This window comes from Halobacillus sp. ABD4_316, from assembly GCF_056161385.1.
In genome coordinates this window covers 57,672-112,884 of the sequence record NZ_JBSWZA010000004.1, presented here as the reverse complement: position 1 = coordinate 112,884, position 55,213 = coordinate 57,672, and the positions used below count along the sequence as shown (strand labels likewise).

64 protein-coding genes (1 of these 64 running past the window's edge) are annotated in these 55,213 nt (G+C 47.8%); 27 read left to right on the top strand and 37 right to left on the bottom strand.

Annotated features, from left to right (window positions below; genetic code table 11):
• A protein-coding gene (gene hemE, locus ACXAJH_RS15720; RefSeq protein WP_474967813.1) for a uroporphyrinogen decarboxylase crosses the window boundary here: on the bottom strand, positions 1–171 show its beginning. It extends 867 nt beyond the left edge of the window; 171 of the gene's 1,038 nt are visible here — the first part of the coding sequence; its start codon is at positions 169–171; its stop codon lies off the left edge, out of view.
• Positions 172–276: 105 nt separating this feature from the next.
• A complete protein-coding gene (locus tag ACXAJH_RS15715; RefSeq protein ID WP_474971868.1) occupies positions 277–2,475 on the bottom strand; it encodes a transglycosylase domain-containing protein in 2,199 nt (732 codons plus the stop codon).
• Positions 2,476–2,528: 53 nt separating this feature from the next.
• On the opposite strand from ACXAJH_RS15715, the gene ACXAJH_RS15710 reads away from it, so the two are divergent.
• A complete protein-coding gene (locus ACXAJH_RS15710) occupies positions 2,529–3,035 on the top strand; it encodes an antibiotic biosynthesis monooxygenase family protein (protein WP_474967811.1) in 507 nt (168 codons plus the stop codon).
• Between the two features lie 36 nt (positions 3,036–3,071).
• On the opposite strand, the gene ACXAJH_RS15705 is transcribed toward ACXAJH_RS15710, so the two are convergent.
• The 5 genes from ACXAJH_RS15705 to liaF all read right to left on the bottom strand — a co-directional run bounded on the left by ACXAJH_RS15705 (position 3,072) and on the right by liaF (position 6,507).
• On the bottom strand, positions 3,072–3,557 hold the full coding sequence (locus ACXAJH_RS15705) for a thioredoxin family protein (protein ID WP_474994513.1): 486 nt from the start codon (positions 3,555–3,557) through the stop codon (positions 3,072–3,074).
• Positions 3,554–3,979: a disulfide oxidoreductase gene (locus ACXAJH_RS15700; RefSeq protein ID WP_474967809.1), complete on the bottom strand. Its 426-nt coding sequence runs from the start codon at positions 3,977–3,979 to the stop codon at positions 3,554–3,556. Before ACXAJH_RS15700 ends, ACXAJH_RS15705 begins: the two co-directional genes overlap by 4 nt.
• A gap of 87 nt (positions 3,980–4,066) precedes the next feature.
• Positions 4,067–4,693 carry a response regulator gene (locus tag ACXAJH_RS15695; RefSeq protein ID WP_474967808.1) on the bottom strand — a complete coding sequence of 209 codons (627 nt, stop codon included), beginning with the start codon at positions 4,691–4,693 and terminating at the stop codon, positions 4,067–4,069.
• Complete coding sequence (locus ACXAJH_RS15690; RefSeq protein ID WP_474967807.1) at positions 4,690–5,754, bottom strand: sensor histidine kinase; 1,065 nt, start codon at positions 5,752–5,754, stop codon at positions 4,690–4,692. Before ACXAJH_RS15690 ends, ACXAJH_RS15695 begins: the two co-directional genes overlap by 4 nt.
• A gap of 12 nt (positions 5,755–5,766) precedes the next feature.
• Positions 5,767–6,507 (bottom strand): cell wall-active antibiotics response protein LiaF, encoded by a 741-nt coding sequence (gene liaF, locus ACXAJH_RS15685; RefSeq protein WP_474971871.1) that lies wholly within the window; start codon positions 6,505–6,507, stop codon positions 5,767–5,769.
• Positions 6,508–6,714: 207 nt separating this feature from the next.
• Here liaF and ACXAJH_RS15680 point away from each other — a divergent pair, with 207 nt between their 5' ends.
• Together ACXAJH_RS15680 and ACXAJH_RS15675 are read left to right on the top strand one after the other, a co-directional pair.
• Positions 6,715–7,152, top strand: a complete 438-nt coding sequence (locus ACXAJH_RS15680) for a ferritin-like domain-containing protein (RefSeq protein WP_474967805.1) — start codon at positions 6,715–6,717, stop codon at positions 7,150–7,152.
• A gap of 400 nt (positions 7,153–7,552) precedes the next feature.
• Positions 7,553–8,731, top strand: coding sequence for an amidohydrolase (locus ACXAJH_RS15675; RefSeq protein WP_474971872.1), 1,179 nt, complete (start codon positions 7,553–7,555; stop codon positions 8,729–8,731).
• Here the strand turns inward: ACXAJH_RS15675 and ACXAJH_RS15670 are convergent.
• From ACXAJH_RS15670 to ACXAJH_RS15660, 3 genes are read right to left on the bottom strand one after another with little or no spacing between them, the layout of a single operon-like run.
• Positions 8,728–9,429 (bottom strand): EcsC family protein, encoded by a 702-nt coding sequence (locus ACXAJH_RS15670; protein ID WP_474967803.1) that lies wholly within the window; start codon positions 9,427–9,429, stop codon positions 8,728–8,730. The two genes, ACXAJH_RS15675 and ACXAJH_RS15670, sit on opposite strands and share 4 nt — an antisense overlap.
• A 48-nt stretch (positions 9,430–9,477) precedes the next feature.
• The gene (locus ACXAJH_RS15665; protein ID WP_474967802.1) at positions 9,478–10,692 is read right to left on the bottom strand and encodes an ABC transporter permease; all 1,215 of its coding nucleotides are present in this window, start codon (positions 10,690–10,692) and stop codon (positions 9,478–9,480) included.
• Positions 10,685–11,428: an ABC transporter ATP-binding protein gene (locus ACXAJH_RS15660; RefSeq protein WP_474967801.1), complete on the bottom strand. Its 744-nt coding sequence runs from the start codon at positions 11,426–11,428 to the stop codon at positions 10,685–10,687. The genes ACXAJH_RS15665 and ACXAJH_RS15660 overlap by 8 nt, the downstream gene beginning before the upstream one ends.
• 140 nt (positions 11,429–11,568) lie before the next feature.
• Between ACXAJH_RS15660 and ACXAJH_RS15655 the strand changes: the two genes are divergently transcribed.
• From ACXAJH_RS15655 to ACXAJH_RS15645, 3 genes are all read left to right on the top strand, one after another.
• Complete coding sequence (locus ACXAJH_RS15655) at positions 11,569–11,997, top strand: HIT family protein (RefSeq protein WP_474967800.1); 429 nt, start codon at positions 11,569–11,571, stop codon at positions 11,995–11,997.
• A 128-nt stretch (positions 11,998–12,125) separates the two neighbouring features.
• Complete coding sequence (locus tag ACXAJH_RS15650) at positions 12,126–12,659, top strand: tryptophan transporter (protein WP_474994511.1); 534 nt, start codon at positions 12,126–12,128, stop codon at positions 12,657–12,659.
• A 148-nt stretch (positions 12,660–12,807) separates the two neighbouring features.
• Positions 12,808–13,215: a YtxH domain-containing protein gene (locus ACXAJH_RS15645; RefSeq protein WP_474967798.1), complete on the top strand. Its 408-nt coding sequence runs from the start codon at positions 12,808–12,810 to the stop codon at positions 13,213–13,215.
• A 140-nt stretch (positions 13,216–13,355) separates the two neighbouring features.
• Here ACXAJH_RS15645 and ACXAJH_RS15640 read toward each other — a convergent pair whose 3' ends face one another.
• From ACXAJH_RS15640 to ACXAJH_RS15630, 3 genes are all read right to left on the bottom strand, one after another.
• On the bottom strand, positions 13,356–14,273 hold the full coding sequence (locus ACXAJH_RS15640; RefSeq protein WP_474967797.1) for a glycine betaine ABC transporter substrate-binding protein: 918 nt from the start codon (positions 14,271–14,273) through the stop codon (positions 13,356–13,358).
• A 61-nt stretch (positions 14,274–14,334) separates the two neighbouring features.
• Entirely contained in the window at positions 14,335–15,183 is an 849-nt protein-coding gene (locus ACXAJH_RS15635) for an ABC transporter permease (RefSeq protein ID WP_027956537.1), read from the bottom strand.
• Entirely contained in the window at positions 15,167–16,369 is a 1,203-nt protein-coding gene (locus ACXAJH_RS15630; protein ID WP_474967796.1) for a quaternary amine ABC transporter ATP-binding protein, read from the bottom strand. Before ACXAJH_RS15630 ends, ACXAJH_RS15635 begins: the two co-directional genes overlap by 17 nt.
• Positions 16,370–16,633: 264 nt before the next feature.
• Here ACXAJH_RS15630 and ACXAJH_RS15625 point away from each other — a divergent pair, with 264 nt between their 5' ends.
• Positions 16,634–17,146 (top strand): GbsR/MarR family transcriptional regulator, encoded by a 513-nt coding sequence (locus tag ACXAJH_RS15625; RefSeq protein WP_474994510.1) that lies wholly within the window; start codon positions 16,634–16,636, stop codon positions 17,144–17,146.
• A gap of 241 nt (positions 17,147–17,387) precedes the next feature.
• Positions 17,388–17,921, top strand: a complete 534-nt coding sequence (locus ACXAJH_RS15620) for an HTH-type transcriptional regulator Hpr (RefSeq protein WP_474970361.1) — start codon at positions 17,388–17,390, stop codon at positions 17,919–17,921.
• 79 nt (positions 17,922–18,000) lie between these two features.
• Here ACXAJH_RS15620 and ACXAJH_RS15615 read toward each other — a convergent pair whose 3' ends face one another.
• A complete protein-coding gene (locus ACXAJH_RS15615; protein WP_035532700.1) occupies positions 18,001–18,327 on the bottom strand; it encodes a DUF1878 family protein in 327 nt (108 codons plus the stop codon).
• Positions 18,328–18,553: 226 nt separating this feature from the next.
• On the opposite strand from ACXAJH_RS15615, the gene ACXAJH_RS15610 reads away from it, so the two are divergent.
• The 3 genes from ACXAJH_RS15610 (at position 18,554) to ACXAJH_RS15600 (ending at position 20,528) form a co-directional block, all read left to right on the top strand.
• Positions 18,554–19,105, top strand: coding sequence for a DUF3267 domain-containing protein (locus tag ACXAJH_RS15610; RefSeq protein WP_474967794.1), 552 nt, complete (start codon positions 18,554–18,556; stop codon positions 19,103–19,105).
• Positions 19,106–19,224: 119 nt separating this feature from the next.
• Positions 19,225–19,407, top strand: a complete 183-nt coding sequence (locus tag ACXAJH_RS15605) for a hypothetical protein (RefSeq protein ID WP_027956542.1) — start codon at positions 19,225–19,227, stop codon at positions 19,405–19,407.
• A gap of 200 nt (positions 19,408–19,607) precedes the next feature.
• On the top strand, positions 19,608–20,528 hold the full coding sequence (locus ACXAJH_RS15600; protein ID WP_474967793.1) for a peptidylprolyl isomerase: 921 nt from the start codon (positions 19,608–19,610) through the stop codon (positions 20,526–20,528).
• A 30-nt stretch (positions 20,529–20,558) separates the two neighbouring features.
• Here the strand turns inward: ACXAJH_RS15600 and ACXAJH_RS15595 are convergent, their stop codons facing one another.
• From ACXAJH_RS15595 to ACXAJH_RS15570, 6 genes are all read right to left on the bottom strand, one after another.
• Positions 20,559–20,753, bottom strand: coding sequence for a sporulation YhaL family protein (locus tag ACXAJH_RS15595; RefSeq protein ID WP_474967792.1), 195 nt, complete (start codon positions 20,751–20,753; stop codon positions 20,559–20,561).
• Between the two features lie 138 nt (positions 20,754–20,891).
• Positions 20,892–21,449 (bottom strand): GbsR/MarR family transcriptional regulator, encoded by a 558-nt coding sequence (locus ACXAJH_RS15590; protein ID WP_027956545.1) that lies wholly within the window; start codon positions 21,447–21,449, stop codon positions 20,892–20,894.
• An 84-nt stretch (positions 21,450–21,533) separates the two neighbouring features.
• The gene (locus ACXAJH_RS15585) at positions 21,534–24,434 is read right to left on the bottom strand and encodes an AAA family ATPase (RefSeq protein WP_474994509.1); all 2,901 of its coding nucleotides are present in this window, start codon (positions 24,432–24,434) and stop codon (positions 21,534–21,536) included.
• Positions 24,412–25,671, bottom strand: coding sequence for a metallophosphoesterase family protein (locus tag ACXAJH_RS15580; protein ID WP_474994508.1), 1,260 nt, complete (start codon positions 25,669–25,671; stop codon positions 24,412–24,414). The genes ACXAJH_RS15585 and ACXAJH_RS15580 overlap by 23 nt, the downstream gene beginning before the upstream one ends.
• 118 nt (positions 25,672–25,789) lie before the next feature.
• Positions 25,790–27,049, bottom strand: coding sequence for an ABC transporter permease (locus ACXAJH_RS15575; protein WP_474971875.1), 1,260 nt, complete (start codon positions 27,047–27,049; stop codon positions 25,790–25,792).
• Complete coding sequence (locus ACXAJH_RS15570) at positions 27,042–27,941, bottom strand: ABC transporter ATP-binding protein (RefSeq protein WP_474967788.1); 900 nt, start codon at positions 27,939–27,941, stop codon at positions 27,042–27,044. The genes ACXAJH_RS15575 and ACXAJH_RS15570 overlap by 8 nt, the downstream gene beginning before the upstream one ends.
• A 162-nt stretch (positions 27,942–28,103) precedes the next feature.
• Between ACXAJH_RS15570 and ACXAJH_RS15565 the strand changes: the two genes are divergently transcribed.
• A complete protein-coding gene (locus tag ACXAJH_RS15565) occupies positions 28,104–28,289 on the top strand; it encodes a YhzD family protein (RefSeq protein ID WP_474967787.1) in 186 nt (61 codons plus the stop codon).
• 31 nt (positions 28,290–28,320) lie between these two features.
• On the opposite strand, the gene ACXAJH_RS15560 is transcribed toward ACXAJH_RS15565, so the two are convergent.
• The 3 genes from ACXAJH_RS15560 to ACXAJH_RS15550 form a co-directional block, all read right to left on the bottom strand.
• Positions 28,321–29,091: an enoyl-CoA hydratase gene (locus ACXAJH_RS15560; RefSeq protein ID WP_474967786.1), complete on the bottom strand. Its 771-nt coding sequence runs from the start codon at positions 29,089–29,091 to the stop codon at positions 28,321–28,323.
• Between the two features lie 229 nt (positions 29,092–29,320).
• Complete coding sequence (locus tag ACXAJH_RS15555) at positions 29,321–29,680, bottom strand: YlbF/YmcA family competence regulator (protein ID WP_160834837.1); 360 nt, start codon at positions 29,678–29,680, stop codon at positions 29,321–29,323.
• 85 nt (positions 29,681–29,765) lie between these two features.
• Complete coding sequence (locus tag ACXAJH_RS15550; protein ID WP_474971876.1) at positions 29,766–30,902, bottom strand: DUF445 family protein; 1,137 nt, start codon at positions 30,900–30,902, stop codon at positions 29,766–29,768.
• Between the two features lie 136 nt (positions 30,903–31,038).
• Here ACXAJH_RS15550 and ACXAJH_RS15545 point away from each other — a divergent pair, with 136 nt between their 5' ends.
• Entirely contained in the window at positions 31,039–31,221 is a 183-nt protein-coding gene (locus tag ACXAJH_RS15545) for a hypothetical protein (protein ID WP_474967784.1), read from the top strand.
• Positions 31,222–31,267: 46 nt separating this feature from the next.
• On the opposite strand, the gene ACXAJH_RS15540 is transcribed toward ACXAJH_RS15545, so the two are convergent.
• Entirely contained in the window at positions 31,268–31,549 is a 282-nt protein-coding gene (locus ACXAJH_RS15540; protein WP_027956555.1) for a metal-sensitive transcriptional regulator, read from the bottom strand.
• A gap of 111 nt (positions 31,550–31,660) precedes the next feature.
• Between ACXAJH_RS15540 and ACXAJH_RS15535 the strand changes: the two genes are divergently transcribed.
• The gene (locus ACXAJH_RS15535) at positions 31,661–32,557 is read left to right on the top strand and encodes a PucR family transcriptional regulator (RefSeq protein ID WP_474971877.1); all 897 of its coding nucleotides are present in this window, start codon (positions 31,661–31,663) and stop codon (positions 32,555–32,557) included.
• A gap of 123 nt (positions 32,558–32,680) precedes the next feature.
• Positions 32,681–33,778: an ABC transporter ATP-binding protein gene (locus tag ACXAJH_RS15530; RefSeq protein ID WP_474967782.1), complete on the top strand. Its 1,098-nt coding sequence runs from the start codon at positions 32,681–32,683 to the stop codon at positions 33,776–33,778.
• Positions 33,779–33,915: 137 nt separating this feature from the next.
• Here ACXAJH_RS15530 and ACXAJH_RS15525 read toward each other — a convergent pair whose 3' ends face one another.
• From ACXAJH_RS15525 to fumC, 3 genes are all read right to left on the bottom strand, one after another.
• Positions 33,916–34,083 carry a hypothetical protein gene (locus tag ACXAJH_RS15525; protein ID WP_474967781.1) on the bottom strand — a complete coding sequence of 56 codons (168 nt, stop codon included), beginning with the start codon at positions 34,081–34,083 and terminating at the stop codon, positions 33,916–33,918.
• 135 nt (positions 34,084–34,218) lie between these two features.
• A complete protein-coding gene (locus tag ACXAJH_RS15520) occupies positions 34,219–34,422 on the bottom strand; it encodes an alpha/beta-type small acid-soluble spore protein (protein WP_027956559.1) in 204 nt (67 codons plus the stop codon).
• Between the two features lie 115 nt (positions 34,423–34,537).
• Positions 34,538–35,929, bottom strand: a complete 1,392-nt coding sequence (fumC, locus tag ACXAJH_RS15515) for a class II fumarate hydratase (RefSeq protein WP_474967780.1) — start codon at positions 35,927–35,929, stop codon at positions 34,538–34,540.
• A gap of 260 nt (positions 35,930–36,189) precedes the next feature.
• On the opposite strand from fumC, the gene ACXAJH_RS15510 reads away from it, so the two are divergent.
• Positions 36,190–37,107 carry a zinc dependent phospholipase C family protein gene (locus ACXAJH_RS15510; RefSeq protein ID WP_474967779.1) on the top strand — a complete coding sequence of 306 codons (918 nt, stop codon included), beginning with the start codon at positions 36,190–36,192 and terminating at the stop codon, positions 37,105–37,107.
• A gap of 6 nt (positions 37,108–37,113) precedes the next feature.
• Here the strand turns inward: ACXAJH_RS15510 and ACXAJH_RS15505 are convergent, their stop codons facing one another.
• Positions 37,114–38,397 carry an MFS transporter gene (locus ACXAJH_RS15505; RefSeq protein ID WP_474994507.1) on the bottom strand — a complete coding sequence of 428 codons (1,284 nt, stop codon included), beginning with the start codon at positions 38,395–38,397 and terminating at the stop codon, positions 37,114–37,116.
• Positions 38,398–38,497: 100 nt separating this feature from the next.
• On the opposite strand from ACXAJH_RS15505, the gene ACXAJH_RS15500 reads away from it, so the two are divergent.
• Positions 38,498–39,118 (top strand): NAD(P)-dependent oxidoreductase, encoded by a 621-nt coding sequence (locus ACXAJH_RS15500; protein WP_474967777.1) that lies wholly within the window; start codon positions 38,498–38,500, stop codon positions 39,116–39,118.
• A 38-nt stretch (positions 39,119–39,156) separates the two neighbouring features.
• On the opposite strand, the gene ACXAJH_RS15495 is transcribed toward ACXAJH_RS15500, so the two are convergent.
• The 3 genes from ACXAJH_RS15495 to wrbA form a co-directional block, all read right to left on the bottom strand.
• Positions 39,157–39,948 (bottom strand): M15 family metallopeptidase, encoded by a 792-nt coding sequence (locus tag ACXAJH_RS15495; protein ID WP_474994506.1) that lies wholly within the window; start codon positions 39,946–39,948, stop codon positions 39,157–39,159.
• A 139-nt stretch (positions 39,949–40,087) separates the two neighbouring features.
• Complete coding sequence (locus ACXAJH_RS15490; protein ID WP_027956564.1) at positions 40,088–40,330, bottom strand: IDEAL domain-containing protein; 243 nt, start codon at positions 40,328–40,330, stop codon at positions 40,088–40,090.
• A 239-nt stretch (positions 40,331–40,569) separates the two neighbouring features.
• On the bottom strand, positions 40,570–41,175 hold the full coding sequence (gene wrbA, locus ACXAJH_RS15485) for an NAD(P)H:quinone oxidoreductase type IV (protein ID WP_474967774.1): 606 nt from the start codon (positions 41,173–41,175) through the stop codon (positions 40,570–40,572).
• Positions 41,176–41,398: 223 nt separating this feature from the next.
• Between wrbA and ACXAJH_RS15480 the strand changes: the two genes are divergently transcribed.
• The gene (locus tag ACXAJH_RS15480; protein WP_474967773.1) at positions 41,399–42,268 is read left to right on the top strand and encodes a cation diffusion facilitator family transporter; all 870 of its coding nucleotides are present in this window, start codon (positions 41,399–41,401) and stop codon (positions 42,266–42,268) included.
• A 36-nt stretch (positions 42,269–42,304) separates the two neighbouring features.
• Here ACXAJH_RS15480 and ACXAJH_RS15475 read toward each other — a convergent pair whose 3' ends face one another.
• On the bottom strand, positions 42,305–42,841 hold the full coding sequence (locus ACXAJH_RS15475; protein WP_474967772.1) for an N-acetyltransferase family protein: 537 nt from the start codon (positions 42,839–42,841) through the stop codon (positions 42,305–42,307).
• Between the two features lie 233 nt (positions 42,842–43,074).
• Here ACXAJH_RS15475 and ACXAJH_RS15470 point away from each other — a divergent pair, with 233 nt between their 5' ends.
• A complete protein-coding gene (locus ACXAJH_RS15470; RefSeq protein ID WP_474994505.1) occupies positions 43,075–43,371 on the top strand; it encodes a hypothetical protein in 297 nt (98 codons plus the stop codon).
• A gap of 59 nt (positions 43,372–43,430) precedes the next feature.
• Here ACXAJH_RS15470 and ACXAJH_RS15465 read toward each other — a convergent pair whose 3' ends face one another.
• Positions 43,431–43,724: an AzlD domain-containing protein gene (locus ACXAJH_RS15465; RefSeq protein WP_474967770.1), complete on the bottom strand. Its 294-nt coding sequence runs from the start codon at positions 43,722–43,724 to the stop codon at positions 43,431–43,433.
• Positions 43,721–44,455, bottom strand: coding sequence for an AzlC family ABC transporter permease (locus tag ACXAJH_RS15460; RefSeq protein ID WP_474991316.1), 735 nt, complete (start codon positions 44,453–44,455; stop codon positions 43,721–43,723). Before ACXAJH_RS15460 ends, ACXAJH_RS15465 begins: the two co-directional genes overlap by 4 nt.
• Positions 44,456–44,841: 386 nt before the next feature.
• Here ACXAJH_RS15460 and nhaC point away from each other — a divergent pair, with 386 nt between their 5' ends.
• Entirely contained in the window at positions 44,842–46,242 is a 1,401-nt protein-coding gene (gene nhaC, locus ACXAJH_RS15455) for a Na+/H+ antiporter NhaC (RefSeq protein WP_474967768.1), read from the top strand.
• 182 nt (positions 46,243–46,424) lie between these two features.
• Complete coding sequence (locus ACXAJH_RS15450; protein WP_474971885.1) at positions 46,425–47,258, top strand: MBL fold metallo-hydrolase; 834 nt, start codon at positions 46,425–46,427, stop codon at positions 47,256–47,258.
• A 9-nt stretch (positions 47,259–47,267) separates the two neighbouring features.
• On the opposite strand, the gene ACXAJH_RS15445 is transcribed toward ACXAJH_RS15450, so the two are convergent.
• Positions 47,268–48,053 (bottom strand): cobalamin-binding protein, encoded by a 786-nt coding sequence (locus ACXAJH_RS15445; protein WP_474967766.1) that lies wholly within the window; start codon positions 48,051–48,053, stop codon positions 47,268–47,270.
• Positions 48,054–48,148: 95 nt separating this feature from the next.
• Here ACXAJH_RS15445 and ACXAJH_RS15440 point away from each other — a divergent pair, with 95 nt between their 5' ends.
• The 3 genes from ACXAJH_RS15440 (at position 48,149) to ACXAJH_RS15430 (ending at position 50,229) form a co-directional block, all read left to right on the top strand.
• The gene (locus ACXAJH_RS15440; RefSeq protein ID WP_474967765.1) at positions 48,149–48,976 is read left to right on the top strand and encodes an alpha/beta fold hydrolase; all 828 of its coding nucleotides are present in this window, start codon (positions 48,149–48,151) and stop codon (positions 48,974–48,976) included.
• 19 nt (positions 48,977–48,995) lie between these two features.
• The gene (locus ACXAJH_RS15435) at positions 48,996–49,847 is read left to right on the top strand and encodes a hypothetical protein (RefSeq protein ID WP_474967764.1); all 852 of its coding nucleotides are present in this window, start codon (positions 48,996–48,998) and stop codon (positions 49,845–49,847) included.
• A gap of 184 nt (positions 49,848–50,031) precedes the next feature.
• Complete coding sequence (locus tag ACXAJH_RS15430; RefSeq protein WP_008634702.1) at positions 50,032–50,229, top strand: cold-shock protein; 198 nt, start codon at positions 50,032–50,034, stop codon at positions 50,227–50,229.
• Between the two features lie 562 nt (positions 50,230–50,791).
• Here the strand turns inward: ACXAJH_RS15430 and map are convergent.
• Together map and ACXAJH_RS15420 are read right to left on the bottom strand one after the other, a co-directional pair.
• Entirely contained in the window at positions 50,792–51,547 is a 756-nt protein-coding gene (gene map / locus ACXAJH_RS15425) for a type I methionyl aminopeptidase (RefSeq protein WP_474967763.1), read from the bottom strand.
• 90 nt (positions 51,548–51,637) lie between these two features.
• A complete protein-coding gene (locus ACXAJH_RS15420) occupies positions 51,638–52,192 on the bottom strand; it encodes a sugar O-acetyltransferase (RefSeq protein ID WP_474991315.1) in 555 nt (184 codons plus the stop codon).
• Positions 52,193–52,273: 81 nt separating this feature from the next.
• Between ACXAJH_RS15420 and ACXAJH_RS15415 the strand changes: the two genes are divergently transcribed.
• The 3 genes from ACXAJH_RS15415 (at position 52,274) to ACXAJH_RS15405 (ending at position 55,193) form a co-directional block, all read left to right on the top strand.
• The gene (locus ACXAJH_RS15415; RefSeq protein ID WP_474967761.1) at positions 52,274–52,774 is read left to right on the top strand and encodes an N-acetyltransferase family protein; all 501 of its coding nucleotides are present in this window, start codon (positions 52,274–52,276) and stop codon (positions 52,772–52,774) included.
• A 66-nt stretch (positions 52,775–52,840) separates the two neighbouring features.
• Entirely contained in the window at positions 52,841–53,563 is a 723-nt protein-coding gene (locus ACXAJH_RS15410; protein WP_474967760.1) for an ABC transporter ATP-binding protein, read from the top strand.
• Positions 53,556–55,193 carry a putative ABC transporter permease subunit gene (locus ACXAJH_RS15405; protein ID WP_474994504.1) on the top strand — a complete coding sequence of 546 codons (1,638 nt, stop codon included), beginning with the start codon at positions 53,556–53,558 and terminating at the stop codon, positions 55,191–55,193. Before ACXAJH_RS15410 ends, ACXAJH_RS15405 begins: the two co-directional genes overlap by 8 nt.
• The last annotated feature ends 20 nt before the right edge of the window (positions 55,194–55,213 follow it).

The window sequence follows — 55,213 nt, the reverse complement described above, 5'->3', positions numbered from 1 at the left end:
GTAGGCACACAGTTCCGGTTCATGAGTGATCTCAAACAATGAGTATTTCTCTTTTAGTTTGCGGTATTCAGGCTGTGACCGTCCGGCCTGGCGCATAAACCATACGGGTGTATGATCGGTTTCTTCACCGCGGAAAGCTCTCAATATTGTGTCATTCTCAATTTTCTTCATGAATAAGACTCCTTTTTAACGTTCATCAACGACCCGTTTTCAACTATAACATTTATCGGAAAACCATGTCGCTGTATAAGTGGTTTGTCACGATTTTGTACGATTTTAAAAGTCCCAGTTCAGGCGGACAGAGTTGGACGGCTGTCCTTCTTTACCTGTAAGCGGGTCGGCGGGGACAATGTAGTAGCGGGTCTCATCAAAAACACTGAACGCACTGATGCGGAACTCCCCTTTGCCGGTCACTTCCCCGACTTTAACATCCTCTCCCTCTTCTTCCCTGAAAATACGGTAAATAATCCGTTCATCCTCCGGTATGCTCCACGTAATCGTCCCGCGCAGCGTAGCCAGTCCGCCCAGGTTGAGGTTAGCCTCCGCATCTGTAATCACCGGCAGGGAGACAGGATCAGGAAGACTTTCCACTCCTTCCGGCTGTTCAAACGCTGTCGCAAGCTCCTGCTGCTGGTCCACTTTCGTTAAAATGCGTTTCATCATGCGGGCCGGATAGGCACTGCTGCCTTCCACACGGCTGCCTTCTTCATTGGAGTCATACCCCATCCAGACGGCTCCGGCATATTCCGGGGTATAGCCGGCAAACCAGACATCTGTATCCTGCTGCGTACCGGTTTTCCCAGCCAGGGCTTTCGGATAGTCGCCGGAACTTGCGGTACCATCCTCCACGACTGTCTGCAGAATTTCCGTCAAATACCAGGAGGTTTGAGCGTCAAACACCTGCACTTCTTCCGGCGTATGCTCATGGATAACCTTTCCCTCCCGGTCTGCCATCTGCTTAATGGTATAACTGTCTTTCTTCACTCCTGACTGGGCAACGGCCCCGTATGCCTCTGCCATCTGCAGGGGTGTATAGCCTTCAGAAAGCCCGCCTAAAGCAATCGCAAGCCCATCGTCCTTTGTAGAAAGACCCAGTTTATCTAAATACGTTTTCGCATAAGGGATGCCGATTTGATCGAGCAGCCATACCGCTGACACGTTCTTCGATTCTACAAGAGCTTCGTAGAGCGACACCTGACCTTCGTACTCATCGTTGTAGTTTCTTGGATTAAACTCACCAAAGGCCTGCCGTTCATCCGACAGCAGGGAATACGGGTCATATTCATCCATCATGAGGGCCGGGCCGTAGACCGCGAACGGTTTGATCGTTGAAGCCGGCGGCTGTTTTGAAAGAACCCGATTGAAGTCCCCGTGCACATAATCCCGTCCGCCAACAGCGGCAGCAACGGCTCCCGTCCGGTGATCGGTAATCGTCAGCGCCCCTTCCACAGGACCTGCTGTCCCGGGAATATATTCCCCGTTTTTCATTTCTTCGGCAGCTATTTTCTGAATGACCGGATCCATCTCCACGATGATCTGATAACCGCCGCGCTTCAGTTCGTCCCGTGAGATATGATACTTCTCAGCCGCTTCCTGAATAACGAGGTCGACGTAACTATTGGACCACGTCTCCTCCTCCGTATCTTCTTCTCTTTCCACAGCCAATGTCGTTCCCTGCATCTGTTTCAGTACAGCGGCATCTATGCTTCCTACATCATACATCCGTGCCAGCACAACGTTCCTGCGTTCTTCAGCTGCTTCAGGGTTTTCAAAAGGAGAGTAGGTATTCGGTGCTTTCGGCAGCCCTGCCAAAAGCGCTCCTTGAGCGATGCTGAGATCTGAGACTGAGGTTTGGAAATAGTGCTGGGAAGCGGCTTCAATGCCGTACGTTCCCTCCCCGAAATAAATCCGGTTCAAATAAAGTTCCAAAATTTCGTCCTTCGTGAAGTTCCGCTCCAAATAAAGGGCGGCCATCACTTCCTTCGTCTTACGCATCCACGTCTTTTCATTGGTCAAAAACACATTTTTCGCCAGCTGCTGCGTGATGGTACTGGCTCCCTCCACCTTTTTCATGGCGATGATATCCTTATATACCGCACGTAGAATACCTTTAAAGTCTACACCGGAGTGCTCACGGAAACGGCTGTCCTCCACGGCAGTAAAGGCTTCCTGCACATGATCAGGAACCTGGTCGATACTGACGACCTGCCGATTCTTCGTATAGATACGCTCAATCACTTCACCATCGGCCGTTTCCACTGTCGTCATTTCATCAAGGATTAAATCCTTCTCATTGACGACGAAACGCCCACCGAAATAGATCGTCATAAAGCCTGCAAATAAGAAAAAGACAAGCACGCCAAGACCGAGAAGCGGCCACTTCCATTTCTTCACCCAGGAAGGAAGCTTGTCCCATTGTTTTTTTAATTTCACTGCAATTCGACCCTTTCTGTCTGTCACCTTCCAGCTTGCCACCCTTCAACCCCTATTGATACACTGAACATACCGAAGGAAAGGAGACATCGCCTATGAAAGTTTCAATGACAAGTGGTACACTGGATTACTTAGCTAAACTGCGGGAGCAGCACCCTGACGCCTCCATCTTCTACATGCAGGATCAGGATAAAACCCTCGCTTATTATGAAGGAGACGGTCCTTCGATTTTCTCTGAGGGCCGGGATTATGAGACGGTCGACCGTGTCGGGGACGTCCAGTCGGAAGGGTATGTGGTTATGAACAACATCCCTGTCAGTGAAGAGGGACGTCCGGTGTTTGAGGATCGTTTCAAGCAGAGAGCGGGAAGCGTAGAAAACCAGGAAGGCTTCCAGGCCATCCGTATCCTCCGCCCGCTGAAAGGAAATACGTATGTTGTCTTCACCCAGTGGCGGAACCAGCAGGACTTCGAAGACTGGAAGAATTCCAAATCCTTTGATGATGCCCACAAAAAGTCCGGACCGAAACACGCGAAGAAACCTTCCTTTATAGACGGAGACGCCTATATTACACAATACCGTATGATCCAGCTTGAAGACTAGCATAGCAAAAGTGAGCGGCACATGCCGCTCACTTTTTTATTCTTCCTCTGCCCCATTGAGTACTTCATTCCGGAAAAATTCCTCGAACACCGTTTCCGGCTGCTCTCCGACAAGTCTCGCCTGCTCTTCGCCATTTTCATAATGGACGAGTGTCGGCGTTGATTCAATGCTGTACGCTGTCCACACATCAAACTCTAATAAGTTCATTTTTTTCATGTCGATATCCAGATCCTCTACCATCGGCACAAGCACAGGAGTTGTCCGTTGACAATGCGGGCAGGTCGGACTGTAAAAATACACGGTAACCGGATCTCCCGATTCGATTTCCTCCTCCAGCTCATCCGGCAGAATCTGATTCTGGTAATTCGGATCGTCCAGCTGGTTGATGGTAGCCTGATCCAGCTCATCCTTGCCATAAGGATTATCGGCTGTCTTCTGATTGTTCTGGTAATTGACGACAAAGATAAGGACAACAACGAGAACAGCCAGCACACTGGCGAAAATAATCATGCCTTTTTTCATGAACGATGACTTCCTTCCTTTTTCACTACAAGCACGTGAATGATAAAAATGATGATAAATGCGGTTCCCGCTAAAAACGGAATGGTGATGAAACCGAATAGATTGATGTACTGGCCACTGCACGGCACAAGACCGCACGAATCCCCGGCGGATAAGACCGGGATTTTCTGGAGGCTGTAGTGCCAGGCAGATACACACACACCGATACCGCTCATAAACAACCCCGGCAGCGCAACCGCCATATTCTTTTTCACAAGGGCTGTGCCATAGATGAGCACGAGCGGGTACATGAGAATACGCTGATACCAGCACAACTCACACGGCGGAAAGCCGAGCACTTCTGAAAAAAACAAGCTTCCGGCCATGGCAGTCAGAGATACAGCCCAGATGACAAACAGCCGGCTTTCATGATCCTTCTTCATACAAGTCTTCCTTTCTCTCTCCTACCTGTCATTATACTCGTGTATTTATTGAAAACAAAGGATTTATCCATTTATAAAACACTCCCCTTACGCCTGCACAAGCCCATTACGATGGGCATAAACAGCCGCTTGTGTCCGATCCTGCACCTCAAGCTTGCTCAGCACATGACTGACGTGGGTTTTCACCGTTTTTATGCCGATGTAAAGAACATCACTGATTTCCTGGTTGGTCATCCCTTCTCCGATACACTTAAGAACTTCAAGCTCCCGATTCGTTAAATCCTCATGCAGGGATTTATCTTTCCGAAACCGGGTCATCATTTTCGTGGCGACTTTTGGTTCAATGACGTTTTCTCCCGCAAAAGCCTTCCGGATCGCGTCTGCGATTTCATCAGCCGACGAGGTTTTCAACATGTAGCTGAAGGCCCCGGCTTCAAGGGCGGGAAAGACCTTTTCATCATCGTAATAGCTTGTCAGAATGATAATCCGGCACGCTTCGGTTTTCATAATTTCTTCCGTAGCTTCAATACCGGTTCCGTCCTCCATAATCAAGTCCATGAGGACAACATCCGGCTTCTGCTGCTGCACGACGGCCACTCCTGCTCTGCCGCTGGATGCCTCCCCTACAATATCAAGGTCCTCTTCCGTACTTAAATAAGCAATGACGCCTTTACGTACAACATCATGATCATCAACGACTACCACACGGATCATCCTGTTTCCCCCTCCATTGTAAAACGGACAGGAACACGCAGATCGATATGCGTCCCCTCTCCTTTGCTCGAACGCAGAGAAAAAATGCCGCCGATTTCCTCACAACGCTCCTGCATCGTTTTCAAACCATAGGAAGCTTTGTTTCCCTTTTTTTCTTCTACACGAAAGCCTGCTCCATTGTCGGAGATATGTAAAAAAACTTCTTCTTCATCGCTCGTACAGATGACTTTCACTTCATCCGCCCCTGCGTGCCGCAGAACGTTGGATAAGGCTTCCTGAACAATACGGAAAAGCTGATCCTCCATCGTTTTCGTTAGACCTTCCACATCCTCCATATCCACTTGAAAATCAATCCGGCACTTCTGCTTCAATTCTTCGATTAAAGCACCCACGCCTTCGGTCAAAGATTCCCCGGATAAATGCACCGGCCGGAGATGAAGCAGCAGCGCTCTCATTTCCGTCTGAGCCTGAAGCGCCATCTGAGTCATCTCCCCCACCTGCTCTCTCGCACGGACAGGATCACGCTCAAAGATCTTCTCAGCCGCCTGTGCCATCATCGTCAGGGCAAACAACTGCTGACTGACGGCATCATGGAGATCCCGGGCCAGACGCTGTCTCTCTTCAATCGCTGCCGCTTTATGGGCGGAACGGGCGAGCTCCCCTTTTTCGTCAGCCAGCTTTAAAAGGGCGTCCTTCTGCTGCTGCAGCTTTTGACCGAGGGTATTCAATTCATCCCCGAGCCCGGCAATTTCATCATCCTCCTGGAAGTAAATCCTGGACGACAGCTTCCCTCTCGCCAGCTGTGTAATCATTGTTGAAATATAGTCGAGACGCTGTTTCATATCCCCGCTCGAACGAAACCCGGCATACAGCGCCGTCAAAAAACCGATGAAGACATATACCACGATAAACAGCAGAACCGCTCCCGCTTCCAGCCACGCTGGATCGAACCAAACGTCAACGGACAGCAGGACAGCCAGCAGGATCAATGTATTTAGAAAAAGGCCGTAAAGATGAGAGCGGATGAACATATAACGTACACTGTTTAGTTTTTTCAGCACCGCTTTCCCCCCTTACACCTGAACCACTTTAATGGAACCGGCCGTTAATTCAATCTGGATGGTCAGTTTCCGGCGGGCTTCTTGGTAATCCCGTGTTTCATATTGAATGAAGCGGTTGATTCCGTCCGCCTTCTGGCCGGCCACCTTGATATCTCCGGCTTTCACTTTTGCGTCCACCCGAAAAGGCACCTGCTTTGGTACAAACATGCGCACATCACCGGCCCAGCCGGCCACACGGATCGGAATATCCTCATCTGGAATAAAAGCTTTCGTAAAATCGAACTTGTAATCACTAACCGCGCTCCAGACGTTCATCGGCTCTACCTTCCAGTTTTCTTCTGTAAAAGATAGATCCCCGACCGCCATCGTCCTGGATGCAGGCAGCGGTTTATCAAAATAGCGGGCATCGCTGCCTCCGCCTCTTCCCTTCATGATCCCAAACCCGATATACACGAACAGCAGCGGCCAGAGCTGCCAGATATCCCAGAAGCGGAAAGTCATCACTCCGAAACGGTCCAGAATCAACAGGGCCGCAAAAACGGACAAAAATGACCCGGTCACCCAGCTTCCCGCTTTTTTAAAAAGAGCACCGCTCCACATTCTCAACCCAAACAGCAGAATGATAAACGGATAAATCATACCCCAGGATAGATTCATTTCCAGGGAAATGATGTTCATATTCGTTAACAAAAGAATGACTCCGGCCCCAATCAAAAGGAAGGCCGCAATCCCTCTCCCAACAGTTGTACTCATCCTATCACCCTTCTCTTACGTAAATAATTCGACAAAAACAGTATAAAAACCTTTCCTGTGCCTGTTTTCATTTTATCTGTTTCATGGAGAGGTGAAACCCCGCTGCAGAGGGGCACCCCTTCCGACTTGAGACGGAATTTCACGTTTAAATGGATAGCGGGAGGGAAAAGTAATGGGTGAGACTGAAATAAGAAAGGATGTTGTTGCATGGATGAAAAAATGAAAGCCCTCATTGATGGCTTGAATGAAGACCTCGCGCATGAGTATGCCGCTTCCATTATGTACACCTATAATGCGGCGGTCGTAACAGGACTTTACCGTTCCGTTTTGAAGCCGTTCTTCGAAGAGGAAGTCGCCGATGAACAAGGGCATGCCTTATATTTAGCTGAAAAAATCAGTACACTTGGAGGCACACCGACAACAACACCGGCAGAAGTGAAACAGCTGAGAGAAGTTCGTCCAATGCTCGAGGAAGCACGTGAAGCGGAGAGACAGACGATCCAGCGCTACGAAGAAAGAAAACAGCAGGCGGAGGAACTGAGCCTGACCGAGCTTTCCGTCAAGCTTGATGATATGATTTCAGATGAAACCCACCACATGGAAGAGATCAGCCGCCTTCTTCAGGATTCCCGGCTGCAGGATTAATCTTCTATCCACGGCACAAACCCGTACGATGAACAACCATCGTACGGGTTTTTTATGATTGCCGGACAACAGTCCCTCTTCACTGCAGTCTTTCTCTTTTAAGAAGGCACTGTTATTGCTTGGTGTTGTTATTTAACATGTGAGCTCCTATCATCCCTTTTTGTCATGGGATTTGTAGGAGGCGGCCTTGGGAATGACTCCCTTTCCCTGCCATCCCATGCTCTGAGTAAATAGCGGACCGGACCCCTAATTCCAGACGGAAACGATTTAGTAATCGTTTAAAATATCAACAAAAGACTTTAACAGAGCTTTTAAGAAAAGCATGCGTCCGGGATAAATTTGAGAATATTCAGAAGCTGTATTACAATTTGTACAACCACAACATAAAGGAGAATGCGACATGAGGGAGAATGTTTTTCAAGCCATCGACCGTCAATACGACAAGATGGTGGAAACACGCCGGTATCTTCACCAATATCCGGAGGTTTCTTTCCACGAGGAGAAAACGGCGCAATTTATAGCAGATACATATGAAAGACTGGGCATTCCTTATGAAAGCCACGTCGGCGGCAACGGTGTCGTCGCCACGCTTAAAGGCGGAAAACCCGGCCGAACGGTTGCCCTTCGTGCAGATTTTGATGCCCTGCCGATCCAGGAGGAGAATGATGTTTCCTACCGCTCCAAGCATGACGGGGCGATGCATGCCTGTGGACATGACGGCCATACGGCAGCTTTGCTAGGCCTGGCCGAAGCTCTCGCCCCTTATCAAAGCGAACTTCCGGGAACCGTGCTGTTCCTTCATCAGCATGCGGAGGAATATGCTCCCGGAGGTGCCAAGCCAATGGTCGAGGCGGGAGCCATCGAAGAAGCGGATGCCGTCTTCGGAACGCACTTATGGGTAAATGCACCGACCGGAGTCATCCAGACGTCTAAAGGGCCGTTTATGGCTGGAGCGGACCGTTTTGAAATTACGATCAAAGGAAAAGGTGGACACGGCGCTCAGCCGCACCAGACGAAAGATGCCATTGTCATCGCTTCCCAGCTCGTGACTACGCTGCAGCAGGTGGTCAGCCGCCGGATTGACCCTCTGAAAACGGCGGTCGTTACGGTCGGAACTTTGGAAGCGGGCGGCACCTTTAACGTGATTGCTGATTCAGCTAAGCTGACGGGGACAGTCCGGACGTTTGATGCTGATGTTCAGGATCTGATTATCGGCGAAATGGAAAAAATCATAAAAGGTACGTGCCAGGGATATGACGCCGACTATGATTTTCTTTATGAAAAGGGCTACCCACCGGTCATCAACCATATCGATGAGGCTGAACTCATCCTGGAGAACGCTTCTAAGGCGGATGCTTCCCTCGTTACCGAAGAAGTGGAGCCCGTGATGGCCGGAGAGGACTTCGCCTATTACTTATTGGAGAAACCGGGTGCGTACTACTTTACGGGAGCTCAAATCCCTGATCATTACTACCCGCATCATCATCCGAAATTCGACTTTGATGAGTCTGCCCTGCCTCACGCTGCAAAGACGCTGTTTCAGGCTTATATGAGCTATCAGGAAAAACAACAGTCCTAAAGAAAACGTAGACGAAAGGACTGTACAGCTGTTTCACCAAGCTGCTCCAATAAACGTCCATTGGCCACAAAGCCGACGACGGCACCGATGCCGGGGACGATTTGGAGCAGCTTTACTATATCAAGCGTATCTCTGTACTCCATCTGAAGCGTTTTCCAATCCACATTCTTCTCCTCAAGCGGAACGTCCTTCCAATTCATCACTTTTTCCTTCGTCTGTTTCCTCACGTCATCGCTGGAATAAGCCAGCATAAAGACGTGCAGTAAATAGACTCTGTCCTCATACGAATGGATGTTCATTCCACACACCTGGGCCGCATCGAATAAAAACTTCATCTTGATACTTAACAGCAGAGGAAAGTCGGCAAGGCCCAGCCATATGCCGCCGAACCCCGTCCCGGCTCCTTCCAGTGAAGCGGTTCTTTTGTACTGCTTCAGCAGTTCCTTAATCTTCACCTCCCGCTCTTCCCACGTCCAGTGGTCTTCGACAGTCACAGGCCTGACGTATTCAGAGGTGGTTAAAGCGGCTTCCATCATGGAACGGACACTTTCCGTTATCACCTGGTGGATGCGGTCGGGAATCGTACTGTTGATCCGCTGCTGAAACGGCTTCGAGGTCCGCTGCAGAAGAGCAGACCGTTTATCGAGCGACCGGCTCCAGCGTACGGCTTCTTTCTTCACCTTTTGTTCGTAGTTCAATGAAGACCCTCCTTTTAAAAAGAAGGCTGCTCCATGCAGCCTTCCTTGTTAGTTTAATCGTTGTTTGACATACGTTTGTACAAACGCATAACTGAACAAAGCACCGAGCACCCAGACACCAATCATCCCCGCCCATTGGAATTGAAGAGCAAGCAGGATTCCGAAGACAGCCGTCTGGAAAAGCATGATCGTTTTCAGCCATTGCAGGACGGCCTTCTGTTTCCACTGTTGATGAACGGGATAGAGATCGAGCCAGATAATGGTCCTGTGGTGATTCCAGAGGGTCATCATCTGAAACCCGCTCAAATAGAGAAACAGCAGAGCAAATGCCCCTTTCACCCAGACGTTCGGGACAAACCAAACCGCCAGCCCGCCAATAAGAATCAGCCGGAGGTACATGCCTAAATAATCACTGCTCCGGACGAATGTAATCCGGAACAAATAAGTAAAGGAGTGGTCCTGACGGAAGGGGATCCTCTGCACGAGCAGCCGGACAAGCCCGTGCCTTTTCTTCACGGTGTTTTTCAAATGCGGCACATCCGTGAACATATTGGCGATCCGGTAAAAGGCACGCATCCGCTGCTGGTCCTTTTCTACGAGCAGGTCCCAGGCGAGTCCGGCTTTTTGACTCGCCAATGTATACGTGTACAGGACGAGGGCGGCAAGAAGAACGGTTACGACACCGGCAAACACCCAATCTCCGCGGGCAAGAAAGAAAAAGATGAAGCCGTTCAGGAACGCCTTGGCCACCTGATCCACCCGGCGGATCCGACCATTCCTTTCCTTGAGCATCCACCAGTTGGAAAGCATGTTCCACACCTTCACAACAAGGACGACACCGATCATCATGAAATAATAACGGCCACCCAGAGATGGATAAGACGCCAAATATAACGGGCCGAGCGCAGCCGACACAAGAAAGATTAAATAAAGCTGGACGATGTAACTATAGTAGAGACACCGCTTGAAGTAATCATTCAGCTGATACTCAGCCGGAAGGAGAAAGACAAGGTCCGGCTCTTTCAGCAGTGTCCGCACCGGACTGTAGCCGGCGAGAAAACCAAAAGCGACAGCGATGACGAAAGCGGTAGGGAAGTTCTCCGGAAGATTCTGAAGCCACTGCTGATAATAATAAGCCGAAGCTGAAATGAAAAACAGCATGGCCACTGCAATATGCCCGTTGAACATGTATTTCAAGTAGCGGCTCGTTTCCTTGATGTGTCCGGAAAAACGCGCAGACCAGAACTCCTTCGCCTTAATCATGCTGCTCTTCCTTTGTAAGCTCGACATATATATCGTCCAGGGAAGCATGGGGGCGGCCGAAGGATTGTCGGAGCTCCGCCAGTGTCCCCTGCGCACGGATCTCTCCGTCGTGGAGAATGACAAAACGGTCACAGTACTTCTCAGCTGTCGCCAGAATATGGGTGGACATAAGAATGCCCGCCCCGTTCTCCTTCATATCCACCATCATCTGCAGGTAGGACTGGATCCCAAGCGGATCAAGACCGACAAAAGGTTCATCCACGATATAAAGTTCCGGTTCTATGAGGAAGGCGCACATGATCATCACCTTCTGACGCATCCCCTTAGAGAAATGGACAGGGAACCATTTCAGTTTTTTCTCCAGACGGAATTCCTTCAATAGTGGATCAAGACGCTTCTTAAAAACATCTTCAGGGATGTTGTAAGCCATAGCCGTCAGATGAAGATGCTCATAAAGGGTAAGCTCATCATAGAGGATCGGCATTTCAGGAATATATCCCAGCTGCTGCCGGTACTTCTCGGGATCCTCATCAAAGCGGGTTCCGTTAATAGACACCGTCCCCTTCTTCGCCTGCATCAATCCGATAATATGCTTGATCGTCGTACTTTTCCCCGCTCCGTTCAATCCGATCAATCCGACGATTTCTTTCGGTTTCACATCAAGACTGATGCCGTGCAGGACGTTTTTATGCGTATAGCCTCCGTGGAGGTTTTCAATATGTAATAAAGACTGCATGCTATCCCTCTTTTCATTGGTCCATTTGAGTGAATTTTATCATATTTTCCATCTGCACACACGCCGCCCGCGCTTTCTACTAATGGGCGTCTACCGCTTCTTATGGTACAATACATTCAATAATGAAAGGAGTGTCAAACATGGCAGACTCGTGTATCTTTTGTAAGATTATTGACGGAGACATCCCTTCCGCTAAAGTGTATGAAGATGAAAAAGTGTATGCTTTCCTCGATATCAGTCAGGTGACGAAGGGGCACACGCTCGTCATCCCCAAGGCGCACTGCAAGGATATTTACAACACCCATCCTGACACAGCAGCCGCTCTTTTCTCGAGAATTCCTAAAATCGCCAATGCCATTAAGGAAACGTATGAACCGGTCGGCTTGAATGTGCTGAACAACAACGAAGAACCAGCAGGACAGTCTGTTTTCCATCTACATATTCATCTGATTCCAAGGTATGGGGATAATGATGGTTTCGGAGCAAAATGGGAAGTCCATTCCGATGAGTACTCCCCGGAGCAGCTTCAGGCGGTTGCCGGTGAGATCAGCAGCCGGATTCCTCATTAACACTATGTATCATTTTTGATTTTCGGAGCTGATTTTTGTATAATACAGGTATGCGTTCGCAGGCGGTCAGAAGGACACGTCTGGAATGTCATTTAGAAGAGATTAGAATAGTTGAGGAGAGATGTTAAATGAATATTCGAGTATTAGTTATGTTGTCCCTGCTTGTTGGTATTGGTGCTGTGCTTCACGCGGTGGCTCCACCGTTTTTCTTCGGGATGCGTCCGGACATGATGCTGGCCATGATGTTCCTGGGCATACTGATGTTCCCGAAAGCCCCTTATGTACTGCTTTTGTCCTTAGCTACCGGTTTTATCGCTGCTTTGACAACGACAGTGCCCGGCGGCCAGCTTGCCAACTTGATTGACAAACCATTGACAGCTTTCGCTTTCTTTGGACTTGTACTGCTGACGAAAAAAATCTCTAACCATAAACTGACGCAGCCGATTCTTGCCGGCATTGGAACAATGATCAGCGGATCCATTTTCCTTGGCGTTGTCCTATATATCATCGGCCTGATGGAAGCGAGTTTCGGCATCATGTTCGCCACAGTCGTTCTCCCGGCTGCGGCCTTCAACATCTTGTTCGTCGCCGTTGTGTACCCTATTGCCATGAAGATCCTCAAGCGGTCTTCCATGGGAGGTCCGGTCCGGCAGGCTTCGTAACCTTGTCAGTCAACAAAGGCACTACTTTTCTGTAGTGCCTTTGTTATACTTAAAACGACAGACGCTTTTTTATCATTTTAAGGTTTTATTCTTACATATTAAGAGAAAATAGAACCATGGAGATGGATCTGAAAGGAGATGGACGGATATGCCAAATGGAAAATCGTTAGCTCTGGGCATTTTAGTAGGAGGTGCCGTCGGGGCCGCATGCACACTTTTTAATGCCCCATCATCCGGAAGGGATTTCCGTGAAAATGCCAGACTGAAAAGCGAAAACCTGAAGAATACCGTGCTGAGCCTGAAAGAGGATGGCATGCAGCTCAGAGACCAGATTACTCAGACGTCCAAAGAAGGTGCTGAATTAATTAAAGAGCTTTCCGAGGATGTGAAATCCTCCATTGAAAGCTGGAAACGCACCGTCGAACCCCACCAGAAAAACATCCAGAAATATTTGGAGCAGATTGAAGAGAGTCTGAAGGAGCTGGAGGAAAAAGCGAAGGCCGATCAAAACACCGACCCTTCCCAGCCAAGTCATGAGACCATTAACCATCAATAGCCGAAAAGCCCCCGTTGATCCAAACGGGGGCTTTTGTACGCTTTAAAGTTAATAAACAGGGTGTATACCCTGCTAAAAACCCGTGCAGGGATCAACATGTCTCGATTCCTGCACGGGTTTTCAATGATGCGTTTCAGCTGTTATTCCGCCGCTTTCAGATCCTCAATAGAATCAACATCCATATAGGCTGGAACGACAAGGCCGATTTTAGCCCCTTCCAAGTTGGCACCAAGGTCCACAATGCTGTCCTCGTGTTTTTCATACTGACTTCCGTGAGTGACCGGCAGCCACGCTGCGACCATTCCGGAAGCTTCTCCAGAGGCTACAGACTCCCACATCGGTCCGTTATCCAGAGACGTCAACGTTACGTCAAATCCTTGCTGCTTCAGCACTTCTCCAATGACATGCGTAGAGGCAATTTCAGAATCCCACATCACATAAACCAGCTTCACTTCGGTTCCATCGACTTCTTCCGTCCCTTTTGTCCACTCCGCTACAAGATCTTCATTTTCTTTGATCCATTTTTGTGCGGCTTCTTCTTCACTGCTGCCTTCATTGATATCCAGCATGACCGATTCCATGTCTTCGGTTGTCCAGTTGAACTGGTCCAAGATTTGATAAGCGTTCGGCTTGTCTTCTTCCAAGCCTTCGCGAACCATCGTCTTAATCTGCTCTTCTTCACCGAAGACACCCTTAGGATCTTCTAAGTATTCAAGGTCATATTTGGAAAACTTCCAGTGCGGTGTCCAGCCAGTGACAACAATCGGCTCTTCGTCCTCATAAGCTTCTCCAAGTGCTGCTGCCATGGCCCCTGAGGAGGATGTAGACACTTCCCATCCTTCAAGGTTGTCATACTCTTCCACAGCTGTCTGTGCTTTACTGACAACACCGGCACCCGCTTCGACTCCGGTAATCTCATAATCCATTTCTTCCCCATAACTGACCTCTTCTGATGAAGAATCACTTCCGGACGCTTCTTCTTCTGATGAGCCACATCCTGCAGCAATCAATGTCAGTGACACCCCTGCTGCCATACCTAAACGCTTCCAGTTCCACATGTAAATCTCTCCCCTTTAAAAAAATGTGTGTATTAGAAAAAGACGATGGTCTTTTTTCTCCTTACTGCTCGCCACGCTGTGTATTCAGGTTTTGAGTAAAACGGTCGATAATAATCGCCAATATGACAATTCCAAGGCCTGCGACAAACCCTGTTCCTACTTCGGCCCGCTGCAATCCGGTAATAACCGTCTGCCCAAGACCTTTGGCTCCGATCATTGAAGCGATAACCACCATGGAGAGGGCAAGCATGACCGTCTGGTTGATTCCAGCCATAATCGTTTTCTTTGCCATCGGCAGCTGTACTTTGAACAGCTTCTGAACGCCGGTTGTACCAAAGGAGTCAGAGGCTTCAATCAGTTCGTGAGACACCTGTCTGATTCCCAGGTTTGTGAAACGGACGGTCGGCGGTGTCGCAAATATAACGGATGCAAATACACCCGGGACCATCCCGATACTGAAGAACGCTACGGCCGGTATTAAATATACGAAAGCCGGCATCGTCTGCATAAAGTCCAGAACAGGAGTGAAAATCTTTTCCACGGTCCGGTTTTTCGACATCCAGATTCCCAGCGGAATACCTGCAATAACACAGATCAAACTGGCAAACACCACAAGAGTGAAGGTATTCATTAACTCTTCCCACAGCTCCTGGTTATGGATAAACCAAAGACCAATCACAGAAAAAGCCGTCAAACCGAATTTCTTACCGGAAACAAAGAAGGCCAGCACTCCGACGATGGCGATAAACAGCCAGACAGGAATGCCCATCAGCCAGTCTTCGGCTACAATCTCGATAAAGTCACCAAAATCATTTTTTATAAAATCAAATAAAAATCCGAACGTTTCTGTCGTTAACTCTGTGGCATCCGACACCCACTGGGCTACTGGAATTTTAGGAATCGATTCCATGTAGATTCACCTCATTTCCTGCAAGTGCGGCGATAACAGCACCGCGTACGATAATTCCCTTCAGCTTCCCTTCGTCTATGACGGCAACTGGAACAGGAGCATCATGGATGATGTCGAAAATCTCCTGCATCGGCGTGGAACCCTGAATCTGCGGCACATCTGTACGCAGAATCCCTTTCAAGTCCTTCACGTCCTGCCTGGCTGCCTCTGAAACATCATCCGCTGTGACATAGCCATGGAGGTTCCGCCGGCTGTCGGTGACGTAAATCGTAGAAAGGCCTTCTTTACGCATTCTTTCCAGAGCGGTTCTCGGTCCGTGCTTCTCCACATCCACGGTCTCCGGCCGTTTCATAATATTTTCAGCGGTCAACACTTTCGAACGGTCCACATCCTCTACGAATTTCTCGACATATTCGTTGGCAGGATTCACGAGGATTTCTTCCGGTGTGCCGATTTGAACAATCCGTCCATCCTTCATCAATGCGATACGGTCGCCGATCCTTAAAGCTTCATCGAGATCGTGCGTAATGAATAAGATCGTCTTCTTCATCGTTTCCTGCAGATCGAGAAGCTCATCCTGCATTTCCTTACGAATCAATGGATCCAAAGCAGAAAAAGCTTCATCCATTAAAAGAACTTCAGGATCATTGGCAAGAGCGCGGGCGAGTCCGACTCTCTGCTGCATTCCCCCGGAAAGCTGACCCGGGAACTGGTGTATGTATCCGCCAAGACCAACGAGTTCAAGAGATTCCTCGGCTTTTTTCTTTCTTTCCGATTTATCAATGCCTTGGACTTCAAGGCCGAACTCTGTATTTTCAAGTACGGTCCGATGTGGGAATAACCCAAATTTCTGGAAGACCATGCTTAGCTTCTGACGTCTGACCTCTCGAAGGGAACGGCTGTCCATCTTCGCTAAATCCTCTCCATCAATGAGCACACTGCCTTCCGTCGGCTCGATGAGACGGTTGATCAAACGCACGAGTGTGGATTTCCCACTCCCCGACAATCCCATAATGACAAAAATTTCTCCTTCTTCAACGTCAAAGGAGGCTCTGTTGACACCTACCGTATTTCCGGTTTTTTCTAGAATTTCTTCTTTCGTTTGTCCTTCATCTAAGTATTTCGTCGCCTTTTTAGCGTTTTTACCAAAAATCTTTGATAAATTCTCTACTTGTATGACCGGCACGTTTTCACCTCATTTTCTAAAAATCTTCAAACTGTGACTTTGAACTCATTACCTTATACACTGTAACCCATTTGCAAATAAAAGTTCAAACGTACTTTACTTTAAAATAAGTACAAAAATTACGTACAGTTCAAACTGTACGTAATTTAAAGGGTGATTTGCTTCATATTTCGTTTAATTTCGACAAAATGCTTGTCGATCCGTAATTTTTCTTGGATTACCATTTATAGTAATGTAGTCGTAGAACGTAAAAAGGAGGAGCATATGGGAGGAAATGATCACCACAACCTGGAAGACATCCAGATGAAAGTCATACACGAATTTTCTAAAACCCTGGAGATGTTCGGTTTATCCATGGCTGACTCCCGCTTGTTTGTCACCCTTTACCTTCATCCGTCACCAATGACGCTTGATGAGATGAGCAGCGCGCTGGGAAAAAGCAAGACGGCCATGAGTACTGGAATCCGGAATTTATCCGATCAAGGACTGGTTGAACGTGTGTGGAAAAAAGGGGTTCGGAAGGATTTATATACACCCACCACCAACCTCTACAAAACCTTTATGACTTCCTACATACAAAAATGGCAGACAGCTGTGAATGAACAGGAGAATGAATTAGCGGCTGTAGAAGAGCAGGTGCAGGAAAACATGCAGCGCTGTGTGAAACAAAATGAAATGGATGAAACCGCGTTTCTTCAGGAACGCATGAGGGAAATGGTCCATTTTCATACCTGCCTTTCCAAGGCGCTCCAGAGCCTTCATCCGGACCCATTTTGAGCTTCTCACCAGTAAACATACGTTTACTGGTATTTTTTTATCATTTTTCTGTTATTTACACCTTGTCAAATACAGAATGTTTTATATTATTATAAAGAGGGAATAGAATATTGGAATAGCACATTCTAACTTTCCTATTGCCGCCATGTCTGGCACAATAGAATTAAGAATATACCTAAAGAAGGTGAAATTGGTGAAGGAAAAGATCACAAAGCGAGAAGCCATTTATTATAGTCATAAAATGGCACAACTGTCCAAAGCGCTTTGGAAAGCCATCGAGAAGGACTGGCAGAACTGGATCAAACCTTTTCAGTTGAACATCAATGAGCATCATATTCTATGGATTGCCTACCACCTCAAAGGGGCCAGCATTTCTGAAATATCCAAATATGGTGTGATGCACGTCTCGACTGCCTTCAACTTTTCAAAGAAAATGGAAGAACGCGGACTCCTCCAATTCTCTAAACGTGAGAATGACAAAAGGAATACCTATGTGGAACTGACTCCTGAAGGAAACGACCTTTTGGAATCCACGCTCAATGAGTACGAGCCGGACGACAATTCGGTGCTCAAAGGCGTGATGCCGATGACCGAAATGTTCGGGAAACTTCCTGAGTTCCTTGATCTATCCGCCTTGATTAAAGAGATTTACGGCGATGAATATATGGAGATTCTGGAGCGTTCTCTTGAAAATATTGAAGAAGAGGCTTTAGTCAACGAGCCGACGGATTTGGAAAAGTACAAACAAAAATCGCAGAAGTCACGTTCTTCTTAATGCCCTGGTGCTTATCCCTTATAAACCCGGACTTATATGCTGAAAACCCCTTTCCGATGTTTCATTGGAAAGGGGTTTTTTATGTATAGGACAGAAGCAGTTCTGTCAGGTCTTTATAATACCCTTCTTTATGAAGGGCTTCGAGAGAATCTGTAATGGGAAGCTTCCAACAGACCATCCCCGCGTAATGAAAGAGTAACGAAGAGTGATCCAGCAGCCCCTCCTCCTTCTCTTCCTTATAAAGATCAGAGAGCGTCTGCAGCAAATGCATCGTCTCGTCATATTCCATTTCTGTTAAATCTTTTTCAATCACTAATTTTGTAAAAGGATAGTGGTCAATTTCTTTGATGCTGCTCAATAATTTCAGTTGAAAAGAAAGAGTGTCACAAAGATTCACATTCTTCATACTTTTCCCTCCCCTCTCGCTGTCACCCTTGTCACAGCAGGGTTTCAGACCACTTCGAGATCAAGTAAAATCTTCAGTGGTATTTTTTACGAAAAACCTATTGCTTTTTGTCTCTAAACATACTATTATTCGTCTTGTGCTAATAAAACGATAGAGAAAACGTACTCCTATCATATCGATAATCATAATAAAATCACAGCATTTTTTGTAGTAAGGGGGGATTCTTATGATGAACTGCTGGAAATCAGTGAACATCAATAAAGAATTCGGATTAAACCGTGTTTATATCATGTCTATTCTCACCGGACTATTGTCCTTTTTAATTCTTTACCTGCCGTTTTCCATGATCCATGCGACGCATGATATGAACGATCACGGTTTTATACCGCTGCTGGTCATTCTATTCTTTCTGCCGTCCATTCATAGGCTCATGCATATGCTGCCTTTGATGCTCAGCTATAAACGACTGCGGGTTCACTTTAAATTCAGGAAACGCTGCGTACCGACGTTCTCGTATCAATGCAAGACGAGGCTGTCCAAACCGATGTCCATGACGATGGCACTGGCACCGACTTTTTTGATTACTGTTCCAACACTAGTCATGAGTTACGTCTTCCCGAATTACTTCGCCTATCTGGTGCTGTTTGCCTCTGTGAATATCGGGCTGTCCTTTTCAGATTTTCTTTATGTCAGCCATTTCGCGAAAGCACCGAGGAAATGCATCATTGAAAATGCGAAAGACGGCTACGATATTCTCATTCATCAGCCGAAAGCATAAAATCAAAAACAGCGTTCAGTGGAGCGCTGTTTTTTTATGGCCTGGAACGGGGTTTTCCTGTTCAATCCAGTTAAACTTTGATAGAGTAGTTTCATAGGGAATAAAGGAGGTTCATCAACATGGCATTTGGTTTCAGCTTGTACGCGCTCGTCATTTTATTCGTGTTTAACTCACTCACACATTCCTTATGCTTAAAAACGAAAATGTCGAACGAGAAGCAGACTCGTGTATTCCGAACAATTAATGTGCTGATCACTATTTTACTCATTTCATCCTATGTGGAAGTCTTAAATACACTATAATGACCCAGGCCGCTGATCCCTTCAGCGGCCTGTTTTATATTCGATCGGATAAGGAAAGACTGGGGGTGGAAGCTCCCCCACCCTTTTTCGCTGAACATTATAGTATAGGACAGGGAAAATGTGTTATATTTACTCATAGGCTGTTTATTTAATCTCTACGTCATGAAAAAATTACAAAACGTTTTAGGAGTGTCATGCACATGAAAAAAGTAGCCATTACTGCTGCCTTGGCGGCAGGCGTCTTCACCCTTTCAGCTTGTTCATCAAACGCGGATGAATCGGAAGTCGTCGTTCAAACGAAAGATGGAGAAGTAACGAAGGAAGAATTCTATCAGGAACTGAAAAGCCAGCATGGTGATCAAGTGCTTCAAAGCCTTGTTATGAAAGAAGTTCTTTCCAACAACTATGAAGTGACCGATGAAGCCGTTGAAGAAGAACTGCAGACATTGAAAGACCAGTACGGGGAGCAGTTTGAAACTGTCCTTGAACAGAATGGCTTCTCTGATGAAGAAGCCTTCAAGGAAACCATCCGCATGAGCCTGCTTCAGGAAAAGGCGGCAGCTGAAGATGTCGAAATCACAGAAGAAGAAATGAAGCAGTACTATGAACGCATGAAAACAGAAGTAAAAGCAAGCCATATTCTAGTCGAAGATGAAGAAACCGCTCAAGAAGTGCAGAAAAAGCTTGATGACGGTGGTGACTTCGGAGAGCTTGCCAAAGAATACTCCACAGACGGCTCCTCTGAAAACGGCGGAGATCTCGGTTGGTTTGGTCCAGGACAGATGGTCGCTGAATTCGAAGAGAAAGCCTACGAATTGGAAAAAGACAGCGTCAGTGAACCTGTCGAAACACAGTTCGGCTACCATATCATTAAAGTGACCGACAAGCGCGAAAAAGAAGATATCGAGTCTTATGAAGATACGAAAGATGAAATCCGACGCACACTTGTGAGCCAGAAGGTCGATCAGACACAGCTTCAAGAGAAAATGGATCAGCTTGAAAAAGATGCCGAGATTGATGTGAAGGATGATCAATTCGAAGGTCTTTTTGATGACGCATCTGAAGAAGACGAAGCAGCAGAAGAGGAATCAAGCACGGAAGAAGAGAATACAGAAGAATAATAAAAAGCCGGGTGATCCTTCACCCGGCTTTTAGTTTGAGGTCATTCTCCGTTTTCCCCGCCGCTGCTTTTCCTGCTCGATCCTCTTCAAATACACCTGTCCCTCTTGTTCAATAAACTCCTGCTCCAATGTATGTTCCGCCCTCATAGCCCGGAAAGCCATATAGCCACTGAAAAATATAAAAGCCACACATAGAAATACCCAGATCGGCAAACCGAATAGCATACGCTGTTCCTCCCTGCCCTGTTTACCATAAGCTTATGTATCAGCATGACGGAATATGAACAAGCTCCCCTCCAGCAAAAAAACTGCCCCGCGCTTTTTCCATTCAATGCTCGGAAAAGCCGGGACAGTTTTTTTATGTTATTCACTCTTCTGATCGATTTTCGGAACGTATTTAAAAATTTCCCCGGATTCAACGACATGGATGAATTTCATCAGCCAGCGGTAGTAGTTCTGGGCATATTTTAAACGGTCGATATCCACCTGGATCTTCTCTTTCAACTCTTCATCGGAAGTGCGGTTCTGAAGAGATTCCAGTTCCTGAATCGCCTCGTCCGCCTCTTCAATGTTCGTTTCTGTATGATGTCTCCACCTGCTCCCGAAAAGGGAAGTGAATGACTTATACCAGTCTTCCTCCGACTTGTACAAGTCTTTCCGAACTCCTTTTTTAAAGGAAGGTTCCACCATTTTCATATCAGACAAAGCCCGGACACCTGTGGACATACTCGTCTTACTCATCTCAAGAGCTTCACGCATGTCATCCAGCGTCATCGGCTCCTCGGAGAAGTACAACACTCCATACAGTCGTCCTATCGAAGGAGTCACCCCGTAGAGGCTCATATTCTTAGCAATCACCTGAATGAATTGTTCAATTGTTTCTTCGTATTTCGTCCAGTCTTTATTATTTGTTTCTGGCAATGGAAACCCTCCATTTGCATAATGCTCATGTAATCTTAGAACATTTTATCATTAAAGTCCTGAGATTGCGACCTAAACCTCAATTTATTTTAACTGCTGAATATTTGCGTCTGTAAACACTTGCTGAAGATCACTTCTCCAGGAGAAAAACAGCACCTGGTGACGGGTGGATACGCCCTGTAGAATCGTAGTCATTTTCTGCAGCCGGCTTTCATCGAAATGCACAAACGCATCATCCATAAAAAAGGGAAGCGGCCTTTGGCCGGCCATCGTTTCCCCCAGAGCCAGACGCAGCGATATGTACAACTGATCGCGCGTCCCCTTCGATAATTCTCCAGGGGCAAAAAGCATTCCTTCTGAATTGAGCACGGTGATCCCCCGTTCAGAATCATCAGCCGCTATGCTTTCATAGCGGCGGTCGGTCAACACCCGGAAATAGTCCTCAGCCGATGCCAGTACAGCAGGAAGGTAGGTGGATTGGTAGGACTGTTTGGTTTCCTTTAAGGCCTGGAGGGCAGTCTGATAGCCGGCCCATTCCTTTGCCAGCTCCTTCAGCTTCTCTTTCTCCGCCTGATAGTGGTGGGTCAGAGCTGAACGCTCATCAGAATTCTCCATCTGATCGAGCCGGCTGTGGATATCCGCAAGATGCTGCCGCGCATCGGACTGCTGCGTTTCCAGCTGCTCAATATCCCGTTTGAACTCTCGGATTTCGGTCAGCAGCCGGCTTTCCTCCGGAACTTGATTCCATACATCCGCATATATCTGATCTTCTTCAGACAACAACCCTTCGATTTGAAACTGATGCCCGGCGACGTTCTCCTGAAGTTTCCTTACGGTTTCTGCCTCTTCCGCCTTTTTATAGAAGTCTTGTTCGCTCTCGACCCCACACTCTTCAAAAAGCTGATGGCATTCTTCAAGATAACCTTGCAGCTGATACGTGATTTTTTTAAGACGGTGTTCCAACGCTTCCAACGCTTCTTTTTGTTGATGGACATCCCTTTCCAACTGTTCCTGCTTTTTGACCCAGCCGCTCAATTCGTTCCAGCCTGTACGGACAGTATGATCTATTATTTCCCAATCTAAACGTCTGTGAAACGTTTTCAATTGCTCAATCATTCTGTCCTGTTCCCTTTCCAGTTCCTCTATCCGATTCACTGCCTGAAGGTATTCCACTCGCTTTTCACGAAGTTGAACGACTTTATGAAATAACTTCTCCCAGTGTTTCACATCAAGTCCGGTTAGAAACGGATAAAGGCTTCGCTGCTCTGTCACTTGAGCTTCCAAGCGGCGCCGGCGCTGCGCGGCAAGACTTTCTTTTTCCTGAAGACGGATGTCTTCATGATTCAGCTGCTTCCACTGATCATGAACATGCTTCCATTCCGTTCTTCTTGTTTCATATTTCCTCAGCTCCTCCCGTGCTCTTTCCACTTCTTCTTCTCTGCTATCCGGGATTTGAGGATGGACACTCTGTGGAAGGCGGGAAGCATAGAAACTGAGACCGATGGACAACATCACTCCAAGCAGCAGCCAAACAACACTCCCGCCGCCTATAAAGACCGCTGCCCCGCCTGATAGGACAGTGGCGGCTCCAACAAAAAGAACAGACCTGTTCGGACGTCTCCTGCCGGCTTTTCCACTGTTCCTTGTGGCTCGGTTGGCCGCAGCCGTTTCTGAAGATTCCTGAACTTTGGATTGAAGAGCAGCCGCTTCGTCTTCACCGATCATCTCTTCTTCCAATTCAGCTTTCTTCGTCTCTACATACTGAAACTCCCGCTCCAGATCCATGCTTTGATCATGAATATAGGCCCTTTCCTGAACCAATGTCTGCTCTTCGTTTTTCAATTCTCTCCACGTTTCTTCTATATAAAAGGGAAATGTGTAATCATCAAGATCGGCAACGGTCAATGGAATATCCAGCGCCTGGACTTCCTTGGACAGCTCTTCCTGCCTGCGCTCTGATTCCTTATGCAGCCGATCTTTCTCATAATCGATCTTTTCTGATTCGGGGCGTTGCTTCAAAAGCATTGCTGCTTCCTCAAGTCGTTGAGGCTGGTAAGCGGATGACAAAGCCTTCAGCTTTTCCTTTCCGGCTTCGACATCCGAAGTGAGGAGCTTCTTTTCTGATTGAAGGGGGAGGATTTTTTCCTTGAGCTGCCTGTATCTTTCCATTCCCCCATCAGGAAAAACAATGAACGCCCGGCGTTGAAGTTCTTCCAGCCCTTGATGATAGTTCACAAGTGCCGGTCTGGCTTTCAATAATTGTTCCGTCCGGTAGAGGGCATTCGTTTTCTCCCTCCAGGCCATTCCAGAGGCTTCGATTTCCTCCATCGCCTGCTGCTTTTCCTCAAGCAGATGAAGGTAGTCCTGCTCCTCTTTTTCGAGTGATCGTTTCTTTTTATAAAGGTCTTCCACTTTATGAAGCTGTTCATTGATTACGGGTTTTCTGCCCTGGGGTTTGAACCGCTCCTCCACTTTCTTTTCCAGCCATCTTTCTGTGCGGCTGATCCGATCCGATCCGGTGAGACCGATATCCAGCAAGGTTTCACCAAGACTTTCAGCAGACAGCGTTTCCAAATGGCGGAGGTCGTCCGCATTGAAACTGAAGATCGCTTCAAAGCTCTCCCGGTCCAGACCATTCAACTGTTCCCTCAGCCATTCTTCTCCATACTCTACTCCAAGAGAGCTGCGGCAGACCGCCTGTCCTTTATGCCGGTCATGAAATCGTTCGACTGTCACGACTTCAGCTTCTGCCGTCTCTACCGTGATGGTACCTCCAAGCCCCCCGCCTTGTTTAGGCTTATATGCTTCCCTCTGCTTAGGCGGCAGACCGAAAAACATGTATAAAAAGAAATGATAAAGGGTGGATTTCCCTGCTTCATTCCTTCCTGTAATGATGTTCGGACGGTCCTCAGCGAAGGATAGGGAGAACCCGCTCCATTTTCCAAAGCCATGAATATATAGGTTATGTATGATCAAAGCCGTCATCCCCGCTTCCTATTAATTGGTTTACTGCCGCTGCTTTTGCTTTCTCCAGCACTTCCGCCTGCTCCTTTTCATTAAGGGAAGGAACGAACCGCGACATCTTCCTGTGACCGTACAATGGAGCGAGCCACGAATCCAAGGCTTCGGCGTCTGCTTCATTCATTTTCTTCAAGAACTCTCCCGTGAAATGAGGACCATGAAGATCTTCTTCAGTCCAGCTTACCCTTTCATCCAGACGCACATCTTCAATCCACACCCAGCCGTCTTCGATAACGTCTTCATTTTCGTTAACGATATCCTTCCATTCATCCATTACCCCCGAGGACCACCAGCGCTTCCACTGACGCCCGCTGCCTTCAATCGTCACAGAGAGCATGACAGAGTCGCCGCTTTCCGCAACGTGATGCTTCGCACTCTCTAATACGCGCTCCAATTCATTCGGGCTTTCCAGGGATGGAACAGGAACGGTAACACTTTCATACACAAAGCTGTGCAGAGGCTGAAACCTGTACTCCCATTCCCCCTCCTGTTCTTCGATGACGTAACACCCTTTCGACCCCTGTTCTTTCTGAGACCTGCCCTGTGTATTTCCCGGATAGATAATCAGCGGGTCTGCAGATAAAATTTCCCGTTTATGGATATGGCCGAGCGCCCAGTAATCCATCCCCGTACGCTTCAATTCCTCCAATGTGAAGGGAGCATAAACATCGTGATCCGTATTCGATTCCAGACTTCCATGAAGCATAGCAATGTGATACGGAGGGTGTCCCGTCTTTTGAAACTCCTGCGCTTTGTGCTCCTTGACCACCCTTGTCTCGTAAGAAAAGCCATAAATATGCGCCAGAAGCTCCCCCTGCTTATAAAAGGGAAACTCCTGGACACGCTCGCTCTCGAATAGGAATACATTTTCGGGAAAGGAAACCGCGTGCTCCGTTCCTGACGTAAAGTCATGGTTTCCAAAGCTGACGTATACATTGATCCCGTGCTTCTGCAGCTTCTCAAATCCCCGGCGCACATGGACCTGTGCCTTCAGGCTGCGCAGTTCCTCATGATAGACATCCCCGGCAATCAACAGGAAATCCGCCTCTTCTTTTATACATACTTGAATAAGGCGGTCAAAGGCTTCAAAGGTTCCCGCCCGCAGCCGTTCGAGCAGTTCCTCAGGGAGATGGCCTTTCGTCTTAAACAGGCTGTCCATATGCAGATCTGCACTATGGACAAATGTGATTCCATTCCGCATAGCTTCCGCTCCTTCACTCCATCTTTTTCTTTTATTTTACCAAAGCACACCCACGAATGCACGTTCGCTTCCAGGGCTTCTGCGCAAAAAAAGACCGCCCCGGGGAGGGCGGAAACGTTCAGGATGACTTTTCTTTTTTCGATAGTTGGAGGGCTGCTTTAAGATCCTTCAAAGATGATGATTTTCCGTAAAGGAGAACGCCTCCTCTGTAAATTCTTGCCCCTATCCATCCGAGCAGCGCAATCGAACCGATCAGCACGCCTAAGGAAAGGGAGACCTCCCATACGGGGACGTCGAGCATCCCGACTCTCAGGAACATAATCAACGGGGTGAAAAACGGGAAATACGAGCTGATGGTAATGAAAGTCGAATCCGGCGAGGCCAGACCGAACATCGCAATCATAAAGGCAGCCACGATAAGCATGATCATAGGAGCAGTCATCTGCTGGGCATCCTCCAGACGGCTGACGAGAGACCCGAGCGTTGCTGCAAGGGTGGCAAACAATAGGTATCCCAGCAGGAAGAATACGACCGCATAAATGATGGTGGCAGGCTGAATCGTGGTCAGCCCCAGCCCATCAATAAATGAAGCGCTCCCCGACTCTATCGTCTGCTGAATACTGAAATATCCGGCGGTCAGGAAAATGGCAAACTGGGTTAAGCCCACGAGAGCGATACCGATGATTTTAGCGAACATCTGGGAAACCGGAGACACACTGGAAATTAAGATTTCCATCACCCGGCTGGATTTCTCCGTAGCCACTTCCGTAGAAATCATCTGGCCGTACATAATGACAGCAAAGTACATAAAGAACAACATGATATATACGATTCCGCGCGTCTGATTGAGTTCTTCCGCGGATTTCGCCCGTTCCTCCAGGGCTTCCAGTTCAAACGATACCGGAGCTGATATCTGCTGCAGGGTTTCCGGCGCCACGTCTGCTTCTTCGGTCACCTGCTCGATTTTCACCTGCTGCAGGGCCTGACGGACAGGCTCACTTGCTTCTATATTCGCAATCTGATTGGCAAAGTACGTCGCTTCCGGGAGCTGATCTGCCCCTTGCCGGATGTGAACGACAGCCTCATAACTGCCTTCTTCTACTTCCTGCTTTGCCTCTTCCAGCGTCCCTTCATAGGTTTCAGCGGCTGCTGACTCACTGGAAGCGAGACTTCTTTCAAAAGCCGACGCCCAAGCTGCACTTTCGGAAAGAACGGCAATACGGTTTTCATCTTCGTCCCCACTGAACTGTTCAATGATGGATTGAAGGTTGGATACAGCGAAAATAAACACGAGCATAATGAGCGTCGTAATCACAAAAGATTTGGATTTCACTCTATTTTTATATGTATGGCCCATCATAATGAAGAACTTATTCATAGGAAGCCCCTGCCTTTTCAATGAAAATATCATTCAGTGTCGGTTCTTCCAAATCAAAGGTGCGGACAAAGCCTTTTCCATGAAGGGATTCAAAAATACCCGCAGCTGCTTCTTCCGCAGTAATTTGAAGCTCGCATCCTTCTGCAAGCGGCTTATATTTGGTCACACCCTTGAACGACTGTAAATATGAGGTATCAAAATCTGCATGAATGCGGATGTTTTTCTTACCGAACGATCGTTTGATTTCCTTCAACCTGCCGTGAACGACGGGGGATCCATGATGAAGGATACAAAGACTTTCACACAATTCCTCCACATGCTCCATACGGTGGGATGAAAACACAATGGATGTGCCAGCTTCCTTCAATTCCACAACAGCCTCTTTCAACATTTCTACATTGACCGGATCCAGTCCGGAAAACGGCTCATCCAGAATAAGCAGCTCCGGCTTATGCAGAACAGCCGATATGAATTGAATTTTCTGCTGATTCCCTTTGGACAACTCCTCTACTTTTTTCTGCTTATACTCCGGCACTTTAAATCGTTCCAGCCAGTGGTCGATTTCCTCCACTGCCTCCTTTTTGGACATCCCGCGCAGTTTAGCCAGGTACACAAGCTGCTCTTTCACTTTCAACTTCGGGTACAACCCCCGCTCTTCAGGAAGATAACCAATCAAATGGCTCTCCCCATAGCCGATTTTCCCCCGATTCCACGATATCTCTCCTTCTGTCTGATCCAGCAGCCCGAGGATCATACGGAACGTCGTCGTTTTGCCCGCTCCGTTGGCTCCAAGAAAACCGAAAATCTGCTGTTCAGGTATCTCGATGGATAAATGATCCACTGCCGTGAACGAACCGAACGTCTTTGTAACATTCTCCAACCTCAAAGTCATACCGATAACCTCCCCTTTCTGTTTATCTTACGGGCTTGTCCGCCCGGGAGTTTCAATTTTTCCACAAATAAAAATGAAGAAACTTGAAGCTTTTTGCAGGAATTTCGCTTTCTCATGACAAATGTAAATAAATGAACAACTATTCATTCGAGGGGGACATCCATGAAACGCTACTACTTAACCGTATTCGAACAAGACGGGACAAATGTGCTTGATGAGAACTTTGAAGCTGAACATGATGAGGAAGCAAAAAAAATAGGGACAGCCAAACTGACGGAGCATGGATACAGTGAGTTTACCCACCGCTGCGTGTCGCCTGATGGACGGCTGGTTCTTTTCCACCGCTGAAAAGAGCCGCGCTTAACGGCGCGGCTCTTCATTATTTTCCGTGAAATACAGGCTTCCTCTTCTCCATAAAAGCCTGAACACCTTCGAGGTGATCATCTGTGTGCCTCAGCATCCATTGGGTTTCCCTTTCCTCTGTCAAATAGGTCTGGAGCTTTTCCAAGCCATATTTATGATAGATCTCCTTCGTCGCAATCATCGATCGGAGCGGGCGGCGGCTCCAATAATCTGCAAGGTCTCCAGCTTTCTGCTGGACCGATCCTTCAACAACCTGGTCAATCAGCTTGTATTCATAAGCTTCCGCAGCCGACATCCGCTCCCCCTTCCAAGTAAAATGCTTGGCCTGATGGGTACCCAGACGTTCCTGGAGCCAGAAGTGGCCGCCCCCGTCCGGAGCAAGTCCGATGCCGATGAAGTTCATGGACAACTGCGCCCCTGCTTCCGCCATTACATAATCAGCCGATAAAGCAATACTGAGTCCGAGCCCGACGACAGGCCCGTGAACAGCAGCGATCACAACCTTAGGCATCGTATAAAAAGACTTCACGATATATTCAATGTCATCCATCACCTGGTCGTACACGTCACGGTCGGCGGCTTCCTTCATCATTGTAAGATCCCCGCCGGCGCAAAAGCCGTCTCCACTTCCCGACAAAACCACAACCTGAGCCTTTGAATGCTGCACCTGATCGAGAACGTAAGCAAATTCAGCTAACTGCTCCGTCCCGAGCGCATTGTACTTTTCTCCGCGGTCCAACGTAATGTGCACAACATTATCCTTTTCTTCAACCCTAAAGTGGCCCATTCTTCTCCCCCTGGATTCAAAAATGTCTTCTATTCGTTACATTTCGCCGGCGTGTCTCTTTTCTCCTGCAAAGGTCGACAACATTCCATCCATCATGCAGAAAAGACACAAAGACAGACTCCTGCTGAATGAGAAGGGCCGCTGCGTTTCCAGGCATAAAAAAAGAGTCTGCAGAGAACACAAGGTTCTCTGCAGACTCGGACCACCGTAGAAACGGCGGTCAACTGCATTACTGCTGTGGCTCTTCCGGATTACCGTAAAGCTCTTCCAGCGGTTTTGTAATAATACGGCTGATATCGTTGATAACAGTGTTCAAACGCTGTTCTTCTTCCATCAGCTTGGAAATCTGTGGGTGCTGCTGTACAAGTTCTACGACTTTACGAGCCTGCTCCACTTCTTCTTCGGAGATTTCCTCTCCCTGCATCTGTTTTTGTTGAAGCGTCATTTGTGTCTGACGGAAATCATCAAACATTGTTTTCGCTGCTTCGTCATTCATAACCGCTTCATAAGCTTCTTTCAAGCTTGTGAATTCTTCACTGTTGCGGATCGCTTTTTCCAAATCATAAGCGTAATCGTATAGGTTTGCCATAAAATAAGCCCTCCTGTAATTTCGTACTTCTAACATTCCTACCCCACTATAACAGACTCACTGAAGTCTGTATAGGAATAGGGTCTTATCCGATCACCATGACGAGAGCGGCCTGCAGCAGACCGATCAGTCCTCCAAGAAGAGCTCCGAGATATGTGATCATCTTGAATTCCCTTCTTGAAATGCCAAGGACCATCTCCTCCAGACGATCCACCTGGAAAGCCTCTACCTCTTCCTTGACGACTTCCTCCAGTCGAACGGATTGGATCATCCCTTCCACTTTGCCGGAGATGACATCGATGGATTTCCTAATGAGGACCGGAATCCATTGTTTGGTCACCTTCTCCTGAATAGGAGCGGTCCAGTCTGCAATCGAACGCTCCATCCATTGCTCAACAGGAAGAGCCTCCGCCGTCGTCTGCCCGATCAGACGCCCGATTTCATCAGAACCGATTCGTTCTTCCACGGATTCCAGGGGCATGTCGAGCCATTTCTCTTTTTCTGCATGAAGCATCGTTTTCAACCATTCATTCATTTCACTGTCGGACACATATTTCAGGAGAATCGGATACAGACGTTCAGTCAGCCCGTCCGGCCCTAAGAAAGAGGAAATCATATTACCGAGAAACCCTTGATTGTCCAGATAATTATTAATGAGGGCGGAAACTTTCTCTTTTCCCTCTGTACTCCGGAAATAATTCTCGATACTTTTTTGAATGTGCTCAGCGGCCTGGTCAACGCCATGATCCACCTTCGATGTCCATTCCGGAGTCAGCAGCTCTCTGATTTCCTGCTGCCTGTATCCATCCATCAGCATATGGTACCGTTCTTCGATCCAAGAAGCCGTATTCAATCGAATTTCCTCTGAAGCCACATCGATTTGGAAATCCTTCAGCAGGGATTGGACGGATTTATCCTGCTGCATCCATTTCAACGCCTCTTGTTCAGCCAAGGAGGTCATCTGGCTCACCAGAGCAGGTTCAGTCAATTTGCGGCGGATACCCTCGGGTGTAAGAAGATGATTCACGACCATTTTCCCGAGCTGTTGTGCTAATTCATTCTGTCGTTTAGGTATAAGCCCCGGCGTAAATGGAACGCGGAACTTCCCGATATATATCGCACGGTAAGGGCGGAAAAGCATCTTAATCGCGAGAGAGTTCGTTACTCCACCAATCAAGGCACCGATCCCCATCATTAAAAGAATCAGAAGTATTGGATGCATCGTACAACCTCTTTCTATCGTAGTGTACCAAGTATAATGGAAAAATGCGGCGTGTGCCAAACGAGAGGAATGAAAAATATCCACTCTCATGATTCCCCTTCAAACGGGCCACCCTATAAGGAAGGAGGTGACCAGAATGAAGGAGGAAAAAAAGAAGGCACCCGAAGGAAAAGACCAGTTTGAAGTGGATGTTGACCGCATGATTAATGAAGGAATGGCGGGCGGCACCGTAGCGCCGGTATACGGGCGGGAGCAGATCGGGGAAGCCCATGAAATTCCGGTTCAGGAAAATCGGAAAAATGACCTTGCAGAAAAATAATAAAGCTGTCTCTGATGGACCCTCATCCATCAGAGACAGCTTCATTTCAGCGGCTTTTCACAATCATCTGTACAGCTTCATTGATTAAATCTTCAGCGGATTCTCCCTCTTCGTGAGCAACGCGTATACATTCCTCAAGGTTTTTCGCTACAATATAACCAATCGCCCGGTCCATCGCTGAACGTGCCGCAGACAGCTGGGTGATGACATCTTTACAGTCTTTTTCCTCATCCATCATTTTAAGGACACCGCGCACCTGCCCTTCAATGCGTTTCAACCGGTTTTTCGTTTCTTGTCCATAGAAACTCTGTTCTTTTACGTGTTCCACTCCGATTCCTCCTCTCCCTCCGACTTATCATGTATAGGGATCAATTGACTTTGCGGATTTCTACATTGTATTACTATAATAGTAAATATCCTAGTAAAAAGGAAGAGATTCATGTCTGTCATTCATCAACTCCAGCAGATCTACCCCTCTATGAGGGTGATCACCGAAGCAGAAGCCGGCGATTCAGACCAGTGGGACTATTATCTGACGCCGGAAAAAGAACTCATTGCCATCCCTAAGGGCGAAAGGAATAACCAGGAAGCGGAGCTGTTATCCATCTTCCTTACTCCTTTTGAGAAAGATACCATGACCGAGACAGAAAGGGAAACGGCATGGAAGGAACTCACTTCCACCGGCAGCCAGTATGAAGGCATTTCCTGGCCGCAGTCGTACCGCTTCATCCTGTTTACATTTGATGACTCCGGCACTGAAAAAAGCACGATAAAAGAAGCGCTCCAGTCTCTATTTCCGGAACGCGTGCCCCTGCTCTGGCAGTCGGACCAGTCGGGATACATGGTGGAGGAAATCTTCTCGAGCGGGCAGGAGGTCCTGACATTCGAAGGGATTCCGGATGTTCTCATGAGTGACTTCTACACAAATATACGTTTTTTCACAAGCCATTTCAGTTCTGACTTAAAAGAAGCCCCTTCTATTTTGAAATGGTCGCTGAGCGGAGCCGATCTGGCAGATCGATACCACATGCCCGCTGTCGTTTCCTACAAGGATATTATTCCCTATTTCTACATCGACTACCTTCCTGAAGCCTATTGGCATCAGGTGGAGCAGTCGATCTTCCACGAGGTACTGGAAGATAAGGAACTGCTTCAGACCATCAAGGTTTTCCTTGAAACCGGATCCAACACGTCCCTTGCTGCTAAAAAGCTGTATATGCACCGGAACAGCCTGCAGTATCGTGTCGATAAGTTCATCGAAAAAACGGATTTGGATATTAAGGATTTCAAAGGGGCGGTCATCACCTATCTTGCTCTTTTACATCTACAGTTGTAATTCGACAGAGTGCACAAAGCTCACGATGGTGAGTTTGTGCACTTTGTCCATTTACCGTTTTCAGAAACTTCGGTACACTGAAATCAGTTAAGAAAGCGATTTCAAAAACAGGGGGAGTTTCCAATGGCAGAACTTAAACTGAACAATATTGATAAAGTGTATGATAAAAATGTGAAAGCCGTCGACGATTTCAACCTTCATATCAATGACAAGGAATTCATTGTTTTTGTAGGTCCGTCCGGTTGTGGTAAATCGACAACACTCCGTATGATTGCAGGGCTTGAAGAGATCACCGGCGGAGACTTCATGATTGATGACAAGCGCATGAACGATGTAGCACCAAAAGACCGTGACATTGCCATGGTATTCCAGAACTATGCCTTGTATCCGCACATGAACGTGTATGACAACATGGCCTTCGGTTTGAAACTCCGCAAGATGGATAAGTCGGAAATTGAACGCCGCGTCAAGAACGCCGCTCAGATCCTTGGATTGGAGGCTTTACTGGACCGTAAACCAAAAGCGCTGTCAGGTGGACAGAGACAGCGTGTAGCCCTCGGGCGTGCCATCGTCCGTGACGCAAAAGTCTTCCTGATGGATGAGCCTTTATCCAACCTGGATGCCAAGCTTCGTGTCCAGATGCGCGCTGAAATCCAGAAACTGCACCAGCGTCTGCAGACAACGACCGTCTACGTTACCCACGACCAGACCGAAGCGATGACGATGGCCACCCGTCTTGTCGTTATGAAAGATGGAATCATCCAGCAGGTGGGTGAGCCGAAGGATGTCTATGATAAGCCTGAGAATGTGTTTGTCGGCGGCTTCATCGGGTCCCCGGCTATGAACTTCCTCCATGGCACACTGGCTGATGGTCACATTGAACTCGGAGAAATCAAAATTGCCGTACCGGAAGGAAAAATGAAGCCGCTCAGAGAACAGAGCTACATCGGAAAGGAAATTATCCTCGGTGTGCGTCCGGAAGATATGCACGATGAGCCGCTCTTTATCGATGCCAACCAGGACAAGAAAATTACGGCCGACATTGAAGTAGCTGAGCTGATGGGCTCCGAATCCTACCTGTATTCCAAATTGAATGACCAGGAATTCATCGCCCGTGTCGATTCCCGTTCCGATATCAACGGTGGAGACCAAATTACCTTGGCGATTGATATGAACAAAGTCCACTTCTTTGATAAGGATACAGAAAGCCGTATCCGCTGATCATAACAAAGCAGCCCTATCCAGGGCTGCTTGTTTTTTTAGGGGAACTGCATGTTTCTGAATGCCTCCAAAAACGGTAAAACCCGGGCAGTGTCTGGAATAAATCACCGCCCGGGCTGTATCGTATCTGAAACAGCCTATGTTGTCTGAATATCCTGCAGACCACAGGCTTCACACACAAAAAGGTGAACACATTCGTCCTGAATGGAGGAATCGATCTCACCATCAACAAGGTCGGTATAGGTAAGATCCAGATAAGGGCTGTATTCATCAAGAAAATCAGTCACCCTTCCCCGATCCTTCATCCTACCCTCACACCTCGGGCAGGCGCGCTGCGTTTCTCCCCACCCGTTACAAAGTCCGCATTCGTACATAATTGGTCCACTTCTTTCACAAAAATAAAGAGGAAGGGCGCACCCTTCCTCCTTCGTCACACGTATTTATTTTTGGTATCCACCGAACTGCTGTTCAGCCATTTGTACAAGACGCTTAGTGATTTCTCCACCTACAGAACCGTTAGCACGTGCTGTAGAATCTGGACCAAGCTGTACGCCGAACTCTTGAGCGATTTCGTATTTCATTTGGTCTAGAGCTTGTTGTACACCAGGTACAACCAACTCGTTTGAACTGTTGTTGTTAGCCATGTGTCTCACCTCCTGTCCTGTGTAATCGTAGTATGGGTCGGAGGTTTTGTTTTTATGTCAAAAAAGACAGTGGTAATTACTGGAGAAAAACAATAGACACATGGCTGGATTCCTTTTACTTGGCGTTTGGTTTTGTCATGGCTTTTGGATCTACGTAATCCTCGAACTGCTCTTCGGTCAAAATACCGAGCTCCACAGCTGTTTCTTTCAACGTCTGGTCTTTTTCAAATGCTGTTTTTGCTATTTTCGCGGCATTCTCATAACCGATATGAGGATTCAAGGCCGTGACCAGCATCAGGGAGTCACGCAGATACTTTTCAATCTGTTCATGATTCGGCTCAAGGCCGCTGACACAACGCTCATCAAAGGAGACCATACTGTCAGCGAGAAGCTGGGCGGACTGAAGGAAATTATGAGCAATCACCGGTTTGAATACATTCAATTCAAAGTTCCCCTGACTGGCAGCAAAACCGATGGCCGCATCATTTCCCATTACTTGAACCGCAACCATTGTAACCGCCTCACTTTGAGTCGGGTTCACTTTCCCAGGCATGATGGAACTTCCAGGTTCATTGGCCGGAATTGTTATTTCTCCAATGCCGCAGCGCGGACCGCTCGCAAGCCAGCGGACATCATTGGCGATTTTCATCATATCCGCAGCCAGAGCTTTCAAAGCTCCGTGCGTATGTACAAGTTCATCGTGGGATGTGAGGGCATGGAATTTATTCGGTGCAGAAACAAACCCTTTGCCGGTCAACGCATTGATTTCAGCAACGACCTGTTCTGAAAAATCTTCATGCGCATTCAGGCCTGTCCCGACAGCCGTGCCGCCGATAGCAAGTTCTTTCACATATTCACTGCTCTCGATCAGCATCTTCTCCGTCTTTTCCAGCATGCGGTGCCAGCCGCTGATTTCCTGCCCAAGCGTGAGGGGTGTCGCATCCTGGAGATGAGTTCGGCCGATTTTCACAATATGATTAAACGCTTCCATTTTTTCTTGTAACGTGTGCTTCAACTGGGTGAGGGCAGGAAGGACAACATCCTCCACTTTACGGACGGAAGCGATATGCATCGCTGTAGGATACGTATCATTTGAGCTTTGTGATTTGTTGACATCGTCATTCGGGTGAAGACGCGTCTCACTCCCCTTCTCTTCCAGCCACTGATTGCCCACGTAGGCGATAACTTCGTTCACATTCATATTCGACTGCGTGCCGCTGCCGGTCTGCCAGACCACTAACGGAAAATGTTCATCCAGCTCACCTGCAATGATTTGGTCCGCAGCATAGCCTACCGCTTCCGCCTTTTCCTCTTCTAAAAGTCCAAGAGCAGCATTGGCTTTCGCTGCGCTCTTCTTCAAGATGGCAAAGCCTTCGATGACTTCCTTCGGCATTTTTTCATCACCGATCGGGAAATTCTCTTTACTTCGCTGCGTTTGTGCCCCCCAATATTTTTCACTTGGCACATGTATTTCACCAATCGTATCTTTCTCCACGCGGTAATCCATGAAAAATCCTCCCTTTTCAGTTCTTTCTATGCTTTTTCATTGTATCAAGAATCTTTTGAACAATCACCTGAATGACGGGTGTTTTTGACAATTTTCCGCGTTTTCATTTCAGATTATTTACATTTTTCAGATAATCGTCTATACTTATGCTGTCAAGCACCGGTTAACCAAACCACGCTTGACTTCTCAAGTGGGTATAAAGTGGTGAAAAGAGCCTTGGAACGGCTCTTTTTTTTGCTTTAAAACAGGAGGTAACGACCATGCCGAACATTTGGACTCACATTCTATTTATTGATGAACTTTGCGAAAGGATTCTCTGCCACCCCCTGATCCATGCAGCACCGAACAGTCTGCATATGGGCGCCCAGGGACCGGATCCTTTCTTTTATCATAACTTCCCGCCCTTTTGTTCGTCCAAAAAAGGGACCGCTCTGGGCACCCTTCTGCACACATCTCGATGCGGCCCTTTTCTCATGGATATGATCGAGGCGGGAGCAAAGGAAAAAGCTCCAATGCAGGCCTATATGACAGGTTTTATCAGCCATCACATGCTTGACCGGACGACCCATCCCTTCATCCATTTCCATGCCGGTTATGAGGGAGCGAAGCATCAGGAATTGGAAGTGATCATCGACACTCTCTTGATGAAGCGTTTCCGAAAGAAAGATCCATGGAAAACAGCCGTTCACAAACACATCCGTTTATCTTCAACCTTGGAGGAACAACTGACCAGCTTCATGCACCCCCTCCTTGCCAGACAATTCCCGGCCGAAGCCTCTCACTATCCACGATCCCTGATCAGGCAGTCCTACCGCCATATGACGGCTGCGCAGAAACTGCTGCGAGACAGGTGGCAGTGGAAAAACAAATGGCTGTCGTCTTTTGTCTCCTCCTATTCTCACAGTCCCATTATTGACGACATCGATTATATGAATGAAAACCGCCGCCCATGGCAGCATTCCGCTACATCCGCTGTCCATACAGAGTCGTTTATTGATCTTTACGAAGCAGCGCTGAGCGAAGCTGTTACGGTTCTTTCATTGGTTTTCCACTACTGGGAACACCAGCAGACAGAGACTTTCAAACAGCTGAAGAAAAAGATAGGGGACATTTCCTATGACACAGGAAGACCTTTGTCCGAGAACCGCGCCAACCAATACAGCCGCCCCCTCCTTTAGGGTCGTTTAACGTTCGACAGGTTCACCACTTCCAGACGAGGCCTGATCAGCACCTTTTTCCACATCAACAAACCAGAGAAGGAGAATGCCCGCTGTGAAAAATCCGACCAGCGATAGAATGCCGAGACGGCTCGAACCGGTCAACTGACCGATCAACGCAAAGGCAAAAGGACCAAAAACAGCAGCGAATTTAGAAGAAATGCCGTAAAATCCAAAAAATTCTGCCTCGCGACCTTCCGGGACCATCCGTCCATATATCGACCGGCTCAATGCCTGCGCCCCTCCCTGAACGACTCCGACGCAGACCGCAAGGATGTAAAAGTGAAACGCTGTCGTCATGAAATAACCGAGAGCTACGATAAAAAGGTAGATAAAAAGCGTGATCAGCAGGGCTCGTTTAGCTGTGATTCTTCGTGCCAGCCGCCCGAATAAAAATGTACAGGGAATGCCGACAAACTGAGTAATCAAAAGAGCTGTAATGAGCGAGTTGCTGTCAATTCCGACATCCCGGCCATAGATGGCGGCCATTTTAATAATGGTAGAAATACCATCATTGTACAGCCAGAAAGCGGCCAGGAATAATAGGAGCGGCTTATAAGACCGAAGCTCCCCTGCTGTCTGTAAAACACGACGGAATCCGATGGATAGGTAGGAGCGCTGCCTCACACTGGTTTTCCTTTTCTCCTCTTTAATATGACGAAGCAGGGGAATGGAAAAGATCAGCCACCATATCCCGACAGAAACGAAGGACAGCTGCACGGCCGTAGTGCTGTTCGGAAGACCGAACCAGTCATACTTCATAATCATAAGAAGATTGACAGCAAGGAGAATGCCGCCCCCTACGTAACCGAGCATAAAACCAGCAGCTGAGACTTGGTCGATCTCCTCCTCCCCCGCAACTTCAGGCAGAAAAGCATCGTAAAATACGTTGGCGCCGGAAAAACCGACGGTACCTGCAATCAGAAGCAGAGAGGCCCATACATAATCCCCCTCGCCGACAAATGCCAGCAGAATAGAAGCAAGGATCCCCATGAAAGCGAAGAACATAAGAAAACGTTTCTTGGAAGCGGAATAATCACTGACGGCACCGAGAATGGGGGCGAGCAGCGCAACGATTAAAACAGCGGCTGACTGGGAATATCCCCAATAACTCGCCGCAAGCGACGATGGTACTCCTTTCGCTGCCACATCATAATAGAACACAGGCAGCACAGCAGCCATAATGGTGGTGGCAAACGCTGAGTTCCCAAAATCATATAAAATCCAGCTGCGCACAGACTTTTTCGTCATAGCCATCCCCCCAGCACTATCTTTAGTCCTAAGAATAGCAGAAGAAAAGATCGGAAAGGTTTCTTGATAGAAAAATTTACAAATATTTGAGGTGATTCATATGAAAATAGCTGTAATCGGTGGAACAGGCCGTGTCAGTACCCATTTCATCCGCTATGCCCTAAGCAGGGGCCATGAAATAAAAGCGTTGGTCAGGAACATTCATAAAGCAGAGGAAATGCTGGAAGGGGCAGAACTTGTCCAAGGGGATGCAAGGAATCAGGAAGATATCAGAAAGACGCTGACAGACTGTGAAGTCGTGTTTTGTGGATTAAGTACAGATAAGTCCGATACCCTCACAACAGCCGTCCCGCTTCTTACGGATGAAATGGAGCGTCAAAGTTTGAAAAGGGTGGTAACGATCGGGACCGCGGGAATCCTCGACAGCCGCTACGAGGATGGAAAATACAGGTTTGAAAGTTCGGAATCCAAACGGAGTAAAACGTTCGCGGCAGAAGAACATGCCGGGGTTTACCAGCATTTACAGAAAACCACACTCGATTGGACGATTGTCTGTCCGACCTACCTTCCAGAAGGAGACGTTCAAGGCGGCGTCCGCTTTGAACTGGACAGGCTTCCGGAGGATGGTAAAAAAGTGACCACCGGCGATACGGCCGTCTTCGCCTACCAGACGCTTATAAACGACCAGTTTTCACAAAAGCGCGTCGGCATCTGCTATTAAAAATAAAAAGCCGTTTCCCATCGGGAAACGGCTTTTTATTATTCAGTCTCACTGACCGGCTCGTAACCGAAGAATTCCTCTAAGGTCACCTGCTGTTCATGAACCTCTGCCGCTGCTTCTTTACCAACATAGCGAAGGTGCCACGGTTCATATTTATAACCGGTAATGTCATTGTTTCCCTCCTGATAACGGACGACAAACCCATATTCATAAGCATGGTCCGCCACCCATTCACCTTCCGGGGTATCACCGAAAGCCTGGGTCAGTTTAAACGCCATTTCTGCCGAAGTCACATCCATCGCCAGACCTGTCTGGTGTTCACTTGTTCCCGGACTCGCAGAAAACGTATCGGTTTCTTCTTTTCCATACACTTCTACGTTCCGTTCATAAATTTCTTTCTGACGTTCATACGAACGATATCCTGACGCGGCTACAAGTTCAAGCCCTGCTTGATCTGCGCCTTCAAAAAGCTCCTCCAGCGCATCAGCCGCCTCCTGCCTTAACTGTTTTTTCGGATGGTCTTCCTCAAAGGAAAACGGCACATCCGGTACGGTTAAATCCGGAGGGGCATAGCCGTCTGGGAGTTTCCGCTGTTTATTGACGACGACTTCAACACTTTCAGGATCACCGACTTCTATCATTCCATTGGACAAAGCGGTATCCTCATTTTGAGACGCCTCTCCTGATGCTGGTGTACTTTCTTTCTCCTCCTGCTGGGCAGTGGATGAGGCAGGTGCTTCCTCTGCCTGATCGTCATCCGAACTGAGAGGATTGTTGGAACACCCGGTTAATGCGGCCCCTATCAAGGCCATGGTAAGTATTTTTTTCACACTAATTCCCTTCCTACTTTCAAAGATGCTGTAACAACTATAACATTGTCAGGAAGAAGTTGTATATCCACATCTCTACCTAATAACGGGTCTATAAAAGGCCATATAAAAAAGCCGCTGTCACTCCAGCGGCTGTGCTTTATTCCCATGTAAACGGCTGATACTGCAGGCTGAGCCGGTCGAACGCTTCCCGGTCGCCGCTGTCGATAGCCTGGTTGATTTCTCTATCTAAACGATCCTTATTGAATTGATAGCTGAGGTGATCCAAAAGCAGACGCGAGGCTAGTTGTATTCCAAAAGACAGTTCTCTCTTTGCCGTAATCTCTTTCCCTTTGTAACCGGGGTTCCGACGAATAACATAATTGATCTTTTGCTTTCTCATGAGATTACCCCCTTCATGCTTTTTTTCATTATGCAGGATTTACTAGAAGAACGCAACAAGTTTTCTGAATATTTAGTTATATCATTCCCCGATTTCTACTTACATAAACCTGCTGAATCGCTTGTTTACTAGGGTGACAGCACATGCAGCCGCCTGATATTTTTTTGAACTTTCCTTATCCCGCGTCCGTATATAAAAAAAAAAGGACGCAGCTTAACGTCTGCGCCCTCTCCTTTTCCTTATTCTGCAAATTTACCTGCAATTTCAAGAGTCCGGTTGACCTGGTGGCGGACAGCTGCTTCCACATCTTCTTTCATATGACCTTCCCCGTCTACACTGACACTCGTTCCGTATGGATTCCCTCCTGCTCCAAACACCGCATCATTGGTGTATCCTGGAGTGGCAATAATGGACCCCCAGTGGAACATCGTTGTGTAAAAGTTGAGAAGAGTGGATTCCTGACCGCCATGAGGGTTCTGTGCAGATGTCATTGCACTGATGACTTTGTTTACAAGCTTCCCCTGGAACCATAAGCCGCCGGCCTGGTCCATAAACTGTTTAATCTGCGCCGGCACATTTCCAAAGCGGGTCGGCATGCTGAAAATAACGGCATCTGCCCAGTCCAGATCATCAACCGTAGCTTCAGGTACAACATCTTTAGTAGCTAAGTAGTGATCCTTCCATGCCGGATTCTGTTCTATAGCTTCCATCGGAGCAAGTTCAGGAACACGGATGAGTTTCACTTCTGCATTTGTTTTCTGTGCTTCCTCTTCCGCCCACTTGGCCATTTTGTAGTTCGTTCCTGTAGAGCTGTAATAAATAATCGCAAGTTTTACCTGAGCCATTTTTTATCTCTCCTTTAATAAATTTCGAATTTTATGATTTTCACTGTTGCTATTCCCCCCTTACATTTATTTAAAACTAAAGAATCTCCAAATCGAGATGATGCTGAATTTGACCTCAGGCAATGTACATGCGTGAGGGAAGTTTTTTTTCTCTGGACTCACTAATGACCGTTTTGGTAAGCTAAAACATGCTGTAAAAACCGAGGATGGAGGTGTCAGGCGGATGAGTGAATACGAAAATTTAAAGAGAGGGGAACGGGGAGCCTGGGTCAGTATCATTGCCTACCTTGTTCTGGCCTCTGTCAAGCTGCTGGTCGCCTATACCGGAGAGTCTGAAGCTTTACGGGCGGACGGCTTGAATAATACGACGGATGTGGTCGCCTCCATCGCTGTACTCGTCGGACTGAAAATATCCCGCAAGCCCCCTGATGAGGACCATCACTATGGACATTTCCGTGCAGAGACGATTGCCTCTTTGATTGCCGCCTTCATTATGATGACTGTCGGAATCGAAGTCATTATAGGAACCGTGCAGGACCTCATTCATCAGGAAACAAGCCAGCCATCGCTTTTGACTGCCTGGACCGCTCTGGGAGCTGCCGGAGTCATGTTCGGCGTCTACCGCTATAACTTAAATCTCTCACAAAAAGTGAACAGCCCCTCCCTTTATGCGGCCGCACAGGACAACCGATCCGACGCGCTGGTCAGTATCGGAGCCTGCATTGGTATTTTCGGGTCCCAGTTCGGTCTCTTCTGGCTCGATCCGCTGGCAGGTTTCATCGTCGGTTTGATCATCTGCAAGACAGCCTGGGACATCTTCAAGGAAGCCACCCACAGTTTGACCGATGGTTATGAGGAAGGGCAGATTGAACATATTCGTACAACGATTTCCGGCCATCCGGATGTCTGGGCCGTTAAAGATGTGAAGGCAAGATTACAGGGCAGTCAGACGCTTGTTGAAGCAACCATTCACGTAGACCCTCACATTACGATCCAGCAGGGACACGAAATTACGGATGAAGTAGAAGCCCTCTTAAAAAAAGAGAATGATATCCGGTATGCCCATATCCACATTGAACCTTTCGAAGAATAAAAGCTCCCGCTTGTCATTCCCAAGCGGGAGCTTTTGCTATACCGTCAGCGCTTCTTCCAGTGTATGGAGATCTTTCCATCCATACGCCGTTTCCTCATAGGTACCTTGACCAATCGTCACTTTTTCTGCTTCTACGGGGTCCGCTCCATATTTTATGTAAAACTGACTGGACGGATTCCGGGTCAACACCCAGACAAGAAGCGATTGATAACCAGCCTCCCCCATTCCGCGTACAAAAGTCTGCAGCAGTATTTTCCCATAGCCTTTCCCCTGATACTCATCCAGGAGATAGATGGCATAGATTTCTCCATCATACCCATAGTTCTTCGTCCGCTCTTTCCCTCCGGAAACGAAACCTACCACTTGTCCTTCATCATTTTCGATGACGAAGGCAATCTGACCATTCAAAGGTTTTCGCAGAATGGTTTCCCATAATGTGATTCTATGCTCAAGTGTTGTATTACTAATATCCCTTTCATCAATCAGATCCTTATATGTGGATTTCCAGCTCTTCACATGAATGTCCGCTATCGTCGCGGCATCTTCAAAACGCGCTTCCCTGACGTGAGGCATTCCGTTCACCTTCTTCTTATATATTTTCTTTATTGTAACAAAAAGATGATGCAACGTACGGCATCATCTCTTTGTTCACAATTATCGACAGGAAAAACTGGAGATCCTGCGTGTATCGAATCCCGAATAAACCCACCGCTGCTGACCGGGGCGCCAGCGGTAACCCGCTACAGATGTTCTTCCAATGTAGGTTGGATAAAACCAGAACGACCTTCCATTGACAAGACGGATCCATGTATAACGGTACAAACATCCATACAGGGAGCCGGGATCAACGGCATACAACTCCGCTCCCTGTCCTCCGGATGGAGGTGCTGGAGGTGGAGGCGGCAGCATTCCGCCGGGGCCTCCCGGTCCGCCCGGTCCGCCTCCGGGCCCTCCAGGCCCTCCTGGTCCGCCTGGTCCACCCGGTCCGCCTGGTCCACCACCGGGCCCTCCAGGTGGAGGCCCTTGGGGAGGCTGACCACCAGGTCCTCCTCCAGGAAATCCGAAGATCTGCCCAAAAGGAAAGCCAAATTGTCGATGCATAACGATCAATTCCTTTCTCGGAAGTATCCCTATACGATATGCATCCACTGGGCGGGTGTGCTTATACTGTTAATAGAAAAACAGTCCCGATGGATCCCAAAACTACAAAGATGATATGTATATTCAGCCAGGCCAGCAGCACAGCAGCAAGACCCGCAGCAACCCCTACCTGCGGTGCATCTGGTTTCACTGTCAGGATGCCTGGAAAAATGAGCGCTCCTAAAGCGGCGTACGGAATAGCGTTCAACCATCGATCCACCCAGCGTGGAAAAGCAGCAACATCCACAATGAACGCAGGCAGAAATCTGGGAACAGCTGTAACGACGGCCATCCCAATAATCATCCAGATGATCATGATTCCTCCTCCTCTCCTAGAATCCAAATCCCGCTCAGACCACCTACAAGCGTGCCGGCAACAATGGCCCATCCTTGATTCATCCCCATCCTTTGACAAAGATAATTAATGAGGAGAGCGGTCACAGCGATTATGGCAATCCGCCCATTTCTTTTCACAGAAGGAATTAAGAGTCCGATGAACATCGCATAAAGAGCGACACCCATGCTGTCACTCAGCCTTGCAGGAATCACATCACCAAGCACCCCTCCCAAGAAGGACCCTCCCACCCAGGAAGCGTAGGCAGTCAGCATAAGGGAAGCATAAAAATAAGCGCCATTAGGTTCCGCAGCTTCCTTTTTGTAGAGGGTCGAAACCGCAAACGTTTCATCTGTCAGCCCGAGCGTTAACGGGATCTTGGCGCGAAGAGCCATCGTTTTCAGCCGGTTCACGAAGGAAAGCCCCATCACGAAATGGCGGAAATTCAAAACAAACACAGCCGTAACAATTTCAACGAACCCTGTCCCGGCAGCCACCATTCCAACAGCAAGAAACTGGGCAGCTCCAGCAAACACGAGCACGCTCATCAATGTCAATTCCAAATTCGTCATGCCGGATTGTCCAGCGAGCACCCCATATGTCAAAGCTACTGGCAGATATCCGAGCATAATGGGAAAGCCGGCCGTGATTCCTCTCTGCACCATATGCATCCGTGAAGAGGAATGGGCGTGTTTGAAAGCATGGGTTTCCATAGGGGCACCTCCTTTCTGAAATTTCCACTATTATACCCAATCGATGAGGATGATGGAAAGATTTTTCAATGAAAAAATGTTGACATCGCACTGGTGCTCTTATATTATAAATGCAACTTACTTCATTACGGAAAAGCGTTTAAGCAAAGAAGATTTTTTGTATCAAGTACTCCGCAGTAAAAGGCAGTCAGACAGCCAGCAGAGACCGGATGGATGGTGAAAATCCGGGCCGGCTTCCTTTGAATTACAGGGTACGGTTCAAATGATACAACCACAAGAGCGGGTAAAGAAATGTTTCTTTACCAATAAGGGTGGTACCGCGGAGCGATGCTTCGTCCCTTTCTTTGGGACGAAGCTTTTTTGTATGGATTAGAGGAGGAAGAAACATGTTTCATTTACAGCCAAAACACCTGCCATCCTTGGTAGAATCCATAGTTATGCTCGTTCTGACTATTGGAGTAATCAGTTATTTTATCATCTCTCTGCAGACCGCTCCACATATCCCGATTCTTTTAGGCATTCTCCTTATGCTTACGTATGGGTTATTAAAGAAAAACTCCTTTAAAGACCTGCAGTACGGGATGACTCAGGGCGCGCAGACAGGAATGGGAGCGGTACTCCTGTTCTTCGTCATCGGTATCCTTATATCCAGCTGGATGGCCGCGGGTACCATCCCTGTCCTTATGGACGCCGGATTTACGATTGCGGACGGCCCTTGGTTCCTGGCCATCATTTTTGCCGTTACGGCTGTCATCGGTGTGGCCCTCGGAAGCTCATTCACGACAGCTGCTACCGTCGGTGTGGCCTTCATGGGGGTGGCCGGATCCATGGACGTCTCCCTTGCAATGACTGCAGGAGCCGTCGTCTCCGGCGCATTTTTCGGAGACAAGATGTCACCGCTCTCTGATACAACCAACCTTGCTTCCACGGTTGTAAAAGTGGACTTGTTCGATCACATTAAAAATATGGCGTGGACAACAATCCCGGCCTTCATCATCACGTTCGTTCTGTTCATCTTCCTATCTCCGGACAGAAACCCGGACGTTGAACAGCTCGATAACTTCCAAAACGGACTGGCTGCATCAGGCTTAATGCACTGGACATCCTGGATTCCAGTCCTTGTCCTCGTTGCCATGACCATGACTAAACGTCCAGCCTTCATTTCTCTGGCTGTCAGCAGTCTGACGGCTACGGTTCTGGCCGGGTTTAGAGAAGTCCTGCCGTGGACGGCTTTGTGGCAGACATGGTTCAGTGGGTTCGAAGGAAGCACAGAGGTGGAAGTGGTCAATGAACTACTCACAAGGGGCGGAATGAACAGTATGCTCTTTACGGTTTCCCTCGTGATTTTAGCACTGGCTCTCGGCGGTTTGTTTTTCGTTACCGGAATCATCCCGGCCATACTGTCTCGAGTACAGGATTCACTGAAATCAGCAAGGTCAGCGACGCTTTCCACCGCATTTACAGCGATCGGTATCAACATCGCGATTGGCGAACAGTACCTTTCCATCCTGCTGACAGGAGAAGCCTATCAGGATGTATATGAAAAAGCGGGACTCGCACGTAAAAACCTGTCCAGGACACTGGAGGATGCAGGAACAGTCATTAATCCTCTTGTCCCATGGAGTGTGTGCGGCGTATTCCTTTCCGGTGTGCTTGGTGTACCGGTCCTTGATTATCTTCCATTTGCATTCTTCTGCCTGTTATCCCCAATCCTTACCATCTTGTACGGATTGACAGGAAAAACGATAGCTTCGGCAGCCAATCCGTCTTATCATAAGGCGAACTAATCGGAAGCACTTCCACTTTTTGGCTGGATGATGAAAAATGAACCATCTACGGATAGTAGAAGGAAAAGCAGCCATCCTAAAACAGGGACGTATCCACCAGAGGGTACGTCCTTTTTCTATTGCATAATCCGTGCGATCATTTCCCACACTAACCTGTAGAGAATATGAAAGAGGTGACAGGTGTGGACCAGGAGAAGCATGGAGAACAACAGGATCATCATTTAGATATGGAACAGGCAGAAGCTGAACAAGTTCTTGACGATGTCGCCTTCTACCGTACATTGATTGTCAATGTCATCTTTATAGGAAAAGAACAGACAGAGGACTGGGTCCTTGTCGACTGTGGAATCAGCCATTACAGCAGAAGGATCATAGCAGCTGCGGAAAAACGCTATGGATCCAGACCCCCTAAAGCGATCATCTTGACCCACGGCCATTTCGATCATGTAGGTTCAGCAAAAAAACTGGCAGACCATTGGAATGTCCCCATTTTTATTCATCCAATGGAAATGGATTATGTGACCAATCAACGGGATTACCCTGTAGGCGATGCCACAGTTGGTGGAGGGTTTTTTGCTTTGATTTCCCCATTCTTCCCTACACATCAGCCGGATTTGAGCCGCTATATCCATTCCATTCCGAACGATGGGAAAATCCCCTCACTCCCTGACTGGCAGGTCATCCACACCCCCGGTCACACACCGGGGCATGTCGCACTATACCGTCCGGACGATGGCACCCTTCTTGCTGGAGATGCCTTTATTACTGTAAAACAAGAATCCAGCATGGCCGTTTTCATTCAGCATCAGCATGTTCATGGACCCCCGGCCTACTTTACTCACAATTGGGAGGAAGCTGAAAAATCCGTACAGAAATTAGCGGCCTTGAACCCGGTCACCGCGATCACTGGGCACGGGCTCCCTATGTCAGGGGAAGCCCTCAGCCATCAACTCAAGGAACTCGCGTCCAATTTCCGCGAGCTGGCTGTTCCTAAGCATAAAAGGAAACTTCACTAAACGACGAGCTTATCCAAGCTCGTCGCTTTCTTTTTGCAGGACATTCGTCAACTTTGCCAGCCCCTCCAGCAGTCTTGGACTTGGACGACAGAATAATGATTCCTCCAGGACATGGATCCTGTCGTTTTTCACAGCCTTCATCTCCAGCCATCCCGGGCGTTTTCTAAGAAGATCCGGGTTCATTTTTTCTTCCTTCACCCCCACCCATACCATGCAGATATGGTCAGGGTTACGATTCTTCACTTCTTCCCAGTCCGTTTGAAAACTGGCCGTATCCTGATCTGCAAAGACATTTTCAGCTCCGGCCAGGCGGCTGATTTCCGTCAACCAGTTCTTTCCACCCGGAGTAAAAACCGGCTTGGGCCACCATTCCCAGTACAACGCAGGCTTTACCTCAGCAAGAGAAGCCTTTTCCATCAAACGATCCAATTCATCCCGGTACTCATCCGCTCTATGATCGGCCTCCTCTCCCATCCCGAGCTCTCTGCCGACACGACGGACATCCTCCCCAATCTCTGCCAGGCTGTTGGAATCGATGATGATATAAGGAAGACCGGCTTTTTCAAGCCCTTCAATATTTTTTTCCATGCCCGGTACAGACAGCGAAGCCAGGACCAAGTCCGGCTTCAGCTCTGCCGTTTTTTGTATATCTATGGATAAATCAGGGCCGAGCTTTGGAAGCTTCCTGATTTGTTCCGGATAATCAGAATAATTATCGACACCAACCAACAGGTGGGTCTGATTCAGATAGGCGACAATTTCAGTATTGCTTGGACATATCGACACGATTCTCACTTTTCCACCCCTATTAACAGAATTATCTGATGTTTCATTTTCTTTTATTATAGCTTATATTTAATGTATGGAAAAAGAAAGAAAGGGATGAGCCCATGACCACGACACTCCTTGATTCAACAAACGGAATAGTGGAATTTACATATATCGGAGAAGGTCCTCCTGTGCTGCTGTTGAAAGGTGGACACTGCAGCAGAGATACAGATTTATCCCACAGCAGCCTTGTATATGAAGGATTCTCACTGCTGACGATTTCCCGGCCTGGTTACGACTACACAGAACCCTCGACAGGCCGAACACCGGATGAATTCGCAGATACAATGGTTGAGGTGCTTGATTATTTAAATTTGGAACGCGTCCATGTCATTGCTGTGTCTGCAGCAGGACCAAGCGGAATCGCTCTAGCTTCCCGCTACCCGGAGAGGGTGGACCGGCTTGTTCTTGAAGCAGCGCTGACGGGGGCATGGGATCGAAAGGCCCGGAAAAAGGCGATGCTGCTGTTCGGTCCCGCAGAAAAAATGGTCACAGGCAGCCTCAAGTTTATGCTTAAACTTTTCCCTGACCTTGTCATGAAGCAGCTTCTTGCTGATATGACGACCGAAGATGTGGAGGATTACCTCAATCATTTATCGGCCAATGACCGGCGGTTCATCTATGATATGCTCGCCACCTCCCAGCCCGGCAGAGGCTTTATCCTTGACCTTGACCATGATGTAACGAACCTGGATGAGCTGAATGTCCCTGTTCTCGGCATGTACTCACAGAAAGACCGCAGCGTCCCTTATACAAACGCCCTGTTGTTGAAATCGACGGTACCCGATTGTGAAATCTACGAAGTCAATGCTGACAGTCATTTGATCTGGATTGGAAAAGATGCTCATGATGTTTGGAATAAACGGCTGGAATTTCTAAATCAATCCTAAAACATTCGGAGGGATCACCATGGATGATGTAAGGTGCTCACAAATGCTGGATCGTTTCTTAACGTTTTATGACCAGGCTTATCGAGAACCCCCTCATAAGCGTCATGAATTATGGATGGAATATTATGATTTCCCTCATACACCGCCGGGGTATCAACAAGGGCAGCTCGCAAAGGAAATGGTGGAGTATGCCTGGAACAAGTACAATCACGTCTATGATAAAATTCAATACTTCGATATCAGTCCGTTGGAAATGAATGAGCACGTGGATCATATTAAACAAATTCTGCACAGCACCACCTACGTTGATGTAAACGTACTCTTTTTTGTCGGAACATTTGAAACGGATCCTTTCATCATCCAGGAAAATCATCAATATATTCTCTGCTTCCCTGTCGAACTGCCCGGTGGTCAGACCCGTTTGATTCAGGAGCTGGCCAGAGTCGTTCACTGCCGCCAGTCCGGACTCGCCCCCAGCCATACCCGTACCCTCGGGCAGCTGATCTTTCAGGAGGGGCTGGCGATCCATACGACATTGGAAGTGCTGGAGGAAAGCGGGATATCAGATCCTTACTTCAGCTGGGATGAAGAAAACTGCAGCCGCGAACCGAACCGGGTCATGATGAACATTCAGCCCCATCTGCACCGCACAGATTACGAGGCCCTCTACTCTTTTACCAAAGGTACCGGTGCATCAGGATTTGAAAAAGAAGCCAATTACACAGGGTGGCTTGTCATCCAGCACCTTCTCGAACAGGGGAAGCCGTTGTATGAACTGGCCCGCATCGCTCCTGAGGAAGTCGATATTCTTGTGGAACGTTCCCTGCTTTCATTAATGAATCAGGCCTATATGACCCAGCCCCAGGAGTAAAAAGGAACTTTTTTGTAATAGGGCTTTCATTCCTTTTGCCCATCTGTTATACTATGGTTAATTATTCGTTGTTCGATGAGTGTCATGCAAGAGAAGATGTTTCGCAAGATGTCGTCTTGATGGACTTGAATGAGCAAGAATAGTAATACAATGTGGAGTTTCTCCACGCAGGAGGTTTTTGTACATGGTCGAAGGTACAGTAAAATGGTTTAACGCAGAAAAAGGTTTCGGTTTCATTGAAGTAGAAGGTCAAGACGACGTCTTCGTTCACTTCTCCGCTATTCAAGAAGAAGGATTCAAAACTCTTGAAGAAGGTCAAGTCGTAACTTTCGAAATTGAAGAAGGTCAGCGTGGACCACAAGCAGCTAACGTTCAAAAATAAGAACGTATAAAAAACTCCCCTTTCGAGGGGAGTTTTTTTATGTCTTGTTTTTAAAATAAGGCTCTGTTATTGCTTGGTATTGTTATTTAACATGTGAGCTCCTATCATCACCCCTTTCTGTCATGGGATTTGTAGGAGGCGGCCTTGGGAATGACCCCCTTTCCGTGAGGTACCGTGAGCCGCGGAAAGCGGACGGTTTTCCCTGCCATCCCATGCTCTGAGTAAATAGCAGACCGGCCCCCTAATTCCAGCGGAAACGATTTAGTAATCGTTTAAAATATCAACAACAGACTTTAACAGAGCTTAAAATAAAAAAGGAACAGCTCACAGCTGTTCCTCAGGCTGTCGAGACTTTCTCGACAGCCTTGTTTTTTTCGATTTTAAAAATTCCCAAGGAGCGGTGCCCCTTCCACTCCTGCGGAAGAACGAGTGGAGATCGCCGAGCGTGGGTGTTGCGAGGAAGCTTGGGGGCTCGTCCGCGGAAAGAAAGAAAAAAGCTTGTAAAGAAACAGAGGTTTCTCTACAAGCTGAAAGAAACAGCTCACAGCTGTTCCTTTTTTATTTATTCATCTTCCTGTTCAGTCAAGATGACAGGGCCGTCTTTTGTAATAGCCACCGTATGTTCATACTGCGCGGATAACGTCCCATCAACCGTGCGTGCCGTCCAATTGTTCTCATCCATCTGACTTGCCCAGTCTCCGATGTTAATCATCGGCTCGATGGTGATGACCATTCCCTCTTTCAGACGTGCTCCTTTGCCAGCCGCACCGAAGTGAGGGATGTAAGGATCCTCGTGGATGGATTCGCCGATTCCGTGTCCGGTGAAATCACGGACAACCGAATACCCTTCACCTTCCGCATATGCTTGGATCGCGTGGCCGATATCACCGATCCGTTTCCCCGGTACAGCCTGCTCGATTCCTTTATAAAGAGATGTTTTCGTTACATCCATCAGTTTTTGAGCTTCTTCACTGATTTCTCCCACGGCATGTGTCCAGGCAGAGTCCGCGAGGTAACCATTCAAGTTGACGACCATATCGATGGTGACGATATCGCCCTCCTTCAACTTCTCATCGCGTGGGAACCCGTGGCAGATTTCATCATTGATGGAAGCACATGTGGTGAATTCGTACCCTTGATATCCCTTCTGCTCTCCGGTAGCTCCGCGTTCAGCTAAATATTTTTCCACGAATTTTTCGACTTCCATCGTTGTGACACCCGGCTTAATAAAGGTGCGCAGTTGTTTATGGACATCAGCCAGCAGCTTACCGGCCTCGCGCATGTTTTCAATTTCTCTTTGACTCTTACGTTTAATCATAGTGATACAATCCTCTCTTTTTTCTTATTACGTATGCAAGTATCCCTCTGTATGATAACGAAAAAATACCAGCAAAACTACCCCGGAGCCTTATTCGACTGTTCTGATGACCTTTGCAGGGCTGCCGGCGGCGAAAACATGATCCGGGAGATCCTTGGTGACAACCGCCCCTGAACCAATCACGACATTGTTTCCAATGGTAACTCCGGGATTGATAATCGATCCTCCTCCGATCCACACATCATCACCGATGGCAATCGGCCGCCCGGACTCCAGCCCCTTTGCTCTTGTTTCCCTGTCCATAGGGTGCAGAGCGGTGTACAACTGAACGTTCGGTCCAATCAGGACACGGTCTCCGATCGTAATCGGACATATATCAAGAAAGACACAGTTAAAATTAGCAAAGAACCTGTCTCCTACATGAATATTGTAACCATAATCACAGTAAAAAGGCGGTTCCAGGGTCATCTCCCCGGCAATTGTTCCAAACAGGTCTTCGATCAACTGAGATCGGTAATGCTCCTCCGTATTCTTCGTTTGGTTCAATGCGTGGGTGATCTGCCTGGCGCGCGATCTTTCCATCACCAGTTCATCGTCCCAGGGTTGATACAGTTCACCACTCACCATTTTTCCCTTCTCTGACATACGATCCCTCCTGTGGTTTTGATGTCTTTACTTTATCATAGTTTTCGGCTAGGCTAGGAACAACAAAAGGAGGCAAAGCCTATGGAGACGCGCGAATTGAACCGTTCAGATGCAGAAGCCTACTATGAGTTAAGACTCGAAGCTCTGCTTACAAATCCGGACGCTTTTATTACGACCTACGAACAGGAAAAGCAGAAGCCGGACCCGATCGAAACGACCGCAGAACGGCTGGAGGGTAAAGACACCAGAACCTTCGGACTTTTTTCAGGAGAAAAACTGACTGGGGTAGTCACACTGGTACGGGAAACACACCCGAAGTTCAGACATAAAGCATCCATCGTTGCGATGTACATCACACCGGAGGTAAGGCGGACTGGAGGAGCCATGCTTCTGTTGGAAGAACTGATCCAGCATGCCCGGGCAGTGGAAGTCGAACTCCTTCACCTCAGCGTTGTTACAGAAAACACCCCGGCAAGAGAGCTGTATCGAAAGCTCGGTTTTCGATGCTGGGGCGTGGAGAAGCAAGCAATCAAACTTCCCACAGGTTATTTAGATGAGGAGCATTATGAACTTTTTCTGTGAAATTGAAACGGATAAAAGCTACCGTTCGTATACCATTCATAAGCTCCTGAAAAAGGAAGGGATGGAATGATTGAAATCAAGCAGGCAACTAAAAACTTCGCCGGTAAAGCAGCCGTCAAGGACTTGGATTTGACGGTCCCGGACGGGAAAATCTTCGGCTTTCTCGGTCCCAACGGTGCTGGAAAGTCGACAACGATCAAAATGATGACGGGGATCCTGCCGCTGGATGCAGGCTCCATATCCATGAACGGCGTGGATATCAGCACTGACCCTATGAAAGCCAAGCATCAGTTCGGCTATGTTCCGGACCGCTCAGACATCTTTCTCCGATTAAAGGGCATGGAATACTTGAATTTTATCGGTGATGTTTTTGATGTACCGGCAAACGTCCGAAAAGAGAAAATCGAATACTTAACGAAAAGCTTCGATATCTATGAAGCACTGAATGATCAGATTCATACATATTCGCACGGCATGCGTCAGAAAATCGTTGTCAGTGGTGTGCTTCTGCATGATCCTGATGTATGGATTCTTGACGAGCCGTTAACCGGCCTTGATCCTAAGTCTTCCTATACATTGAAAGAAATGATGCGGGAACACGCAGCCAAAGGAAAGACCGTCTTTTTCTCCACCCATGTGCTGGAAGTCGTTGAACAGTTATGTGACGAGGTGGCTATTATCAACAAAGGACATGTTCAATTCAGAGGAAGTATGAAAGAAATGAAGCAGCAGTTCCAGGAGGACAACAATCTTGAGAAGCTGTTTTTGGAGCTGACACAAAATGAGTAACACGTGGAAGCTGATGAAGTTGATGGTGAAGATGCAGTTATCTTTCGCTCACCGCAGTACATCAGAAAAAACAGGCTACCTCATCTTAGCCGTCCTCATGATCCCCTTCGGGCTGTTGATTCTTACACTGTTGAACGAACTGATCGCAGCCATGTATGCGGCCTTCAGCCCGGCAGGGGATGAAGCGGTCATCCTTGGGGTTTTATTTGTCTTAATGACCGTTTTTTACTGTTTTATCAGCATAGGTACCGTTTTATCATCTTTTTATTTTGCAGAGGATGTGGAATTGTTTGTACCGCTCCCTTTTCACCCTTATCAAATAGCAGCTGGAAAAGCAGCCGTTCCATTTCTGTCCCTTTACGGGGTGAATGCGGTCATTCTGCTCCCCGGGCTTGCGTTTTACGGTCTTCACAGCGGTGCGGGACTGCTTTATTACAGCTCCGCCTTCCTTGTCTGGCTTCTGCTTCCGGTGCTTCCCTTTGTTTTGACTGCCATTGCCATCATGTTCATGATGCGTTTTGTCAATATCTCGAAAAACAAGGACCGAAGCAAAGTCATTGCTGGACTTCTTGGTTTTGGATTCGTTATCGGAATCAATGTTGTGATCCGTCTGGAGGGCGGCAGCCAGAATATGTATCAATTGGCGGCTGAACAGGGAGACCTGCTCGGATTAGTGACGAAGTTCTTCCCTACTGCTTATATAAGCAGTTCAGCCCTCGCCGCCCCTGCGTCCATACAGGGTATCCTTTTTCTCGTATTGATGACCGCACTATCCGCAGGAGGGATTGCTCTCTTCTTTACTATCGGCCAGAAGCTTTATTTCAAAGGCGTACTCGGTTTATCCGGTGGAAAAAGGAACACGTTTACTGAGGATACAGTCGAAGCTTATGTGAAGAAAAAGCCTATGATCTACAGTCTCTTCAAAAAAGAAGTCCTGTTGATTTTACGCACCCCCACCTTCTTCACCCAAGTCTTTGTGCAAAGTTTGATTCTGCCTGTACTAGCCATTGTGCTGATCATCATGGAAATGGATGGACCGCTTGGAGGAGCCGGCACTCAACTGGCCGGAATGAACGGAAAATTCGTCATTCTGGCCTCTGTCGGGCTTTCGATCGTTGTTTTTGGATCAAACCCTGCTTCCATCTCTTCGATTTCAAGGGATGGGAAAAGCTGGTTCAATCATCTGTATCTGCCTATTCCACCGTCAAAAGTAATCATGAGTAAAATGCTGACGGCCTATCTGCTGAATGCCATCTCCTTGGTTATTTTGAGCGCAGCCGCTTTATGGGTCATAAAAATCCCTCTGTTCATCTGGACAGCATGGTTCATCCTGTCCCTCCTCATAAGCTGGATTGCTTCTGCTGCCGGCGTGATGGTGGATCTATACAGCCCGAAACTGGACTGGACAGATGAGCGTGAAGTATTCAAGGGTCGTTTCATCGGAATTGTTCCCCTCGCCATTGAAGCCCTTGTCTTTGGCGTGATTATAGTGATTGTCTGGAATATCAACAGTCTGCAGGGGCTCTGGCCGGTAACAGGTGCTTTATTCATCATCTTTCTGCTGCTGGCATTTCTTATGCAGACGGCCATGAAGAAGTTAACGGAACGACGCTACCACAACCTGCTGTAAAAAAACAGGCAGAAGAGATT

Bases quoted from the DNA above. Each gene is read 5' to 3' on its own strand.
- fumC (WP_474967780.1), bottom strand. From the start codon at position 35,929: ATGGATTACCGCGTGGAGAAAGATACGATTGGTGAAATACATGTGCCA.
- ACXAJH_RS15650 (WP_474994511.1), top strand. From the start codon at position 12,126: ATGAATATTCGAGTATTAGTTATGTTGTCCCTGCTTGTTGGTATTGGT.
- ACXAJH_RS15625 (WP_474994510.1), top strand. From the start codon at position 16,634: ATGGGAGGAAATGATCACCACAACCTGGAAGACATCCAGATGAAAGTC.
- ACXAJH_RS15435 (WP_474967764.1), top strand. From the start codon at position 48,996: ATGGATGATGTAAGGTGCTCACAAATGCTGGATCGTTTCTTAACGTTT.
- ACXAJH_RS15405 (WP_474994504.1), top strand. From the start codon at position 53,556: ATGAGTAACACGTGGAAGCTGATGAAGTTGATGGTGAAGATGCAGTTA.
- ACXAJH_RS15615 (WP_035532700.1), bottom strand. From the start codon at position 18,327: ATGAAGAATGTGAATCTTTGTGACACTCTTTCTTTTCAACTGAAATTA.
- ACXAJH_RS15645 (WP_474967798.1), top strand. From the start codon at position 12,808: ATGCCAAATGGAAAATCGTTAGCTCTGGGCATTTTAGTAGGAGGTGCC.
- ACXAJH_RS15575 (WP_474971875.1), bottom strand. From the start codon at position 27,049: ATGAATAAGTTCTTCATTATGATGGGCCATACATATAAAAATAGAGTG.
- nhaC (WP_474967768.1), top strand. From the start codon at position 44,842: ATGTTTCATTTACAGCCAAAACACCTGCCATCCTTGGTAGAATCCATA.
- ACXAJH_RS15545 (WP_474967784.1), top strand. From the start codon at position 31,039: ATGAAGGAGGAAAAAAAGAAGGCACCCGAAGGAAAAGACCAGTTTGAA.
- ACXAJH_RS15570 (WP_474967788.1), bottom strand. From the start codon at position 27,941: ATGACTTTGAGGTTGGAGAATGTTACAAAGACGTTCGGTTCGTTCACG.
- ACXAJH_RS15605 (WP_027956542.1), top strand. From the start codon at position 19,225: ATGGCATTTGGTTTCAGCTTGTACGCGCTCGTCATTTTATTCGTGTTT.
- ACXAJH_RS15410 (WP_474967760.1), top strand. From the start codon at position 52,841: ATGATTGAAATCAAGCAGGCAACTAAAAACTTCGCCGGTAAAGCAGCC.
- ACXAJH_RS15600 (WP_474967793.1), top strand. From the start codon at position 19,608: ATGAAAAAAGTAGCCATTACTGCTGCCTTGGCGGCAGGCGTCTTCACC.
- ACXAJH_RS15550 (WP_474971876.1), bottom strand. From the start codon at position 30,902: ATGCATCCAATACTTCTGATTCTTTTAATGATGGGGATCGGTGCCTTG.
- ACXAJH_RS15505 (WP_474994507.1), bottom strand. From the start codon at position 38,397: ATGACGAAAAAGTCTGTGCGCAGCTGGATTTTATATGATTTTGGGAAC.
- ACXAJH_RS15475 (WP_474967772.1), bottom strand. From the start codon at position 42,841: ATGCCTCACGTCAGGGAAGCGCGTTTTGAAGATGCCGCGACGATAGCG.
- ACXAJH_RS15525 (WP_474967781.1), bottom strand. From the start codon at position 34,083: ATGAAGGATCGGGGAAGGGTGACTGATTTTCTTGATGAATACAGCCCT.
- ACXAJH_RS15415 (WP_474967761.1), top strand. From the start codon at position 52,274: ATGGAGACGCGCGAATTGAACCGTTCAGATGCAGAAGCCTACTATGAG.
- map (WP_474967763.1), bottom strand. From the start codon at position 51,547: ATGATTAAACGTAAGAGTCAAAGAGAAATTGAAAACATGCGCGAGGCC.
- ACXAJH_RS15535 (WP_474971877.1), top strand. From the start codon at position 31,661: ATGTCTGTCATTCATCAACTCCAGCAGATCTACCCCTCTATGAGGGTG.
- ACXAJH_RS15440 (WP_474967765.1), top strand. From the start codon at position 48,149: ATGACCACGACACTCCTTGATTCAACAAACGGAATAGTGGAATTTACA.
- ACXAJH_RS15620 (WP_474970361.1), top strand. From the start codon at position 17,388: ATGGCACAACTGTCCAAAGCGCTTTGGAAAGCCATCGAGAAGGACTGG.
- ACXAJH_RS15610 (WP_474967794.1), top strand. From the start codon at position 18,554: ATGATGAACTGCTGGAAATCAGTGAACATCAATAAAGAATTCGGATTA.
- ACXAJH_RS15700 (WP_474967809.1), bottom strand. From the start codon at position 3,979: ATGAAGAAGGATCATGAAAGCCGGCTGTTTGTCATCTGGGCTGTATCT.
- ACXAJH_RS15465 (WP_474967770.1), bottom strand. From the start codon at position 43,724: ATGATCATCTGGATGATTATTGGGATGGCCGTCGTTACAGCTGTTCCC.
- ACXAJH_RS15430 (WP_008634702.1), top strand. From the start codon at position 50,032: ATGGTCGAAGGTACAGTAAAATGGTTTAACGCAGAAAAAGGTTTCGGT.
- ACXAJH_RS15560 (WP_474967786.1), bottom strand. From the start codon at position 29,091: ATGGGCCACTTTAGGGTTGAAGAAAAGGATAATGTTGTGCACATTACG.
- ACXAJH_RS15680 (WP_474967805.1), top strand. From the start codon at position 6,715: ATGGATGAAAAAATGAAAGCCCTCATTGATGGCTTGAATGAAGACCTC.
- ACXAJH_RS15705 (WP_474994513.1), bottom strand. From the start codon at position 3,557: ATGAAAAAAGGCATGATTATTTTCGCCAGTGTGCTGGCTGTTCTCGTT.
- ACXAJH_RS15530 (WP_474967782.1), top strand. From the start codon at position 32,681: ATGGCAGAACTTAAACTGAACAATATTGATAAAGTGTATGATAAAAAT.
- ACXAJH_RS15420 (WP_474991315.1), bottom strand. From the start codon at position 52,192: ATGTCAGAGAAGGGAAAAATGGTGAGTGGTGAACTGTATCAACCCTGG.
- ACXAJH_RS15555 (WP_160834837.1), bottom strand. From the start codon at position 29,680: ATGGCAAACCTATACGATTACGCTTATGATTTGGAAAAAGCGATCCGC.
- liaF (WP_474971871.1), bottom strand. From the start codon at position 6,507: ATGAGTACAACTGTTGGGAGAGGGATTGCGGCCTTCCTTTTGATTGGG.
- ACXAJH_RS15500 (WP_474967777.1), top strand. From the start codon at position 38,498: ATGAAAATAGCTGTAATCGGTGGAACAGGCCGTGTCAGTACCCATTTC.
- ACXAJH_RS15660 (WP_474967801.1), bottom strand. From the start codon at position 11,428: ATGCAGTCTTTATTACATATTGAAAACCTCCACGGAGGCTATACGCAT.
- ACXAJH_RS15565 (WP_474967787.1), top strand. From the start codon at position 28,104: ATGAAACGCTACTACTTAACCGTATTCGAACAAGACGGGACAAATGTG.
- ACXAJH_RS15480 (WP_474967773.1), top strand. From the start codon at position 41,399: ATGAGTGAATACGAAAATTTAAAGAGAGGGGAACGGGGAGCCTGGGTC.
- ACXAJH_RS15635 (WP_027956537.1), bottom strand. From the start codon at position 15,183: ATGGAATCGATTCCTAAAATTCCAGTAGCCCAGTGGGTGTCGGATGCC.
- ACXAJH_RS15580 (WP_474994508.1), bottom strand. From the start codon at position 25,671: ATGCGGAATGGAATCACATTTGTCCATAGTGCAGATCTGCATATGGAC.
- ACXAJH_RS15675 (WP_474971872.1), top strand. From the start codon at position 7,553: ATGAGGGAGAATGTTTTTCAAGCCATCGACCGTCAATACGACAAGATG.
- ACXAJH_RS15520 (WP_027956559.1), bottom strand. From the start codon at position 34,422: ATGGCTAACAACAACAGTTCAAACGAGTTGGTTGTACCTGGTGTACAA.
- ACXAJH_RS15655 (WP_474967800.1), top strand. From the start codon at position 11,569: ATGGCAGACTCGTGTATCTTTTGTAAGATTATTGACGGAGACATCCCT.
- ACXAJH_RS15585 (WP_474994509.1), bottom strand. From the start codon at position 24,434: ATGACGGCTTTGATCATACATAACCTATATATTCATGGCTTTGGAAAA.
- ACXAJH_RS15470 (WP_474994505.1), top strand. From the start codon at position 43,075: ATGTATAACGGTACAAACATCCATACAGGGAGCCGGGATCAACGGCAT.
- ACXAJH_RS15695 (WP_474967808.1), bottom strand. From the start codon at position 4,693: ATGATCCGTGTGGTAGTCGTTGATGATCATGATGTTGTACGTAAAGGC.
- ACXAJH_RS15640 (WP_474967797.1), bottom strand. From the start codon at position 14,273: ATGTGGAACTGGAAGCGTTTAGGTATGGCAGCAGGGGTGTCACTGACA.
- ACXAJH_RS15710 (WP_474967811.1), top strand. From the start codon at position 2,529: ATGAAAGTTTCAATGACAAGTGGTACACTGGATTACTTAGCTAAACTG.
- ACXAJH_RS15460 (WP_474991316.1), bottom strand. From the start codon at position 44,455: ATGGAAACCCATGCTTTCAAACACGCCCATTCCTCTTCACGGATGCAT.
- wrbA (WP_474967774.1), bottom strand. From the start codon at position 41,175: ATGGCTCAGGTAAAACTTGCGATTATTTATTACAGCTCTACAGGAACG.
- ACXAJH_RS15490 (WP_027956564.1), bottom strand. From the start codon at position 40,330: ATGAGAAAGCAAAAGATCAATTATGTTATTCGTCGGAACCCCGGTTAC.
- ACXAJH_RS15665 (WP_474967802.1), bottom strand. From the start codon at position 10,692: ATGATTAAGGCGAAGGAGTTCTGGTCTGCGCGTTTTTCCGGACACATC.
- ACXAJH_RS15595 (WP_474967792.1), bottom strand. From the start codon at position 20,753: ATGCTATTCGGTTTGCCGATCTGGGTATTTCTATGTGTGGCTTTTATA.
- ACXAJH_RS15510 (WP_474967779.1), top strand. From the start codon at position 36,190: ATGCCGAACATTTGGACTCACATTCTATTTATTGATGAACTTTGCGAA.